Raw genomic sequence first — 54,827 nt, 5'->3', positions numbered from 1 at the left:
AAAGAAATGAAGAAAGAAAACAAAAAAGAGAGAAGAAGATAACAAAAGGAGAAAGGAGGAAATAAATCCCTTTGAGGGATGGCGAGAGTCAAAAGCGATAGCTTGAACGAAGAGAAAGCAGCGCCTTGAGACGCGAGCAAGCAATATAGGCTTATAGCCTCAGAGAAAACCACGTCTTTTAGGCGTGGTTTTTATTGTTAGTTGACATATCAACTAATGTTGGTATAATAGTTGACATATCAACTAATGGAGGTGCAAAATGGAAAGAATTGGACGGATTATTCATCATTTAGCAATATTAAATCGAAATGATAGTAATCAAAGATTAAAAGAGTATGGATTAACAAGTAATGAAGGTTCTGTCCTAATGTTTTTGAGTCGTCATAGTAAGGTTTATCAAGAAGAATTGATTAAAGAATTACAAATTGATAAAAGTGCTGTAACAAGATTGCTCCAAAATATGGAAAATAAAGGGTTAATCAAACGAATTCAATCGCCTGTTGATAAACGTTTTTATTTATTGGAGATGACAGCCTTAGGTCAAGAAAAACAGCAGATAGTTGACCAGACATTTGCTAAAAAAGATTTTATTTTAGTATCTGGGTTGAGTGAAAAAGAACAAGAAGAACTTCGAAGAATGTTAGATGTGATACAAACAAATCTAAAAGGAGGTAAAATAAATGAATGATGAGAGAATGGGAAATAAAAAAATCCTTCCATTATTAATAGAATTTAGTGTTCCAGCAATTATTGGGATGCTAGTTAATGCAATTTATAATGTGGTTGATCGAATGTTTATTGGAAATGCGCCACAATTAGGAGCGGTAGGGATTGCTGGAATTACAATAAGTTATCCAGTTACATTAGTATTAATGGCAATTTCATTAATGGTAGGAGTAGGTGGAGCTACTCGTTTCAGCATTTCTTTAGGACAAAAAGAGAAAGATAAGGCTTCAATCTATCAGGGTAATGCAATTGTTTTAACAGTTGTTTTTGGGCTGATGTTTACTGTATTAGGGAATATTTTTATAACACCCATGTTAGAAGTTTTAGGTGCTAGTAAAACAGTTTTGCCATATGCCAGCGATTACTTATCAATTGTTTTGTATGGAGCAGTATTTCAGTGTGTTGCAATGTGTGGGAATAATTTTTCTCGGGCACAAGGCAACCCTAAGAATGCAATGATTTCACAATTAATAGGGGCCGGATTTAATATCGTTTTTGATTATATTTTAATCATTCAGTTGCATATGGGAATGAGTGGTGCAGCTATAGCGACAATTGGTGGACAATTCTTAAGTATGATTTGGCAACTGTGCTATCTATGTTCAAATCGCTCTTTGATTAAGTTAGATATCGAACATATGAAACTAAAGCTGATCTATGCGTTAGATATTATTAAAACGGGAATACCAGCATTTTTAATGCAAATGGCTAATAGTGTTTTAAACTTTATTTTGAATAGTACATTAGGAATGTATGGTGGTGATATCGCAATTTCAACAGTAGGAATCATTACTAGTTTCCAAACTATATGCCAGATGCCTTTAACAGGTTTAATGCAAGGGCAACAACCATTGATTAGTTATAATTTTGGGGCAGGCAATTATCATCGAGTTAAAGAAACTTTAAAATATGCGATTATCGGTGGTACAATGATTGCAGTTGTAGGTTTTTTAGCAGTACAATTTTTCCCGGAAACTATAATTAGAATGTTTAATGGTGAGGCAGAAGTTGTAAAACTAGGCACAAAGGCAATTCGAATTTGGTTCTTATTTTTACCATTGTTAGGGGCTCAAATCATGACTGCTAATTATTTCCAATGTATTGGTAAAATTAAAGTAGCAAGTATTTTAAATTTACTTCGTCAAGTAATTATTTTGATTCCAATGATTTTATTGTTAGCGACTTTCTTTGGTTTGAATGGTATTTTCTGGGCTGTTCCAATTGCTGATTTAGGAGCGTTTGTAATTACAATTTTCTGTTTTATAAAAGCAATCAAAAAGCTAAAGTAAAAAGATTTCTACTCTATAGAATAAGACATGAAATAAAAAATGGATTATTCATAGAGTAATTTATTTTTTATGAAAAAATAATAACTTTATTAGCATTATTCCCTAAAATCGACATTAAATTCTCATCAGATAAAAAAGCCATGGATAGAAATCCATGACTTACATGCCTGATTATTTTAACATTTTAATTGAAGTAATTACAGGCTGGTTAGAAGCTTCAACAGTTCCATTATTATCAGTTACTGGAACAGTTGTAGCAATTTTGTCAACTACCTCGATTCCTTCATAAACATAACCAAAAACAGCATAATCCCCATCTAGTGAAGTAGTTGTTTGATGCATAATAAAAAATTGTGAACTTGCACTATCAGGATCAGATGAACGCGCCATTGAGATTGCACCGCGAGTATGTTTTAAAGGATTTTCAACACCGTTAGAACTAAATTCACCTTTGATTGTTTCATCAGAACCACCAGTTCCATTCCCTTTTGGGTCACCCCCTTGAATCATAAAGCCGTCAATGATCCGATGGAAGGTCAACCCATCATAGAAACCTTCTTTAACTAGTTTTACAAAATTAGTTACAGTAATAGGTGCTTCATCAGCTTGAAGTTCAACTTTGATTACTCCATAATCCTTAACATCGATTTCGATTCGATAATTACCGCTTAACAAATCTTTGGATGCTGTTTTCTTATCTTGTTCATCATTACTTTTTCCACCACATCCGGCTAAGCTTAATGCTAATAGCATAACCATTGTAAATTTAAATAATTTTTTCATATTATCTCCTTATATCTATCTATTATTTATTATACAAAATAGTGGGTGGGATTGTCCATATAAAAATAATCAAAACTGTCATGGTTAAAAAATATAAAAATGTGATAAAATGAATGACAATGATAAGGGGATAAAATGAGATGAAAAGAATTGCTTTAATAAATGATGTAACAGGATATAGTAGATGTTCGATTGCAGCGCAGCTGCCGATAATTTCAGCAATGGGAATTGAATGTGTTTTTGTTCCAACTGCAATCCTATCAGTAAACACAATGCATCCAGAATATTATTTCGATGATTATACGGATCGAATGAATGATTATATTGAAACATATAAAAAAATGAAGGTTAGTTTTGATGGAATTGCTACAGGATTTCTTGGTTCAGAAAGACAAATCGATATTGTCATTGATTTTATAAAAACTTTTAAGAAAAAACATACATTTGTATTAGTAGATCCGGTAATGGGTGATCATGGGAAACTTTATCCGACTTACACTACTGCAATGCAAGATAAAATGCGTCAACTAATACCATATGCGACAATTATGACACCCAATTTAACTGAATTATGCGCACTTTTAGAGGTACCATATCCGCATGATATAATTAATCGGGATGAGCTGATTGAAATGTGTCGCCAATTGTCAAATTTGGGCCCACAAATGGTCGTTGTAACAGGGATTAGTATTGGTGACGAAATTATTAACTTTGCATATGAACAAGGGAAGGAACCTGCCATTATCAAAGTAAAGCGAATAGGCGATGATCGAAGCGGGACTGGTGATGTTATCAGCGGTGTTATTGCGGGAAGTTATTTAAATGGTTTGAATTTCTATCAATGTGTTGAAAAAGCTGCAAATTTTGCATCTAGGTGTATTGAGTATAGTCAAGCAGTTGGAGCTCATAATCATTTGGGACTATGCTTTGAGCCTTTCTTAAAAGAACTTTAGGAGGAAAGAAAATGGTGATTTTATATACGCTACATGGTAATGGATATATTGATTTAAAAGATCTAGATACGTATAAGGGAATAACTTGTTATGTTAACAGCACAAACAGATGTAGTTGTGCATGTACTTTTTGTTTACGTAATACAAAAGAAATGCTTGAATCAAATTCTCTATGGTTAAAAAGGGAGCCGACTGTAGAGATGATTATTGCGGAATTTGAAAAATATGATTTAACAGCATTTAAAGAAGTAGTATTTTGTGGTTTTGGTGAACCGTTAACTCGCCACGATGATTTAATGAAAGTTGCAAAATATATTAAAGAGAAAAGGTCAGATTTATCGATTAGAATCAATACAAATGGCTTATCATCAATTACGTTAGGGCGTGATATTGCGCCTGATTTTAAGGGAGTAATCGATACAGTATCTATAAGTTTAAATGCTCCAACTAAGGAAGAATATTATGAATTAACAAGAGCCTGTTATGGAGTTGATTCATTTAACTACATGCTCCAATTCACAAAAGCGTGTAAAAAATATGTACCAAGTGTTGTTTTGACAGTTGTAGATATAATCGGGGTGGAAAAAATTAAATTGTGTCAAAAAATTGCCGATGGTCTTGGAGTAGAGTTAAGAGTTCGGCCGTTTGAAGAATAATAAATTGTATCAAGATTATAATTATGATAGAATTTATAACAGTGAGGTAATTATAAAATGATGCAATTAAGTCGTGAAGAAAGAATGTTAGATGTAAAAAGTATGACTAATGTTCGTGATTTGGGTGGCTATGAAACTCAAACTGGTTTTTATACAAAAAGTCATAAATTTATTCGTTCAACCAATCCAAGTAAGTTATCAGATGATGAGAAAGAATATCTTTATGATTATGGAATTAGAATGCAAGTAGATTTACGAAGTGACTTTGAAGTCGAACAGTTACCAAGTCAATTAACAGGTTATCGTGATATTGAATACTATAATGTCAATTTAATGCAGTCTAAAGATTTAAATGTTCTCCCTAGTGAAGTAACAAATTATCAAGATTTAGCTGGTTTTTATATTTTTATGCTAGAGGCAAATAAACAGCAGTTTAAAGAAGTTTTTGAATTGTTTTATGATCATCCATACGATGCAATTATGTTTAATTGTTCAGCTGGAAAAGATCGTACTGGGGTGATTGCGGCATTATTGTTAGATTTAGCAGGTTGTCATGATTATGATATTGTTAAAGATTATTCAGAATCATATGAAAATAATCTTAAAATAATTTCTGAATTGGAACGTTTGGTTGATGATGCTAATCGCGCATTTTTAGAATCTGCTCCACAAATGATGATGAAATTTTTGGACTATTTGAGAGAACATTATGGAAGTGCTAAAGAGTATTTGGTAAGTTGCGGTCTTGAAGAAGAAAAGATTATTGAAATTATAGAAAATTTTGTAATTTAAAAAAAGTAATTCTCCTATTTGAGTTGTATATGATAATAGGAGGATTTTTTTATGAGAAAAACAAATAAACTGACATTTAAACAAAAACAAGAAGCAGTAGCGGAGCTATTTAAGCAGTTTCACCGAGCTAAATTGAAATTGTATTGTTTAGAAAATACTAATTTCTATCCGCAGTTAAATATCGGGATGCTTCATGAAAAGAAAAGTGGATACAATGCTTCAATTGCTGAACGCTTAAATCAACGAATTGATGATAGAGATGAATTGGAGCGAGTGGTGGCAGCATTTGAAATTGTGATTCAAGCATTAAGTCCTGAGAGTCAATTAATTATTACAAATGAATTTGTTTTACAGAAGAATCATGAGTGGTGGCTTGAATTTTATAGTCGAGCAACTTATTATCGTTTAAAAACAAGAGCCTTGGAAGAAATATTATTTTATGTAAATATTTCATAATTGTCATATATTAGCGCTTTTTCCTTGAAAAGACTGGTATTTTAGATATAATAAAAAGGTATTTTTAAAAAGGAGAAAGACAATGCTTGAAAAGATTTTTAAATTAAAAGAAAAGGGAACAACGGTCAAAACAGAGGTTATTGCTGGAATTACTACGTTTTTAGCAATGGCTTATATTTTAGCTGTTAACCCGAACATGTTAAGTGAGACTGGGCTGTCTTATGATGGCGTTTTCTTAGCAACGGCACTATCTTCAGGGATCGCAACTTTGATCATGGGGTTATTAGCAAACTATCCAGTTGCTTTAGCACCGGGGATGGGAGTTAATGCATTATTTACATATACCCTTGTTTTTTCAATGGGGTATAGTCCTGCAGCAGCATTGGCAGCGGTTGTAGTATCAGGAATAATTTTCTTGTTAATTTCAGTTACTGGGGTGCGTAAAGCAATTATTAATGCAATTCCTCAACAATTAAAGCTTGCGATTGGAGCTGGAATTGGATTTTTTATCGCCTTTATTGGACTAAAAAATGCTGGAATCATTATTGGAAGCGAATCAACATTTGTGGCGTTAGGGAAGTTGACTGATCCAGTTGTATTATTAGCAGTATTTGGGGTCTTAATAACAATTATCTTAATGGCTCGTAAGACACCAGCAGCAGTATTTTATGGATTGGTGATTACCGCAATTGTTGGAATTGTAGCTGGTTTATGTGGTATCGAGGGAATGCCGGCAATGCCTTCAAAAATTGTTTCAATTGATTTAGATACTAGTGGGTTTGGTATATTTATGAATGGTTTTGGTGAGTTATTTAGCCATCCGGATTGTATTGTAGCATTATTTTCATTGTTATTTGTTGATTTTTTTGATACCGCAGGAACATTAATTTCAGTTGCGAACAAAACTAATTTAGTTGATGAAAATGGTGAGTTAGATAATATTGAACAAGCATTAGTTGCTGATTCTACAGGAACAGTTATTGGAGGAATTCTAGGAACCTCTACTGTTACTTCTTTTGTTGAATCAACAGCTGGGGTTGAAGCTGGAGGAAGAACAGGATTAACTGCTTGTACTACAGCAATATTATTCTTCTTATCAATTTTATTTGCTCCAGTACTTAGTGTTGTAACTAGTGCGGTTACTGCTCCTGCTTTAGTGGCAGTTGGAATTTCCATGGCAACTCAATTAGGTGGAATTGATTGGGATGATATCGTTTTCGCTGCATCTGGTTTCATCACAGTGATCATGATGATTTTAACTTATTCAATTTCAGATGGGATTGCATTTGGTTTTATTGTTTATGGTATTACTAGTGTAATTGCTGGTAGATCTAAAGAAATCAAACCGATTGTTTGGGCTTTAATTTTAATCTTCGTAGTATATTTTGCTTTAATATAGTGGAAAGATACTTGTGAACTATTTTAAGTAATAGTTTGTCAAGTATCTTTTATTATTTAATAAATATGATTTAATTTAAAGTTTTATTAATAATATATGTGGGTTAGCCCCTTGCTGGCTAAGATTATTTTTCAATACTTTCTAGTTTTGAATTGATTCAATCAGCTCGGTAATAAAGCAATTTGAGTGGCAAGGTCAATCGTTGCAATTAAATCTGTGTTTCGTTAGTATAAAAATGTAATCAACTATTTTGATTTTTTACTATCTAAGTAATCTTGTTTATTAATTTACCAAAAGTAGTAACATTTATAATTACTATATTTCTTATTTTATTAATCATTTGATATTAGAGAATAATATTATTTTTTCCTAATAGCTATTCAATTATATCAAGTGTTCAATTTGACAAAGCAAGGTAATTGTCAATGGAAACTTACTTTAAAAAAATAAACTTAGTTTCTCGGCAACTATTTCTAATATAATATTCAAGACTTTAATTATTTACAAAAATCCAAAAATTTAAATATAAGGCAAAAAGTATCCAACCCATGTAAGGAAGTAATAAAAAAGCTGCTAAAGGACGGATTTGATAAAATAATTTGATAAGAATAGCAACTAGAATACATAGTGTAATCAATATTGCTAGTGCTAATAAAAAACTTTGGTAATTAAAAAAAGCGATAGGCCATGCAAAATTAATCAGTAGTTGAAAATAATAAATAATAAGAGCAGTTTCTTTATTTTTACTATTACTTCGATGAATTAGATAACTTGCTAAACCGATTAAAATATAAAGAAATGTCCAAACGATTGGGAATAGATATCCAGGCGGAGAGCACTTAGGAAGGTTAACTGTTTGGTATACATCCATTGCATTCATTGTAAAAATTGCACTTAAAGCACCGATTCCCAGAGAGATTGATAGATTTAATATAATATATTTGTATTTTTTCAATTTTATCACCTATATTAGTATAGACAGATTATCGAAAAATATTAAAAATCTTAAGAAGTGATAAAGAATGATAAATTTTTTTCTAATATAGAAAAAAACACTTCTATAGAAAAGCGCTTTCATGTATAATAATAGAGTGAGGTAAGAGAATGAAATTAGTATCATGGAATGTTAATGGAATTAGAGCCTGTATTACAAAAGGGTTCTATGATGTTTTAAAAGAAAGTAAAGCAGATATTTTTTGTGTCCAAGAAACAAAGATGCAAGAAGGTCAAATTGAATTAGAAAAGCATGGATATTATACTTATATGAATAGTGCTGAAAAAAAGGGTTATAGTGGAACTTTAGTGTTTTCTAAAGAAAAACCATTAAATTATAGTTATGGAATTGGTATCGAAGAACATGACCATGAAGGCCGCGTTGTTACGCTTGAGTATGAAAAATTTTATTTAGTCAATTGTTATACTCCTAATAGCCAAAATGAATTGAAACGATTGGACTATCGGATGCATTGGGAAGATGATTTTCTTGCATACTTGAAGTCTTTGGAGAAGAGTAAACCGGTTATTTTATGTGGTGATTTAAATGTAGCCCATCAAGAAATTGATTTAAAGAATCCTAAAACGAATCGTAAAAATGCAGGTTTTTCTGATGAAGAGAGAGCTAAGATGACAAATTTATTAGAAAATGGTTTTATAGATACGTATCGATATTTATATCCTGATCAAGAAGGTGTTTATTCTTGGTGGTCATATCGATTTAATGCCCGTAAGAATAATGCTGGATGGCGGATTGATTATTTTATTGTTTCAGATTGTTTAAAAGAAGGGATAAAAGAAGCGTTTATTTGTACTGATATTTTGGGCAGTGATCATTGCCCCGTTGGATTAGAAATAGATTTATAAGATATGTTAAAGGAGATTGTGTCAATGGCACCAGTTACATTATTATCATTTCTTACTCTTTTAGGAATAACCGTATTTTTCTTTGCATGTGTAGCGTACAATAAAATAAAAAACAAGTAATGATTTATTTCATTACTTGTTTTTTTAAATTGAAATAATCCCCATTGTTGATAAGACTGAACTAATTAATATTATTAATAGGCCAGGGACAACAACATATTTCATACAAAATAGATAAGCTTTTTTACGCTTGAATTTAGAACTGTATTCAACTTCGTCAGTAACTGTTTTAAAACCGGTTACTTTGATGATAAGTAGACATGTACAAGCTGCAGAAATTGGCATCATGATTGAGTTTGTCATAAAATCAAAGAAATCAAGAATACTTAAACCAAGCGGTGTAATGAAATCTAAAACACCAAATCCAAGTGAACATGGAATACCTAATAAAGCAATTCCTCCAAAAATAAGAACACAGCATTTTTTTCTTGAAAAATCATATCGATCTTGAATAATTGAAACACAACATTCCATTAATGAAATTGCTGAAGTTAATGCTGCAAACAGTACTAATAAAAAGAATACTAATCCAATAATGTTACCAAATGACATACTGGCAAATACTTTTGGCATTGTAATAAACATTAAGGAAGGACCGGCGTTTAGTGTATCTGGATTTCCACCAGAAAAAGCAAATACTGCGGGGATAATCATTAAACCTGCTAGAAAGGCAATTAATGTATCCATTATCTCTACTTGAGTAATTGATTGTTCCATATCAATTTCACGTTTCATATATGAACCATATGTAAATAAAATTCCCATCCCGATAGACAACGAATAGAACATTTGTCCCATAGCCGCTACTACTGTCATGATTGAAAAACGCGAGAAGTCAGGAATTAAATAGTATTTAACCCCTTCAATAGCACCAGGTGTAAATAATGCATATAAAGCAATGAATAGAGCCATTGCAACTAAAGCAGGCATTAATACTTTACTGCATTTTTCAATTCCTTTTTCAACACCTAGCATAACTACGCCAAATACCATTCCAGCAAAGACAAGTAACCAGATGACAGGCTGTAGTGTTGAAGATGAAAAACCAGTAAAATAGGTATCACTAACTAAGCTGGCAGAATTGTTTGTAATAAATTCAAATAAATATTTACAAACCCATCCCCCAACAACACAGTAGTAAGGTACGATGAGCATTGGCACGATGGCATTTAGCCAACCACCAAATTGAAGTTTTTTTGCACCCAATTGTTTATAGGCTGCAATCGGGCTCTTTTTTGTTTTTCTTCCCAAGGCAGTTTCACTAATTAGCAAAGCAAAACCAAAGGTAATCGCTAAAATAAAATATGTGAATAAAAAAGTACCTCCACCATATTTAGCTGCTAAATAAGGGAAACGCCAAATATTCCCGAGCCCGACAGCAGAACCAGCTACTGCCATAACATAGCCCAGGCGACCAGAAAAGCTACTTCGCTTGTGTTTTGTTTCCATTTTTATCTCCTATTATTAAATTTTCATGCCTTTTCATTATAATAAAATTTGTCTATAAAAGTCAATTAAATGGCACTAAATAGGATGTTTTTGTTATGATTTTGTTAATGCTGAGTTAAATTAGATCAATAGTGTTATGATATAAATATAAATAAGTAAAGAAGGGATAAAATATGGCACGAATAATTGCAATTATTATGGCCTTATTTGGTCATAAAGGGCATTCGTAATTTCGGTATTAAAAAAGATATCTACGTTTAGATATCTTTTTTATATATTGTAATACCATCTTTAATTGTCTCAATGATCTTAATCTGACGAATTTCCTCGATTGCAACTTTGCAAGGATTACGATCAAGGATTAAAAGATCAGCTTTTTTTCCTTCTTTAATAGACCCTTTCACGTGTTCTTCAAAATATTGATAAGCGGCATTAATTGTTACTCCTTTTAATGCATTGTAGACAGATATTTGTTCATCTGTCCCCAAAGTAACCCCGTTTTTGGTTTGGCGTTTTACAGCACACCAAATCGTTTCTAACATGTTTGGCTCAATAACAGGGGTATCTTGATGGAAGGTATAAGGTAAATCTAATTTTAAAGCACTATGAACACAAGAAATAGATTCAGCACGTTGTCCAAGATTACGGCGGTGAATATCACCCCAATAATAGATATGAGCAATGAAGAAACTAGGAATCATTCCAATGCTTTTTAGCCGCGGTAGTTGATCTGGTCTTAAGGTTTGACTATGAATCATTACAGGGCGTAGAGGTGTGTACTGATCATTAAAGGCATCAAGTAGTTGATTGGAAGCAGCATCACCGTTACAATGAGTTAGTAGTTGCGCTTTATCATTAATAGCCATATCTACGAATTTTTTAACATCTGAATCTAAGTAGATCGGATATCCACAATAGTCACCACTATTTTCATATGGCTTAGATAACCAGGCGGTTTTTCCTTGTGGAGAACCATCTAGAAATAACTTATAACCGCCTAGTTTAAAATGATTTAAGTAATGATGATATTGTTGATTATCCCGATATAAAGAATAATTATTTTTAATATCAACATAACCTACAACATCGAGAAATAATTTATTTTCTGTCGCCAAAGAGTTCAATAAATCAAATTCATGCTGTTTCATATATCCCTCTTGCACAGTTGTGATTCCATAGCTAGCATAGATTTTTAAGGCATCAAGGATTTGTGTTTTTAAATTTTTATTTTCCTTGCTTCCTTGGCTTGCAATCGTAATAAAAGCTTGTTCCTCAAGATAACCATTTAAATGACCATCCTCATCACGTCCGTATTTACCACCGACAGGATCGTTAATTTGATCAGTTAGTCCTAGTAGCTGCATTGTTTTAGTATTGACTACACCCATATGACCTGATGCATGAGCCATCATAATTGGATTAGTGGTAGAAATTTTATCTAAATCACTTGCAGTAGGATGGCATTGTTCTTTGAGAAAATTATGATCATAGCCAAAACCTATTAACATTTCTTCTGAAGTAGGATTATTTTCTTCAATATAATTTTTAAAACATTGAATAATTTGAGCAATACTTGTTGCTTTACTTAAATCAACAAGTTTAAGTGTACTTGCTAAAGAAACAACATGACTATGACTATCAATAAAAGAGGGCATTAAACATTTTCCTTGTAAATCAATGAACTCAGTATCAGCACAGACTAGATTTTTTATTTCAGAATAATTACCACATTTTTTAATCACACCATCTTCTACATAAATAGCTTCATAATCACTATTTTCCATCGTTAGAATATCACCATTATAATATATTTTTTTCATATAAACCTCCTATTAATATTATAGCCATTGCAAATGAAATTAATATTAAGTTAAACAAAAAATCAGTTTAAAACTGATTTTATAAATCTTGACTTTCTATTAAAACACAATTTTGATAATAATTAAGATTATTTTCATTAATCAAAGAAATCAAATCATCATTATAAGTACCTGGCTGTAACCAGATATGTTTGATATTAAGCTGGTTACATTCTTTAATATAATCTATTCCAAATTTTGGACTAACAACAAACACAGCAACGTCAATTTTATTTTTAATGGCAGTTAGATTGGGAAAAGTTGACTTTCCATCAATTTCTTTATAAATAGGTGAAACCCCATACACAGTTTTTTCTATTTCATTTAAACGTTGATAAATCTTGTAGCCAAATTTATCAGGATTTGTCGTTACACCGATTACTGCAAAATTTTGATAATGAGTTAAGATATCTTTAGCATTCATAATTTCAGCTCCTTTATTTTGATAAATATATTATATCATGATAATGGCAAGATATAGTGATAGATGCTTCTTTACTTATAAAAGAAGCTAATTTTATAATACTAAAAAGATTATTTTTAGATGCTATACTCACTAATTTATATTGATAGACATACTACTATTTATTATTATATAGCAGTACTTAGCATTACTGAATACATGGACTTATAAGTAGGGAGGAGTAGTTGACTTGAAGGATATAACAGAGATATTAAAAGGAATATTAGAAGGCTGTGTTTTAGAAATAATTAATCAAGAAGAAACATATGGATATGAGATTACAAGACGACTCAATCAGTTAGGATTTACAGAGGTTGTGGAAGGAACAGTTTATACTATATTAGTTAGGCTTGAAAAGAGTGGATTAGTTAAGATTCAAAAAAAGTTGTCTAAAATGGGACCTCCAAGAAAATTTTATTCTTTAAATGAAAGTGGACGTGAAAAATTACGACTCTTTTGGACAAAATGGGAATTTATGACTGATAAACTTAATGAATTAAAGGAGAGTGGTAAAAATGAATAAATTTTTTGATGATTATTTTAATATTAAAATAATGATAAAAAGTAAAAAGGAATATCGAACGCATATGAAAAGGGTAGAGCAATTACCGGCTGATTAGCAGTGTGTTTTAAAAAAAATTCAAGCATATATATGGCAGTTTGTATCCGGGTCAGGATATGATATGCTTGAAATTCAATAGGGTTACTTGAATTATTTGAAGAAGGGCAGCAGTACGAAGATCAGTTTTAGAAATAACTGGAGATGATGTTGCTGATTTTGTAGAAGAGCTTTTAAAAAATACAAGAACTTATCCAACGGATTGGAAAAGTGAATTTAATCACGAAATTCAAAAAAGCTTAAAATAAAAGCTTCTAAACAATAAACTTTTATAATATAAAGTAATTGATTTGATAAGTTAATTGTTTTTATTAGATACTTTATAAAGTAAAAAGATGTTATATCTCTTTATTGTGATATAACATCTTTATTTAATAATTGTTTATATAAGGTGAGATCTTCTTTAAAAGTATTGATTGATGCTTGCCAGAATGACTTATCTTTTAAATTAATATTAACACTTGAACAAACATCTTCTAATGACATTTTCCCTGTTAAGGATAATAATTTTTCATAAGTATTGCTAAATTTTGAACCTTCTTTTTGGTAAATAGTGTATAATCCTTTAGCTAAAAGAAGACCGAAAGCATAAGGAAAATTATAAAAAGAACAATCTGCATAATAATAGTGTGGTTTCCAGGTCCACATATATGGATGAAGATATTGATGATCTAAACCATCTCCATAAGCATCTTTTTGAGCCTGAATCATTAGTTCTTTGATCTCTTCTACTGACAAAGCACCAGTTTCTCTTTTTTCAAAAAAACGACTTTCAAATAAGTATCTAGAGTAGATATCGACGATTACTTGGGTAGCTCCTGATAATTCATCTTCTAATAAGCTTAGTTTCGTCTGATCATTAGCTTTTTTTAAAGCAGCTTTAGTTACAATTGTTTCGCAAAAAGTTGAAGCAGTCTCCGCAATTGGCATAGGATAGTCACTATTTAAAATAGATTCATCATTTAAACATTCACCATGGAAGCCATGACCTAGCTCGTGAGCCATCGTAATTGCATCAGAAAAGCTGTCACCATAATTTAATAAAAAACGACTTTCCTTGATACTATGAAGATTGCAACAAAAGGCTCCGCCAACTTTACCGCTTTGGGGATAAACATCAATCCAATTATTTTCAATTGCTTTTTTCGCAAAAGTACCTAAATGTTCAGAAAAGGTACTAAATTGATTAATAATAAATTGGCAGCTTTTTTCGTATGGATGACTGTCATGATCTTCGATAACAGGGGCATAAAGCTCAAACCAAGGTAATCCGTTTTGATATCCAAGGGCAGTAGCTTTAGTTTTTAGATAATCCCTAAAGACATTAAGGTTTTCTTGCATCACAGTTAATAAAACATCTAATGTTTCTTTTGACATTCGTGCATTGATAAGGGTTCTTTCTAGTTCATTTTCATATCCTCTTAATTTAGTAGTATAGAGTACTTCTCCTTTGATTCCGTTTAAACAAGCAGCAATAGCCTGTTCTTTATCTTGATAACTGTTTATTTCTGCTTGGTAAGCTTTTTTACGTATTTCGCGATCCTTATCATAGGCCATATTTAAAACCGAAGTTAGAGGGTAGGTTTGGTCCTCGATAGTTACTTCAATTGATGAAATTAATTGATCTTTTAGTTTGCTAAAAGCATTACTACCAGTATTTTGCATGTGTGCAATGATGCTCTCACTCTTTTTATCTAAAGTGTATTTTTGATTTTGCTGAATTTCTTTTAAAATAAATAGATGTTCCTTGATTAAGTTTGATTTTAATGAATCAAGCTTAAAAGTACTGATCCATTGTTGATTTAAGACTTCATCTTCAACAAAAGAAGCTAAAAGGTTATCTAGCTGATCGCTATATTTTAAAGCAATGCTATTTGTTGTATCGACTGATAAAGTTAAACTAATATAATTAGCTACTTTTTCAATTAGTTGATTTAATTTTATTAAATCGACTAAATAATTTTCTAATGATTTTTCATCATTGTTATTACGATATGTATTTATTTGTTTTTGTAATTTAATGATTTGGTTAAAATCAGTAGTAAAACTAGAATCATCAAATGATTGATATAATTTCGATAAATCCCATTCTTTCATTTTCTATCACCTCGTATAATATATTTTGTAAAGATTACAGCACCTTTACAATCTTAATTTCATATTGGATTTTCCTAAGTAATAATATTCTTTTTCACCTTGCTGCATTCTACTTAATGAGTCTGTCTTTCAATTTTAGAATGAATTACCTCATCGAATATTGTTTATTCAATATATTTTGATGCGTAGCCTTGATTAATATTGTTTTATTCTTATGGCGAGATTATGACATATCTAAAGAACAGAGGTTAGTCAAGTATTTATTTTTAGTTATATTTCAATTGAAAGGTGCTGATTTTATGAATACACTCTATGTAGATATTGATGAATCAACTCAAAACAATCAAGTTTATGCAATGAACTTTAATCAGGACATTTTTAATATAACTTCCCTAACAATCCTGATAGATGTGATAATCTTATCTTAACTGTTAAGACTTTTGTCGATAAAGAAAAATTTGATTCTATAATCATCTTAGCTAATCTACTTCTATATACGACTATCATATTTGGGCTTATTTAATAGAGCAGCTCAATTGTTATTATACCAAAATATTGAAATAAATTAACAAACTTTATGCTGATAATGATTTAATTGTTTTCAGCAAGAAAAAAACTGATTAGCAGCAATGTGCATAATTTCTCATCATGTAAATCAACATTGGTAAGTTCCTTGATCTTTTCTAAACGATAAAGTAGTGTATTGCGGTGGATAGCCAATTGTTCAATTGTTTTATGAGAGTCACCAAAATTACAAATATACGATTTTAAAGTATGATAATAATCATTCTTAGTTGATTCATCAATTTGTTTTAGTTTTGTAATAAGTGGATGGAGATATATCTTGTATGAACTAGTAGTAAAAAATGATTCTAAAGCAATATCTTCAAAAAAAGTAAATTGCTGTTTACTTAAATCGTAAGCTTTCAGTGCTTGTTGTTTATAAATATTAATATCTAACAGATTATCGAAAATATAACTAATACCAAACTTTAATTTATAAATATTTACAGCAGTTATTAAACTTTTTACTTTATTAATAATATTGTTTTTTGTTGCTCTATTAAGCCCGGTAATTAAAATATATAAGCAGTTATCTTGGAGATAAGAATATGTATTTGGTAAAGTAATAATATGCTGATGAAGTTGATTTAAATACACTATCTCATTGCTTTTTAAGCCTACCTTTGTAGTAATAATACAGTAATCTCTGCTAAAATTATTGGGTTGTGCAGGTAATAATTTTTCTAAATCATGTTTATTTATATTGTCATTTGAGAATAAGTAATTCATTATTGCAAAATATTCGTAACGATTATAATTATAGCCGGTTTTGCTGTGACAAATAATGGATGCGATAGTTTTAGCTAATTTACTGATAAAACTGAATATTTCAGATGATGGCTTGCCATCTGCAAATAAAATGCATAAGTAACCAATAATATTATCATTGTCTGTTATTGCTGCAATAATTCGTGGAATTGTCTGCCCAACTCCGTAATCGACATAGATAACATTATTATTTTGATCCAAATCTTTTTGATAATTACCTAATTGGATAAATGGGAGCATCTCAACTGCTACTTTTTGATGTTCTTGCATGTGATCAAAGAGCATATCTCCAATTTGTTGATTTGGATGTTGTGCCAAAACTACATAATTCACATCACATAAGACCATTGGATGATGGAAATATTCGTATAATTGTTTCATAAATTGATGCAGATTATGATTTATTAATCCATTGAATAGAAATTCATACATATCTTTCATAAGCTCACCTCCTTTATATTATAAATGTAGTTGTGCAATTTGCACAACCAGTAATTAAATATTTGTATTTTTGCCCATGGTATTTTTTTAACAAGAAAGATAAAATTTAAATATCGACGGAGGTAATTTATATGAAATACGATGCATTATTTACACCTTTTAAAATAGGTAATATGGAAGTGAAAAATCGTTTTGTTATGGCACCAATGGGAACTAATTCTTCACATATTGATGGATGTATTGCTAATGATGAAATTGATTATTTTGAAGCGCGAGCTAAAGGTGGGGTTGGATTGATCATTATGGGATGTCAATTTTTAAATCCTGATTTAGCACAAGGATCATTAGAAGGAATCTTACAAAATAGTTACGTTATTCCTCAATTGACAACTGTAGTTGAAGCGACACATCGTTGGGGGGCAAAAATTTGTTGTCAAATTAGTTGTGGAACTGGAAGAAATGCTTTTCCTAACATGTATGGAGAACCACCATTCTCTTCAAGTGATACACCATCAACATTTAATCCTGAAATGAAGTGTCGTCCATTGAGTGAAGAAGATATTAAAAAAATTATGACAGAGTTTGCTAATAGCGCAATAATTGCTAAAAACGCTGGTTTTGATGCAATAGAAATTCATGGACATGCGGGCTATTTGGTTGATCAATTCATGTCGCCTGTATGGAATAAGCGAACTGATGAATATGGTGGTAGTGCTGAAAATAGAATGCGTTTTGCTACAGAAATTGTGCAATCTATAAAACAGGCAGTTGATTTACCAGTTATATTTAGAATTGCTTTAGATCATCTATTTGTAGAGGGTAGAACCTTGGATGAAAGTATGGAATTAATTGAGATTTTAGAAAAAGCTGGGGTAGATGCTTTAGATATTGACGCAGGATGTTATGAACGGATTGATTATATTTTCCCAACTGCATATTTAGGTGATGCTTGTATGGATTATGTATGCAAAGAAGCGCGCAAACATGTAAATATTCCGATCATGAATGCTGGAAATCATACACCTGAATCAGCACTTCGATTAATTGAATCTAAAGATGCTGATTTTGTTATGTTTGGTCGTCAATTTATTGCGGATCCAGATACAGTAAATAAATTGATGAGCGATCATGAAGAGGATGTTCGCCCATGTATTCGCTGCAATGAAGAATGTGTAGGGAGAATTGTCGGACGTCTTACTAAGTTGAGTTGTGCAGTAAATCCTCAAGCATGTGAAGAAGAACGTTTTGCAATTAAGCCATGTAGTCAAGTAAAAAATATTGTTGTGATTGGTGCAGGACCTGCTGGATTAGAAGCTGCTAGAGTAGCTGCTGCTGAAGGACATAATGTGGAAATTTATGAAAAGACTAATATGATTGGTGGACAATTAAGTGTTGCTGCGACACCAAAATTTAAGGATCAATTAAAGAAATTAGTTAAATGGTTTGAAGTACAATTAAATAAATTGGATGTAATAATACACTTTAATTATGAAGTAAAAGCAGATGATCAAATTTTAAAAAATGCAGATCAAATTATTGTGGCCTGTGGAGCAGATGAAATTATACCTCCAATAAATGGTATCAATAATGAGAATGTAATTAGTGTAATTGACGCACATATGCACAAAGGTATGATTAAAGGTGAAAATGTCATTATGTGTGGTGGGGGATTGTCAGGTATTGATAGTGCCATTGAACTTGCTAGTGAACATGGTAAAAATGTTACAATAATTGAGATGGCTGATAGTATTGCTAAAGATGTATTATTTATTAACCAGGCTTCAATTTTTGCAAAGATTGATGAATATAAAATTAATGTGATTACCGGTGCTAAAGTTATTGAGTTTAATAATGATGGCATTACTTATCAAAAAGATGAACAAGAAGTTGTTTGTAAAGCGGATACGATTATTAGAGCATTTGGAATGAAACCAAATCGTGAATTAGCTGAAGAAATTAGAAATATTTATCCAACTAAAACAAGAATTGTTGGGGATAGTGAAAAAATTGGTAAGGTTGCTAATGCTATACGTGATGGATTCTATGCGGGAATGTCTTTATAAAAATATAAAAGTTCGTTATATTAGCGAACTTTTTATATAGCTGTTTTAGGTATTGTCTAGTAAAAATTTCATATAATTATTCTATTTTTTATGAAAGTATAAAAATCAATCTTTACTTTTAATTTTGTTGTTGTGTAATTTTCAAAGTAATTTTAATAATTGTCATTGCGTGAAATAAAGATTATATAAGCAAATTATACATAGATGATATAATAATGGAAAAATAAAATGAAACTATGAAAATTTATAAAAAATATATTAGGGAGTTTTTAAAAATTGAAAGAGTAAATATGTGATTAAATAAATATCATCAATTAATCAAAATGCTTTCAAATGATTATGATGAGATTGAAGCAAGGAAGATTTTTTTAATAATATTAAATTTATCATTAATTTAATATTATTTCTTTAGTCATAAGCCTATTTTCAAGTGTAATTTTAAATGTAATGTAGTTATGTAAAATAACGATTAGATTTTATTTGATCTAATCGTTATTTGTTATATAGTCGTAAATATCTTTTCTTATCTCATTTTCCAATTTATAAGTAAATTGAACAACATTATTGTTTGTATTGGACATAGTTGTTTGAATTGGTTCGCCATAAGCGTGCATTAGACCTAAATAGTAAAATTCTTTAGAGGCTTCATCATCTTTATTTTTTCTAATAAATAGATGGATTTTAACATGATTAGTTTTTTCACTATATATTTTAACTACATCTTCGGATTCAATCGTACGCCTTGGCTTAGAAAAACAAATTATAGTATTTTGATCTACTAATCTATCCTCGTATTTGATAGATTCGCTAATGCCTTCTTCTTTATCATAATTAATAAACACAGGAAAAGTGTTGGTATGTTTATCGTACTTATATCCACCTATATTAAGTGGAACTAAATTTTTTTCCCAATTTAATAAGCGGCAAACATCTTCATAAGTGTATTTTTTATATAGGCATAGTGAGGTATCTTTATATGTATTCGTATAATTTTGTTTATAACGATTTATTCCAAAATCGAGTAATTCAATTATTTGTTTTTTAAATTCTTGATCAGCTAATAACATTTTAAATTGTGCAGAAGTATTGAGGTTTTCATCAATAAATATAGCATCTTTAAATGTTGCTTTTGATGAGCCAGTAGCAAAATTTTGACTTAGAATATTAATGATTGTCTGATAAGTTATTTTAGGTAAATTAAGATTATAGTTATTCAACAAAGATTCTTTTAAATTATCAAGTAAATTAGTATGTTTTTCAATTGCAATTTTAATTGCTTCTAATTCATGAATTCGTTTTCCTGATGCAAGTTTGGTTGAGATATAAGTAAGATATTGTTCTTGAACAGAGCTGAATTTAACATTATATTCTTTTTCGTATTTTGTTAGGAATTTATGATATGAACCTAAATTTTTATTTTGAAAAATTCTTAAGACATCAATAGATTCATATTTATCAAAATCTTTTAAACTAGGAATTTTACCTAGTTTTTGTTTTAATTGTTGATAACTTTCCTTAATGATTTTAATATCACTAAAATTTGCTTTATCAATCGATTCAAAAATTTTCTTTTTAGAAATCAAATCAAAATTAACTGTTGATGCACCTGGAATAATTAAAGAACCTTCACTTACGAATCTTCTTAAAGTATCTTTGTTATAGCTTAGACTACCGCTTAATGCAATAGGAATCAAAAAGTTCTTTTCATAATTTCCAATAAAATCAATAATAACAACATATTCTTTAGAAGGATCTTTACGTAGACCACGTCCTAGCTGTTGAACAAAAACAATTGCTGATTCAGTTGGACGTAGCATGATAACTTGATTAACTTTAGGAATATCAATTCCTTCATTAAATATATCTACTGTAAAAATATAATCTAAGCAATTAACTAAATCATCACTTTCAAGTCTGTTCATCGCATCACGGCGTTGTGCTTCAGTATTTTCACCGGTTAAAGATATAGTCTTGTAACCACGGGTATTGAATAAGTTAGATAGTTCCGTTGCTTCATCTTTACGACTACAAAAAACTAATCCCCGAACACGATCGCCTGAATATCCATAACGATTTATTTGTTCTATTATATGCTTAACTCGGTCTTTGGAAACAAGATTGTTAAAATCTGTTTTATCATCCAGTGATTCTCCATTAACTTGAATATCTGTAATACCATAATAATGAAAGGGACATAATAAGTCATATTCCATTGCTTGTTGTAGTCTAATTTCATACGCAATGTTATAATCAAACATTTTATAAATATCGAAATCATCACTACGCTCTGGTGTTGCAGACATACCTAACATGAATTTAGGGGTGAAATAGTTTACTAACTCTTGGTATGAATTAGCTCCAGCACGGTGAACTTCATCAATAATGATATAATCAAAATCATTTGGATTAAACATTTCACGATATTCTTTTTTATGAATTGTCTGGATTGTCGAAAATATATAATCAGCATTAATATCTTTATTGTTACCTGTGAATACACCGAAACTATGATTATTTATTATTTTTTCAAATGACAACATTGCTGTTCTAGCAATATTTTCTCGATGGACAACAAATAACATTCTTTTGGGATTAACATTTTTCACATCAAAAGCACTTAAAAATGTTTTGCCTGTACCGGTTGCAGAAATAAGTAAAGCCTTATTTTTATTTTCGTTTCTAATTGATTTTAATGAATCTAATGCAGCTCGTTGCATTTTATTAGGTTTTATTTCTTTTTTTATAATATTAGTAACTGATTTAATAGGTTTAACATAATTTTTTTTATATTCTTCAATCCAATCATTTGTTAAAGAAATAGAGTTTTCCCATTGTTGATTAAATTCTTTTTTTATTTGTTCAACAATATTTGTATTATTGGTCGATGAAAACTTTAAGTTCCATTCTTGGTTTATTGATAAAGCAGATTGGGTTAAATTTGAACTTCCTACAATAATATTAAAAGTATTTTCCTTTTTGAAAATATATCCTTTTGGATGAAAACCAGCCTTTTCATCATCATAAATTCTAACATCTAAATTTTTAAATTTAAGTAATTCTTGAAACGTACGGGGCTCATTAAATCCTAGATACGTGGAAGTAATTATTTTTCCAGGAATATTCTTTTCTTCCAAATCTAATAAAGTTTGTTTGATTGTTGCAAGTCCTGACATGCTGATAAAGGCAATTGATAATTCAAAACTATCACAAGAGTTTAGTTGTTGTACAAGTTCATGAGATAGTTTCATACCTTGTTTATAATCATTAAACAACAATTGGGGTTGGTATGTTTTATCAACTGTATTTAGCGCATTTAAATTTTTATGATAATCAATTGTTAGTGTCATGTAAAATTCCTCGTTTTTTTAATGTATCAAATATTTGTATGTCGGCGGGAATCCAATTAATATTTTGTTCATCTAATGAAATCCATCTTATACTGTTATGGTCATTTAGTTTAATATGATTATCTTTTAAAGTACATAAATAGCAATCCATATCTAAGATAAATGTTGGATATTTATAATTCACATTCATAAAAAATTCTTCAATAATAATTGTTGTTTCTAGTTCTTCTTGAATTTCTCTAATAAGAGCTTGTTCTCCAGATTCTCCAGGTTCAATTTTTCCTCCAGGAAATTCAAACATGCCAGCAAACTCCCCTTTTTTTCTACTGGCAATTAGTATTTTGTTATCTTTTTTTATAATCGCAGCTACTACTTTTACTGTTTTCATTTAATTCACACTCCTAGAAGCTATTATATCAACAATAGGATTTTATTTAAAGAAAAGAGATATAAAATATTAATATGTGTACTTTCTTTATATTTAGATAGTGTATAATAAAGCATACTTATTAATGTTATCATTACATAAACTAATGATAAAATACATGTTTTCATTATTGTAACCTTTTTGTTCCAGTGATTTAAAAAAGTCTACTATTTCTAATAATGAAAAATCTTTATTAATATTAAATATACTAAAAACAATATTTGTGTGGTGATTTGTATAAGGAATTTTATCAATAAGTTCGTTATATGTGTTCCAATTTTTATAAACACCATCAAATTCCCATATTTTATTACCTAAACTTTTTAACAGCTCTTCATCGAGTTCCATAATTTCATTATCAGGAAAAGTTTTTAATAAATGATATATGTTATTACAATTTTTATTAAAAAATAGTGTTGCAATAGAGTTGTTACGTTTTAACGTAATAGTATTTTTATACAAATAGTTGATAAATATCCAACCCGTAAAGTTTTAATTGAGGAAATGCAAAAGATTTTATAAATAAAAAACTCAAACACCAAAATAGGTCGATGTTTGAGTCTTAATAAGATTACTCCATATTCTCTAATAAATTATTAATAAAACTATCATAATTATAACTATGAATAATACTTTGCTGTAACTTAGCATTATTAACAATTTCAATAAAGATATCATAAAGGTGCTCAATGTCTTGTTGGTCACCTTGTTTTATTGCTAGTAAAAAGATAATCTGAACCGTATCTTGTTGATACCAGGTTAATGGTTTATCGATGATAGCAACAGCAACTTTAGTATCTTTAGCACATAGGCGCATAGGATGTGGTAATGCAAATACTTCATTCATATTAGTTTTTGCTAAATTTTCACGTTCCATAACACAATCAAAATAATTGCTATCAACAATATTTTGTTTTTCCATTAATTGACACATTTGTTTTAATAAAGATTCTTTAGAGTCTATTCCATCTAAATGAATAAAGAGGTTTTTATCAAAAAATTTATTTGATTTCTTCATTTTATTTAAAGAAATTGATGTTAGAAATTTAGAGATTGCTTCGATATCTTGATTATTTAAAGCAAAGTCAACAGTAATGGTAGGAATATGTTCACTCTTTAATGGTATTGTAGAAATAACAAAGTCAATATTCAATAATTCTCTTTTTGTATAATTAATAAATTCGTTATATGAAGCTTTACGAACAATTGTTATCTTATCTTTAAAGAAAACATTTAATCTAGCTTCTAACATTCTTGTTGTAGCTTGACCAGAACCACAGACTAAAATAACACTTTTGTTTTGAAGGCTTCCTGAAAAACAACGCTCAATCGCAGCTCCGATATGCAAAGAAACATAACCAACTTCATCTTCAGTTAAAATATAGGGTGGCTTATTAAAGATTTTTGCGGTACACGTTAAAGTAATATCAAATGCTAAAGGAAAATTAGTTTTAATGGTATTTAATAATGGATTTCGTTTATTTAACGCAAATGATTTAGTATTTAAGATAGATTTAAAATGTAAAAAGAGGTCATGTGACAAAATTTCATCATTACGCAAATCAAAATTATAATCAAAATATATATTATTCAATAATTCTTCTACTAACTCCTTGATTTTATTATCATTATCGACTAAGTCGTTTAATTGTGTATTGGCTACTAAATGTGAATAAATATATTTTTTTTCACCTTCACTAATCGTAATATTAAAAGTATACTCAATTTCATTTGCAATATCATCAATAAAATCAGTATAATTATCATCAATTTTAATAGTATTGTTCGTATTGATATAACAGTCAAATTGAATTCTTGAGATCATTAAAGCAAAATGGATGATTAGGTTTTTAAAATTAAAATCATTTGTTTTTATATGTGCATTTTTTAATTTATTAGAGATAATTTGTTTAAGAAGATCTAGATCAATTCCCTCAAAAAGAGTATATTCATCTTTTGTAAAGCCGGTAACATAGTTTTGAAAGTTGTACGATAAAACATTTTCAACTAGACATTTGCGTTTATCATCTTCATTACCAATTATTTTGACCCCGACATTAGTTTTTGAGATATATTCAAGATTATATTTTGAAAAAATAGCTTTTAAAGTTTTAATATAGTTTTGTAACGTATTTTTACTCACATAGATATTATCAGCCAAATCATCTAGACTCATATATTCATCACTATATAATAATAAATTTAATAAATATTTAATCCGATCTTGAGAACTGTCTAATTCTAAATTACTAGTTCTTGTTTGTTTTATTGAGCATAAAAAAGTATTATATTTTTCTTGATCATTGATCTCAATATAATATCCAGCTTTTCTTTTTAATTTTATTTTTGCTCCATTTTTTTCAAGAATTTCATTAATTGCCTGAATATCACTACGGATCGTTCTATCTGTGATGTTTAATAGAACTGATAACTGACTTGCAGATACTATATTATCTTGTCTGACATAGTCAAATATTTCATTTAAACGATTGTATGGAAACATCATTATCACGATTCCTTCCTTATTATGTCTATATTGTATAGATAATTGTTTTTTTATGCAAATAAATTATTTCCAAAATAAAATGGAAATCTTGATGTTTATAAAGTAAAAGTTTCCGTTAATAAGTGGAAATAGCATTGATTGAAATAAATTTAGATTCGAGATAGACTATAGTTGTAGCAAGGAGGTAGTAACGGAATGCTTAATGAAGATTATATATTTTTGGATGTGAAAGTGACGAATAAAAATCAATTATTAGGGTTTATTGCAGACAAAGCCCATGAATATAATATTTGTGACAATCGAGAAGGACTGCTTGAAGATTTAATAAAACGTGAAGCAGAATTTCCAACAGGATTGCAAGATGGATTCGCAATTCCACATGCACGTAGTAACCATGTCAAAAAGGCTGCAATTTTATATTTAAGAACTGATGAAGCAATTGAGTGGGGAACTATGGATGATAAAAAAGTGAATTATTTATTTTCATTGTTAGTTCCTGAACAAAATGAAGGAAATCTTCATTTACAGATGATATCTAAATTAGCTACTTGTTTATTAGAAGATGAGTTTAAGAATACGGTAAAATCTTCAACTAATAAATCGGCGCTAAAAGATTATATATTAAAAAATATGGAGGTAGATTAAATGAAAATCGTTGGTATTGCCGCTTGTCCTGCGGGATTAGCACACACACCTATGGCAGCTAAAGCCTTAGAAAAAGCAGGAGCTAAATTAGGTTATGATTTAAAAATGGAGCAGCAAGGAAGTATGGGTCAGGTCAACAAGATTACTGAGGAAGAGGCTAAAGAAGCAGCTTTTGTAATTGTAGCATCAGATCAAAAAATTCTAGGAATGGAGCGTTTTGAAGGAAAACCGGTAATTAGAATTGATATTACAACTTGTATCAAAGCTCCGGAGGCGGTCATAAAAAAATGTGTTCAAGCAACACAAAAATAAAAAAGCAATTTAACTTGGCGGAGTCAAATTGCATACACAAAACTATAGTGAGTAGTGTGTACTCTCATTATAACATAAAATATGAAAAGAGAGGTAAAACGAATGAAAAAGTTTTTAAAAGATGCTAAAGGACATATAATGTCAGGAATTGGTTATATGCTACCTTTAATTATTGGGGCATCACTAGTTGTGGCTATTCCAAAATTGATAGGGGTAGCGATGGGAATCAATAGTCTTGATGCTTATGCAACAAAAGATGGGTTCTTACACATCTTATATTTATTAGAGCAGGTAGGTTGGACAGGTATTGGCTTAGTTAATACTGTGTTAGCTGGTTTCATTGCCTTTTCAATTGCTGACAAACCTGCTATTGGAGCTGGTTTAATTGGTGGGGCATTAGCTAGTAATACAAAAGCCGGTTTTTTAGGAGCTGTTATTGCTGCGTTTATCGCTGGATATATTGTAAAATGGGGTAAAGAACATATCAAATTACCTGATTCAATGCAGCAAATGATGCCGTTAGTTATTTTACCATTTTTAGCAACTGGTGCCGTTGCTATAATTATGGGAGTTATTCTTGCGACTCCACTAGCCTCAATTAATGATGCTTTAGTATCGTGGTTAAGAGATATGTGTAGTGGTGGAACTAGCCAATTGATCCTTTCATTAGTTTTAGGAGCAATGATTGCTTCAGATATGGGTGGACCAATCAATAAGTCAGCATGGATGGCTGGAAATGTTTTAATGACAGAAGGAATTTATCAACCAAATGTATATATTAATTGTGCTATTTGTATTCCCCCATTAGCATATGCAATTGCTACTGTAATTAAGAAAAATCGTTTTTCACCAAGTTTTAAAGAAGCCGGTAAAGGTAACTGGGTTATGGGATTTATTGGTATTACCGAAGGAGCGATTCCTTTTACATTAGTTAAGGCTAGCCGTTTAATTCCTATTAATATGATTGGTGGAGCTTTAGGAGCAGGAATCTGTTGTTTACTTGGAGCAACTGCTGATATTCCGCCAGTTGGAGGAATGTATGGATTTGTTTCAATCACTGGTGGTTGGGCTTATCTTGTTGGAATTATTGTTGGAGCTTTATTTATTGCAATTGTAGCACCAATGGTTGTTGATTTTAATGATGATAAAGATGAAGAAGAGACAATATCAGTTGATGATATTGAAATAGTAATTGAATAAAAAATAGGAAGATGAAAATCTTCCTATTAAATTAAAGGAGTTAATATGAAAAGAAAAGTACATGTGATCCCTCATTCACATTGGGATCGAGAATGGTATTTTACAACTTCAAGATCAAAAGTTTATTTAATGAAAGATCTTAAAGACGTTTTAGATACATTAGAGACAAATAATGATTTTAAATATTTTATGGTCGATGCTCAAGGTTCATTATTAGAAGATTACATTAAATGGATGCCACAAGATAAACAAAGAATTAAAAAACTTGTCAAAGCTAAAAAATTAATCATTGGACCTTGGTATACTCAAAGTGATCAACTAGTAATTTCTGGTGAAAGTATCGTTCGAAATATGTATTATGGAATGAAGTGTTGTGAAACTTTCGGAGAGTATATGAATGTGGGTTATGTTCCTGATTCATTTGGACAGTCAGGTAATATGCCTCAAATATATCGCCAGTTTGGAATTGAAGATACTTTATTTTGGCGAGGCGTTAGTGATGATATGGTCAAACATACCGATTATAATTGGCGTGGTGATGATGGCAGTGTTGTTTTTACTACCCAAATTCCTTTTGGTTATTATATTGGTGGAAATATACCTGAAGATGATAAAGCAAGTGATGAGTTTTGGCAAAAAGAATGTTTTGAAAAAGCAGGTAGCCGTAGTGCTACAAAACATATTTACTTTCCTAATGGATTTGATCAGGCTCCAATTCGTAAAAATCTTCCTGATTTGATTAAGAAAAGAAATGAAAAAGATCCTGATAATGAATACATTATTAGTTGTGTTGAAGACTATATTAAAGATGTAAAAAGTGAAAAACCTGATTTAGAAGAAGTGAGTGGTGAATTAGTAATTGCAAAGCATATGCGGATTCATAAATCGATTTTTTCATCACGAAGTGATTTGAAAGTGTTAAATACGCAAGTACAAAATTATGTTACTAATATTTTAGAACCGATGTTAACAATGTCGTATCATTTAGGTAATGATTATCCTCATAGTGCAGTTAGTGAGATTTGGAAATTGTTATTTGAAAATGCAGCTCATGATTCAATTGGATCATGTATTTCTGATAACGCTAATGAAGATGTATATATGCGCTATAAACAAGCTCGGGATATTGCGGTTAATTTAGTTGAGTTACATTCACGTTTGATTGCAACTAAAATCAAGAATAAAACTAATAATGAGATCACCTTAACATTATTTAATACATTACCAAAAAAACGTAATGATACAATTATTTTTGAAACATATTTACCAGCTGATAATTTTGCAATTAAGGATAATCATGGTAATCATGTTAAATATACTGTAATTGAAAAAACAGATCTTACTGACTATGTTTTATCACAAACAATTCGATTAAATCCTAGTAAAAATATCTATCTGCCTAGTGTAGTCTATCAAGCAAAGATTGCCATCGAAGCTAGAGATGTACCAGCATTAGGTTATGTGCAATATACAATTGATTTGGATGATAAATCTAATGACGATCTTCAAGAAATAACAAGCATGGAAAATGAGTATTATCAAATTACAGTTAATAAGCAAGGAAGTCTTGATATCTATGATAAACTAGCTGATTATCATTATCAAAATCAAGCTGTTCTTGTTGAAAATGGTGATGATGGTGACAGCTTCAATTACTCGCCGCCACGTCAGGATTTAGAAATATTTTCTATTAACAGTGAATTTGATTACCAGATAACTGGCTCTAGTCTTTATCAAAAGACAACGATCAATTATAAAATGGATATTCCTGCTGATTTACAAGAACGGGCTAAACAACAGACAAGTATTAAGTTACCAGTAACTTTAGAAGTGGTTTTAAGAAAAGGTTCAAATATAATTGATCTAAACGTACATGTCGATAATCAAGGATTATCACATCGTTTATGCATCTTATTTGATAGTGCGCTGACGACTAAATTCAATTATGCTGATCAGCAGTTTGGTTTGATCAAACGACCAAACACTTATGATAAAGAAATGGAGTTATATCTTGAAGGGTTAGGAAACCAGGAGAAGGCAGAAAAACCAAAAGAATTAGCTAATTGGGTCAATGATCAATCTACTTGGCAAGAACCACCAATATCAATTGAACCAACGCAAAGCTATGTTGCTCTTGCTGATAAAAATAGAGGAATTGCGGTTATTCCCCAAGGGGTTCGCGAATATGAAATCATTGGTGAGCAAGGAAATCAAATTAGATTAACATTGTTTAGAACATATGGTTTTATGGGTAAAGAAAATTTAGTTTATCGCCCCGGTCGAGCTTCAGGCGAAAGAATCATTGCAACTCCAGCTGCCCAGTTATTAAAAGAAATGGATTTTAAATTAGGATTTACAACTTTTAACTGTGATATTAATAATGCTAATATTGATACTTTAGCCAAAGAATATAACACCCCAATTGAAGTATATGAATACGCAGACTTTTTAAATGGCAGATTGATTTTTGCCCAAGAAGATGAGGAACAAATTTTACCAGTTACTAATTCATTATTTGAAAGTGAAAATAACTTAGTTGTTAGTGCAATCAAAAAAAGTGAAGATGGTGAAGGATATATAATTCGTCTATTTAATGGTAAAGATCATCAGGATATTGGTGATAAACTAACTTTTAATTTTGATATAAGTGAAGCATATTATACTAATTTAAAGGAAGAGAAGATTGAGCAAATAGATGTTGTTGATAATAGTGTAGTAATTAAATCAATATCACATTGTAAATTTATTACGATATTAATAAAATAATTATAATAAGCCTATATAGAAAATTACAATCATTATGATTGTAATTCTAATAGGTTTTTTTATTATAATCACATATTTTTTATTAGAGCAATGATTAAAAGTAATAGTAGGTAGTTGATTTTTAAGGGGCTAAGTTAATATATTTTTAAATATAAAATGGTAAAAGTATTGATATATATTTTTTTATTAAGATATGAAAAGGGGAAAAGTGCGTAAGTGAGAATAAAATTAATCAAAAAATAAAAATGTAAATATAGATACTATAAATATTAGTATTAATCCTAAAAAAGACGCCTATTTAATATAGTATTAAACATAATTAAAAAATATTTTTACTAGAAAATAATAACAGTTAATTTTTGTTGTTATTAATGTAAGCGCTTTTGCTTATGAGATAAATATATATTATAATAAAAATATGTAAAAAAATGGAGAGTATAGAGATGGATGTATATGAAATAAAGATAAAATTATATTTATTGAAAGATATAAAAATTGAAGAAACACAGACTTATTTAGCATACTTTATTGATAGTGTAATGGTTAAAGATAATATGTTTTTAGGTATACATGAGACTAATCAGTATAAGTTTTATACTTTTGATAGTTTGTATCCTTTAGCTAAAAATGGGGTTTATCAAAAAGATAATTCGTATATGTTTAGAATAAGAACGTTAGATTATCAATTAGCTCAATATTTATATGATACTTTAGCTAAAAATCGGACTAAAGAATTTCAAGGTCTGACCGCTGAGGTTAAAATAATTAAACCAAAATTAATCAAAAAAATATATACACTTACACCAGTGATTTTAAAAACAGAGCAGGGATACTGGAAAAACAGCATTAAAACAGAGGATTTTGAAAAACGATTAAAAACTAATTTAATTAAAAAATACAAAGATATAACTGGTGAAGAAATTAATGAAGATTTTCAATTATATTATCAAATTAATTTTAAAAATAAGGTTCCGGTATCGAGAAAATATAAAGGAATTAAATTATTAGGGGATATGATTGAATTAGAAATTGCAGAAAATGATAATGCTCAAAAATTAGCTTTTTTAGCAATCGGATCAGGTTTGTTAGAAATGAACGCTAGAGGATTTGGATTTGTTAATTACATATATTATTGAAAGGAGGTTATATAATGCTTGATGAATGTTTACGAATTTTTAAGCAAGAGCTTAAAGATAATACAAATTTAGTTTTAAATACAATAATTTTGGCTGACGGGGATTATGTTTTAGTACATGATGATGGTACTTATGATGTAGAAAAAATTAAATATTCAAAAAAAGATCATTGTTTTATTGAAAAACCTGAAGATGATCTATATGAAAAATTATGTTTTTATGATTATCAAAGTCAAGTAATAGATACCCAAAAAACTTTTGATCTTCCTCATAAATTAATTCTTTCAAATAACTATTTATCATATTTTGTAAAAAAAGAAAAATTGAATAATAAAAAGAAAATTAATGATGCAACTGAAAAATATTTTTTAGCATTAAGTAATCCTAGAGCTAAGTATAATGGTAAAGATTTAGAGATGTATAATTTTGTGACTCAAAATATCAGCGAAGTTGATAAAAGAAGATTATTGCAAAATAAGCAGTGGTTAAAACAATATATTTATAATTTGGATGGTGTTGATTATAATGAAAAAGATTATTTAAAGATTTTTTTTGAAGCAGATTATCATCAATATATTAATGAAGGAAACCGTTATCTTTTGACAAAAATATTTAACTGTAACGATTATAACACTTATGAAAATGAAACAGTGTATGGAGTACCAAATTATAATATGCAATTAAATTCTAACAAACCATTTTTAAAAAATATGACAAGAATGCATAAAGTTCCATTTAAACTTTCCTTGGAAGAAGCATTGATACAAAAACAGTTTTTTGATTATTTATTAAATTATGCTAATAAAGGTAAAACAAATATCTAGATTAGTAGTAATGAGAATGATACTAAAAGAATTTATTTTTTAGATAACACCAAAAAAATAAAAAAGGGATTTAATGGGCTTTATCTTAAAATTAAAAAAGACAAAGAATTAAAAATAGAGTATATAGATACAGTTACTGATTATAAAGAATATTTAAGTCCTATGTTTAATTTTCGAAATGTGATTGGTGCTTTTGATGATGAATACTATCAAGAGTATAATAAAAGAAATGAGGTAGAAAAATTACTTAATGATGTCTTGTTTTCCAAGTTTTTAATTAATAATTATTTTACGGATCCAGATAGTATAATAAGTATTAAGGGTGAAAATATTGATGTTTATAAAAAGAATCTTATTACGTGTAGAGAAGCAATTTTTGCTTGGATACATGTAGGGGCAGTGGGAAATATTAAAAATATTTTGCCAAAAGCAGCGTTAGAAACAACGATTCACTCTATAAAAATGGGACATATTAAATTGGCTCAAAGACAATTTAATCTTTATTTTGCTATAAATGAATATTTTAATAAACAGGAGAATGGTATGAAAGATCTAAGAGAAAGTATTAGAACAAAAATAAATTCCCAACAGCAAATGAAAATAGAAAATGATTTAGAATATAGTTTTGCAGTTGGACAAGCAATAGCTTATCTTCAGTCAAAGAGCAAAGCTAAGAATAAAACTCAAGATTTTATTAATCAATTTATAACTATTAAGAGAGATGATTCTATGAAATCAAAATTGAAAAATTTATACTTACATTATAATTATGCTTTATCTACAGGTAAGACACGTTTCAATATGTTGTTTGGGATGATTATGGAATATCAGAGTGATCAAAAAATAAATCAAAACATGTTGATTGCTGGTTATATTGGAGAAAACTTAATTTATGAAAAGGGAGAAAACGAAAATGGATAAAAGAGTATATGGAGTGATTGGAGTATCATCAAAAATGGCAAATTGGAATGCTGATTTTTCTGGCTATCCTAGAAGTCTATCTGATGGAACGATTTTTGGTAGTGACAAAGCTTTAAAATATCCAATGAGAAAAATGTGGGACAATGAAGGTAAAAAGGTATTATATATGAAATCTATGAATTTTTCAAAAAAAAATGATACTATAACATTAGTACCAAATTCATTAAAAGAGAGATATGAAAAATTATTTGCTGTTGATGATTTAAAAAAATGTAAAGATAATAAGGAAGTATTAACTAATTTAATGACTGCTGTTGATGTTAAAAACTTTGGAGCAACATTTGCAGAAGCTAAAAATAATATTTCAATTACTGGTGCTGTTCAGTTTGGGCAGGGAATTAATAAATATGGTGATAGTGATCTTGAAACAATGCAAATACTATCACCATTTAGAGATACAAAAGATGCAGAAGCAAAAAATTCAACTATAGGGACTAAAAAAATAATCAATGAAGCACATTATTTCTATCCTTTTTCAATTAATCCTAGTGCTTATAAAGAACTTGTGGCTTTAGGAGTCACAGATGGCTACACTGAAGAAGATTATTTAAATTTTAAAAGAACGGCTTTAGTAGCAGCAACTTCTTTTTCATCAAACGCTAAAGAAGGATGTCAAAATGAATTTGCTTTATTTGTGGAAACTAAATTGGATACATATTTACCAAATTTAAGCGAGTATATTAGTTTTGAAAAAGCAGATATTAATAAAATTAAAATTGAATGTAACATGTTAAATGAATTAGAAGATATTTTAAATATTGAAATTTATTATAATCCTGAAACAACAGTTTTAGAATCTAATTTAGAAAAAGCTAAAATCTATAATTTGATTACTAAAAAAGAGGTGTAGATATGCAAGCACTTAAGTTTACTTTAAGTGGTAAAACTGCTTTTTTTAAGCGACCGGAAGTAAATACGTATTATTTTACTTTTGGTAATATTCATAGAGTTGCGCTATTAGGAATATTTGGGGCAATTTTAGGTTATCAGGGCTATAATAATACAATTGAACTACCAGAGTTTTATCAAAAATTAAAAGATATCAAATTATCTATTTTGCCTCAAAATGAAAAGGGTTATTTTTCAAAGAAAATTCAATATTATAACAATTCAGTTGGTTATGCATCCAAACAACAAGGAGGTAATTTAATTATAAAAGAACAATGGCTGGAAAATGTTTGTTGGGATATTGTTGTTTTGTTGGATAATGAGGAGGCGAATAAATTAGCTAAAGCTATAATAAACAAAAAATGTATTTTTATACCCTATTTAGGTAAAAATGATCATCCAGCTAATATCACTGATCCTGTAATTGTTGATTTACAAAAACGTGATATTGATAAAGAAACGCTTGACTGCTTATTTCCTTCAGGAAATTTCAAAAAAGCAGAGGATGTATATGTTAATTTTTATAAATATCAAGAAAGTTTACCAATTGGATTAAATGAAAAAACGGGATTGTATGAGTATATGACATTTATTCATACGAACTTTTATGTGGATAAAGGTGCAGTATATAGTTTTAATGATAAAAACATTGTATTTTATTAACCCGCTATTAAGCGGGTTTTATTGAAGGGAGAATATTATGGATATCGATAAATATCTAGTTTCGCTAGAAAAAATAATAATTAATATTGATCAGTGCTATGGACATAGAGATGATGATCATCAAGAAACAATTAATGAACATATTCAATTATGCACGAAATATTTAAAAGAGATATTTAAATTAAAGAAATTGGATTCAATTTTAAAATCTTTTAACATTTCTTTAGGAGAGGGGTTATCAAATGAAGGAAAAGAAATGTTTAATGAGTTATTTTTTAACACAATTACCTTTCATGATACCGGAAAAATAAATCCGTTTTTTCAAAAAAATAAAATGAATAATCCAGTAATGAATTATTTAAATCCGCCAAAAAATTTAAAATCTGATCATTCGAAATTATCGGCATACATCTATTTAGGAACTTATTTAAATAAATTGAATAGGTTATCAAGGAATGATATTGGATTAATAAAACCGATTGTTTATATAAATGCATTTGTTATTTCTCGACATCATGCTAAGATTGATGATTTTAGAACATATTTTATGGATAAACTTGACAGTGATGATATTTTGGAAAAAAGAATTATTGAATGGATGAACGATGAGAAATTTATAAGTCAGTTTACTGAGAAATTAAGTCTCGATTCATTGAATACAGATGAGTATAATTATATATTTGAAAAGCTAGAGAAATATGAAATGAATATACAAATAGATCTATATGCTTATGTTAGATTCTTATATTCACTTCTGGTTTTTTGTGATTATTATGCAACAAGTGAATTTTATGGTGATAATAAAAACAATGTAATGCTTAAAGATGCTGATTTTGGTGAAATCATTGAACTATATGATAATAGTGAATTAGTTACTAAGATTAGAAAAAATGATATTGGTAAAGAAAAAATCAATGCATTAAGAACAAAAGTATTCTTAGAAGCGGAAAGAAATTTACTAGAAAATATTGATAAAAATATTTTTTATTTAGAAGCTCCAACCGGGAGTGGTAAAAGTAACACAGCATTAAATCTTAGTTTACGTTTAATTGAAAATGATGATAGTTTAAATAAGATAATATATGTATATCCTTTTAATACATTAGTAGAACAAAATCTAGCATCGTTAAATAAAATTTTTGGTAATAGTAAGGCTATGAATAATATTGCTGTCGTTAATTCTACAACTCCATTAAAAAAGGATGAAGATGAAAACTTTTCGGATGAATATCAAAAAGCATTATTAGACCGTCAATTTCTAACATATCCAATTATTCTAACGACCCACGTAGGTCTGTTTGATACTTTCTTTGGAAATAACCGAGAATCAGCGTTTGGTCTATGTCAATATGCAAATTCGGTAATAGTTTTAGATGAAATCCAAAATTATCGAATTGAAATATGGAATGAGATGATCATCTTCTTAAAAGAGTTTGCTCAAATTCTTAATCTAAAAATAATTATCATGTCAGCAACATTACCAGATTTAGAATTACTTACAGATGATCGTAGTAATTCAGTTTCATTAATAACAAATCCTCAAGAATATTTTTTAAATCCAATTTTTAAAGATCGAGTAAAAACAGATTATAGTCTAATAAATGTAGAAAATACTGAAGAAGCGTTATTAAATCATGTTTTAGAGATGAATAAGCTAAAGAAAAAAATAATGATTGAGTTTATTGTTAGAAAAAGTGCAGAAAAGTTCTATCGTCAATTAAAAGAGATAGAATTAGATTGTGAAGTTTTATTTATTAGTGGTTTTGATAGTGTATTAGAAAGAGAAAAAATCATTAGTACTGTTAAAACTTCAAAACATCTTATTTTAGTAGCAACCCAGGTAATTGAAGCCGGTGTCGATATTGATATGGATATCGGTTATAAAGATATATCTAAACTTGATAGTGAAGAACAGTTTATGGGAAGAATAAATCGCTCATGTAAAGAAGATGGAAAAGGAATAGTATATTTCTTTAATTTAAATAAGGCAACCAATATTTATAAGGGGGATGAACGTGTTGCACAGAAAAATTTAACATTGTTTAATGATGATATGAAAAAAGTATTGTTAAAAAAGAACTTTAATTATTATTACCAAAAACTTCTTAAGACTCTAGCAAATAGAGCTAAAAAGCCTGAAGAAAAAAATGTTCCCAATTTTTTTAGAGAAAGTGTTGCGTGTTTAGATTATCAGGCAGTAAGTAAACGAATGGAATTGATATTAGATACTAGAGATCGAGTAACGATATTTTTAGGAAGAACGGTAATTAATATTGATGGGGAAGAATTTGATGGTAAAGATATTTGGAATCAGTATGTAGATTTATTGAAAAATAATGAAATGGATTATGCTAAAAAAGTATATGAGTTGTCAGTGGTTAAAAGTATGATGAATTATTTTATGTATCAAGTTATTAAAAAAAATCAATTTGATTTTAAAGAGCAGGTTGGAGATATTTATTATATTGAAAATGGTGATGATTATATTTTAGATGGTAAATTAAATACAGCCCTTTTTGAAACTGAGGATGAGTTATTTATATAGAGGTAAGAATATGGAAGTAAATGGAACATTAATAAACTATTATTTTCATTGTCAAAGGCAATGTTATCTTCATGGTAATCGACTTAATTTAGAGGATGAAAGTGAAAATGTGAAGATTGGTAAAGCATTGCATGAAGAAAAGTATAAAGATGATAAGAATTCAGAGATTGCAATTGATAATATTAGGTTAGATAAATTAACTGCAAAATATTTAACTGAAACAAAAAAGTCTGATGCTGATTTAGTTGCAGCAAAGTGGCAACTATTATATTATCTTAAAATTTTAAAGTCAAAAGGAATAATACGAAAAGGACGAATAGAAGTAATTGAAAAGAATAAACAAAATAAATCTTTTATTGAAGTGGAGCTAACAGAAATTGAAGAAAAAGAATTAGATAAAATTGTTATTAAAATTAAAGAATTATTAGAAAATGATCAAATACCACCAGTTTTAAATGAAAATAAATGTAAAAAATGTGCATATTATGCATATTGTTATATATAGGAGGTGTTGTAATGAAAAGTACTAAATACATAACTAGTATGGGAGATTTAAAACGTAAAGATGATTCGCTTTGTTTTAGAAAAAGTGGTAAGAATATATATTTACCAGTAGAAAATATAAAAGAGATATATTGTTTAAATGAAATTTCTCTTAATACTAAATTATTAGATTTTATCTCATCTAAAAATATAATTATTCATTTTTTTAACTATTATCAGGGTTATAGTGGTACCTTTTATCCAAAAGATAAATATACTAGTGGTAAATTGTTGATTAAACAGGTTGAAACATTTAATAATTATCGTATTGATATTGCAAAAGCAATAGTTAATGGTATTGCAATTAACATTGATGAAACTTTATATCACTATTATAAGCATGGTAAAAATGAGGTTAAAGAAACAATAGACTGGTTAAGAAAAGAGGTGCCAAAACGTTTAAAAAAAGCAGAAGATATTAAAATGATTATGGCGGTTGAAGGAGAAATATGGCAACGTTTTTATAGTATGTTTATATATATATTACCTGAAGATTTTATAATGAACAAAAGAGTAAAGAGACCACCTGATAATCCAATTAATGCACTAATTTCTTTTGGTAACACTTTACTTTATACAAAAACAATTTCAGCGATATATCAAACTCACTTAAATCAAAGTATTTCTTTTTTACATGAACCTACAGAACAAAGATTTTCTTTGTCTTTAGATTTAAGTGAAGTATTTAAACCGATCATTGTTTTTAAAACAATCTTTGAATTAGTCAATACTAAAAGATTAACGGTTGAGAAACATTTTGATAAGAAAACTAATTATTGTCTTTTAAATGATAAAGGTAGGGATATATTTATTGAAGCTTTTGAAAATAGAATGGAAACTAAATTTTTACATACTAAATTAAAGAGAAAGATAACATATAAAACAGCTATTAAATATGATGGTTATAAATTAATTAAAACAATTTTTGAAAATAAATTATTTATACCATTTTCTATAAAGGATAAATATTAATGAAAATAAAAAATCATAACTATGTAATCGTCTGTTACGATATTGGGGAAAAAAGAGTAAATAAAATATTTAAGATATGTAAAAAATATCTTCCTCATTATCAATATTCTATTTTTAAGGGTCCTATTACCCCTTCTAAATTAATTTTATTAAAAAAAGAACTAAAAAAAGCTATAAACAAAGAAGAAGATTGTGTAAGTATTATTAAATTACAGAGTGAGGATTCATTTGATGAAGAAATTTTAGGGAGTCAAAAAGAGGGAAATGAAGATAGTTTAATTATATAATTTACCAGGCTCAATTTCTTTTTAATGTCCTAAAACTGTTGGGAGAGTAAGCGTTTAAGAGAATTTTACTAGCAATTATAAAAAAGTAAAATCATTTGGTAAAAAAGTAGAAAAGTATTGATAGATATAGGTTTTGAGGTATAATAGAAAGTGTAAAATGGCTTATTTACTAGGGTTTAATAACAACATAAGATGTATTGAAATAGATTCTGATTGAATATGATGCTGTTTTAAACGGTTTAATAACAACATAAGATGTATTGAAATCAGACTGGGCAGATAGCTACTTATAAAGAAAAAACGGTTTAATAACAACATAAGATGTATTGAAATAAAATTTCTAAAATTCTGTTTGTTTTAACGATGATCGTTTAATAACAACATAAGATGTATTGAAATCCCTATAAATGCAGGGGTACCTACTAAACCACCAGCGTTTAATAACAACATAAGATGTATTGAAATGTTTGTCAATGTTGGAGCAGATGGTGAAGGCGGCAGGTTTAATAACAACATAAGATGTATTGAAATTGACCAAAAGTTGGAAATACATCTCTAATCGCTCCTGTTTAATAACAACATAAGATGTATTGAAATATGGAATCAATAATTGTTGTTCCATTTGATAATTGGGTTTAATAACAACATAAGATGTATTGAAATCTGAGACTGGAACATGATTTATAGATTTCAACAGAGTTTAATAACAACATAAGATGTATTGAAATGATAATTCTTCAATCAATGTTTGGTAATCATTGATGTTTAATAACAACATAAGATGTATTGAAATATGACCACAAAGACACGCTCGGATTAGCAGTATACGTTTAATAACAACATAAGATGTATTGAAATTATGACGGCTATGAAGAAAATATTACTGTAACAAATGTTTAATAACAACATAAGATGTATTGAAATGGTAAAGGAAGCAATGATGATACAGTAAAACTGCGTTTAATAACAACATAAGATGTATTGAAATAGGTAGGTGTCTGAACACGTCCAATTGACAATGGTGTTTAATAACAACATAAGATGTATTGAAATTGTATTAACTTATAGTTATCTATAGTAGAGTCTAAGTTTAATAACAACATAAGATGTATTGAAATCCTTCACGTTTATTGCTAGTTATACCATTTTTTCCAAGTTTAATAACAACATAAGATGTATTGAAATTGACATTAGCAATTGGGTCAAGTAGGGCCTTTACAGTTTAATAACAACATAAGATGTATTGAAATATCCAAGGTGAATTAGGTAATAATCTGCTTTTCGCGTTTAATAACAACATAAGATGTATTGAAATGCATTAGTTTTCTTAATAAAGCTGACCGGATCCATGTTTAATAACAACATAAGATGTATTGAAATAACATTTCTTTAGCGCTTAATTCTTCTATCATTTTAGTTTAATAACAACGAGATATTAAAGTGAAAAAACATGACTATTTTGTTCATATTACTATTAATAAAATATTTTTTTGTTATAATAAAAGTAAAAGTAAGTAGAAGTGGGGTAATTATGACAAATAAGTATAGATTAAAAATAATATATAAAGATACTAAATTGACATTAGACATTGAGGAAAATATTACTTTTGATGAATTAAGCTCAATTATTAATGAAAAATTAATGCTAAGTGATTCGAGAGCTTATAAATATCAAAAAGATGATGATATTATTGTTACAAGAAAAAATAGTAAAAACAATAAACTAGCAGATCTTTTAGAATTAGATCAGAAGTTAGTTTATATTATTGGTACTGGTAATAATGTTTATAGTATTAATATCATCGTTTGGGACTACATTATTGAAGCTGATAAAAAAATATTAGAGAAGTTTAATCAAATGTTGAAAAATGTCAAACAAGTACGTCCTGAACAAGTATATTATTTAAATAGTAGTCAAAGAAAGTTTATTGACGGTCTTTTGGCTGACTGTTATGAAATGTTGAAAGAAATGAGTTTTAGTGGAATTTATAATTACCGCTTATTTAAAAATGGTGCTGATTTTTTAACAACGAAAGTCATCTATTATATTCTTGATGATAAATATGAAATTCATTTATATAACAATAATGATGATTTAAAGGAAGATAATACAGAATATTTAATAACTTTTTATGATACTAATCGAGCTTATTTTAAAGGATACCAAGGAGTTAATCGTAATATTTTCATTCTTCACAAAGATAAAACAATTAAACAAAATGATTTTGAATATCTTTATCACGCTTTAAATCGTATCATTCATATGTTCAAGGATGGTGATGAAGATACATTATTTGAAAGCCATGAAACATGTTTATGTTATGACATTGCAACTAATAAATTTTGGACTGAATAATAAAAAAGCATCGTCTTATTATACTAACGATAAGATGATGTTTTTATTCAGAATGATCTTCAAAATTTAAATTTTCATCAAAGAACTCTTTACCAACAACTTTCTTTTTATCACGGGCATCTTCTACTAACTTAGAAATTAAATCTTTAACTTCTCGAGCATTTTTTATATTCTTTAAATGAATTTCACGTTCACTGTCAGCTTTAGTGTACAAAATTACTGTTCCAGTACCAAAGATTTTTTGTGATAAATTTCTTCGTAGACATAAATCGGTAATACGATACAAAAGCAATTCGTCATAGTGAGTACTAAATAGGCCAGTCTCTTGATATAGGCGATCATTTTTTATTTCATATTTAGTAAAACTAATTGGAAACCACATAAAATGTTTACGATCTTGCCAAATAATTTTATTTTCCATCATAAGTTCCTCCAATTACAACATTTTATCTATGATGATTATAACAGTAAAGAGTAGTCAATTCTATGATTATTGAAATAATCTCATTATAAATAAAAAAATAAAACAAATTATGCAAATAAGTTTGTATATATCGCGTAATTATGCTATACTCACCAAAGTGTCTAGAAAGGTATAAAGAATGATTGAAAACAAATTTAATGAATTAGGATTAAGTAATGAAGTATTAAAAGCAATTGAAGATATGGGGTTTTCTAAACCGTCAAAAATTCAAGAAGAAGCAATTCCTGTATTATTGACAGGAGTTGATGTAATTGGTCAAGCACAAACTGGTACCGGTAAAACTTTAGCATTTGGGAGCGTTTTGTTGTCAAAAATAACTCCATCTCAAAGAAAGTTACCACAAGCTATCATTTTGTCACCAACAAGGGAACTAGCAATGCAAATCCATGAAGAAATGGAACGTATTGGTAAATATAATGGAAGTCGAATTACTTGCGTATACGGTGGTAGTGATATAGAGCGACAAATTCGGACCATTAAAAAAGGAATCGATATTATCGTAGGGACACCAGGGCGAGTAATGGATTTAATGCGTCGTAATGTTTTGAAACTAAACGACGTAAAATTCGTAGTATTAGACGAAGCGGATGAAATGTTGAATATGGGCTTTGTTGAAGATATCGAAACTATTTTAGAAAAAGTTGATGATGATCGTCAAACAATTTTATTTTCAGCAACAATGCCAGCAGGAATTAAAAAGATTGCTCAAAATTATATGCATGATAATTTTGAACATGTAGCTGTATTATCAAAACAAACAACAGCTACATCTGTTAAACAATTCTATTACGAAGTGAAACAAAAAGATCGTTTTGAAGCAATGTGCCGTTTAATTGACGTCGCTAATGTTCAAACAGGAATTATTTTTTGTAGAACAAAACGTAGTGTTGATGAAGTAACTGAACAAATGCAGCAGGCAAATTATAATGTTGAAGCGATGCATGGAGATTTATCACAAAATCATCGTATGAATACATTGAGAAAATTTAAAAAAGGAACAATTAATTTTTTAATTGCAACTGATGTAGCTGCTCGTGGTATTGATGTTGAAAATGTAACACATGTAATTAATTATGAATTACCACAAGATATTGAATCATATGTTCATCGAATTGGTCGTACTGGTCGAGCTGATAAAGAAGGACAAGCTTATTCAATTATTACACCAAGAGAAAAAGGATTTTTACGTCAAATTGAGCGTGTAACAAAATCTTCTATTACCAAAGCGACTATTCCAACTCTGCAAGAAATTTCTGAAGCAAAAATTGGAACTCTGGTAAGTAAAGTTGAAGATCAAATTTTGGCTGGTAACCATAAGAAGTTCAAGCAATTGGTAAATGAAATTGATCCAACAATGTTAGCAGACTTTACGGCAGCATTAATGTATATGACATTCCAAGAACAGTTAGGATATGATTATAAACGTGATACGATTCAGGAGGCTTCTGAAGGTAAAAGGCGTGAACGTGGCCGTGGAAATAATAAAGATTATACAAGAATTTTTATTACTGCTGGTAGTATGGATCGTGTCAAAGCACCACAAATTGTTAATTTCTTTGTTTCTAAAGCAGGTGTGAGAAAAGAAGATATCGGAGATATTGATATCAAACGAAAATTTACATTTGTTGATATTAATAAGAAGGTAATCAATAAAGTTGTTGATAAGTGTAATAAGCAAAAGATTAATAATCGAAAGATTGAAATCGAAATTGCAAATAAAAAATAAATATTTGGTGAAAAGATTGTGTTTTAAAAATACAATCTTTTTTTGTATAAAAATATGGTATTTTAAAAGCGCTTACACTTGAATGAAAAGGCTAACACGTGTATAATATATTTATGTATTAATTCTAAGGAGGATTAGATTGAATGAAAAAATACGTTTATATGTTTAGCGAAGGAAACGAAATGATGCGTGACCTTCTAGGTGGTAAAGGGGCTAACTTGGCTGCAATGGTTAACTTAGGGTTACCAGTACCACAAGGATTTACAGTGACTACTGAAGCATGTAATGAATATTATGCTGATGGTAAGATCATCAATGATGAAATGAAAAAACAAATTGATGACTGCTTAGAAAGATTAGAAAAATTAGCTGATAAAAAACTTGGGGGATTAGATAATCCGTTATTAGTTTCAGTTCGTTCTGGAGCAAAATTTTCTATGCCTGGAATGATGGATACAATTCTTAACTTAGGTTTAAATGATGAAACTGTTGAAGTTGTAGCTAAACAAACAGGAAATCGTCGTTTTGCTTTTGATAGTTATCGTAGATTTATTCAAATGTACTCTGATGTAGTTTGTGAAGTTGATAAAGAGTTATTTGAAGCTAAATTAAGTGAATTAAAAACTTCAAAGGGATATGAAAGTGATTTAGATATCACTGCAGAAGATTTTGAAAATATCATTATTCCTCAATATAAAGAAATTTTCAAAACTCAATTAGGTAGAGACTTTCCACAAGAAGCTAAAGAACAATTAATGGGAGCAATTTTAGCTGTATTCAGATCATGGAATAATGATCGTGCTATTATTTATCGTAACTTAAATGGAATTCCTCATGATTTGGGAACTGCTGTTAACGTACAACAAATGGTATTTGGTAATATGGGTGATGACTCAGGTACTGGGGTATTATTTACTCGTAATGCTGCTAATGGGGATAATCATATTTATGGTGAGTATTTAATTAACGCTCAAGGTGAAGACGTTGTTGCTGGTATTCGTACACCACAAAAAATTGCTAAATTAGAAGAAGATATGCCAGAAATCTATAAACAATTAGTTACAATTGTTAAAGGATTAGAAAAACATTATAAAGATATGCAAGACTGTGAATTTACAGTTGAGAATGGTAAACTATATATTTTACAAACTCGAAATGGTAAACGTACTGGTAAAGCAGCATTAAAAATTGCTGTAGATTTAGTACATGAAGGTTTAATCAATAAATATGAAGCAATGACAAGAGTTGAACCTGATCAAATCTCACAACTATTACATCCGAACTTTACACCTGCTGCATTAGCTGCTGCTGAAGTGTTGATTGAAGGATTACCTGCTTCACCAGGTGCTGGTGCTGGTAAAGTTTATTTAACTGCTGAAAAAGTTCATGAACAAGCTGTAGCTGGTGAAAAAGTTATTTTAGTAAGACACGAAACTTCTCCTGAAGATATTCAAGGTATGGTTGATTGTGAAGGTATTTTAACTTCTACTGGAGGAATGACGAGTCATGCAGCTGTAGTTGCTCGTGGTATGGGTAAATGCTGTATCGTAGGTGCAAAAGCATTATCGATTGATTATGATGCAGGAACATTTACAATTGATGGAAAAACTTATCCAGAAGGAACAGAAATTTCATTAGATGGTACAAGTGGTAAAGTATATATGGGAATTTTAGATTCTGAAGAATCTGAATTAACAGGTGATTTTGCTGAATTGATGTCTTGGGCTGATGAAATCAAGAAATTACAAGTTCGTGCTAATGCTGATAGCCCTCGTGATGCGGCTGTAGCTATTAAATTTGGAGCTGAAGGTATTGGTTTATGTCGTACAGAACATATGTTCTTTGAAGGAGATCGTATCGAATATGTAAGACAAATGATTTTATCTGATACAGTGGAAGAAAGAATTAAGGCATTAGATGAGTTATATAAATTCCAAGTTGAAGACTTCAGAGGAATCTATCGTGCGATGGTTGGATTACCGGTAACAGTACGTTTATTAGATCCACCTCTTCATGAATTTTTACCACATACTGATGAAGAATATCAAGCAGTTGCTGATAAACTTGGAAAAACATTAGAAGAAGTGAAAACTAAGGGCGCAACTTTAAAAGAAACTAATCCAATGTTAGGACATCGTGGTTCACGTTTAGCAGTAACGTATCCAGAAATCTATAATATGCAAGTTAGAGCAATTATTGATGCAGCGATTGATGTTGAAAGAGAATTAGGATGTACAATCGTACCAGAAATCATGTTACCATTGATTGGTAGTGAATCTGAAATCGTTTATGTGAAAGATAATGTTACAAAAGCAATTGATGCCGCAATTATGGCTAAAAATGCAAAAATTGAATATAAGATCGGTACAATGATTGAAATTCCAAGAGCTGCTTTAACAGCTGATGAAATTGCAAAACATGCTGAATTTTTCTCATTTGGAACTAACGATTTAACTCAAATGACATTTGGTTTCTCTCGTGATGATGTAGGAAGTTTCTTGCCTGAATATATTAATCGTAAAGTAATTCAAGTTGATCCATTCGTATCGCTTGATCAAAGTGGTGTTGGTCAATTAGTAGAAATGGCTGCAAACAAAGGTCGCAGTGTTCGTCCAAAAATTAAATTAGGTATTTGTGGTGAACATGGTGGAGATCCAGAATCAATTAAATTCTGTCATAAAACAGGTTTAACTTATGTATCTTGTTCTCCATATCGTGTGTTAATTGCACGTTTAGCTGCTGCTCAAGCTGCTGCTGAGGAAATTATCCTAGAACACACTACTGATAAAGTATTAGTTGCTGATAAATAGCTGATAAACGTCTCTTAATTTAAAGAGACGTTTTTTTATTTGTGTAAAGTAGGATATTTGGTATAATAGATATGGTGATAAAATGAAAAATATTATAATTGTAGCAACAGGTGGAACAATTGCAGGAAGTGGCAAAGTTGGAAAAGCAACTAATTATCAGGCTGGAAAAATCAATATTAAGGAAATAATTGACTCTATTCCAATGATTAATGAAGTTGCTAATTTAAAAGCAATTCAGCTTTTTAATGTCGATAGTAATGAGATGAATGAAGAACATTGGATAATTTTAGCTAATAAAATAAATGATTTGGCTTCTCAAAAAAATGTTGATGGTATTGTAGTTACTCATGGAACTGATACATTGGATGAGACAGCCTATTTTTTAAATCTTACAATCAATACATATAAGCCAGTCGTTTTGACAGGGGCAATGAGACCAGCGAGTGCAACTAGTGCAGATGGTCCGATTAATTTATATCAAGCTGTTTGTTTGGCTTCGTGTGATGATGCTTTGGGACATGGCGTAATGGCAGTCTTTTCAAGTACAATTTATTCAGGGCGAGATATCCAAAAAATTAGTAATTTTAAAACTGATGCATTTGATCAAAAAGATTTTGGATGTTTGGGTTATATGAATGATGATAAAGTTATGATGTTTTCAAGAACTTTTAAAAAACATACATTGCAATCAGTTTTTAGTGAAAAGCCAATTACTGAATTGCCTCCGGTAGGGATTGTCTATTACTATGCTGGTGCTAAACCTGATATTTTGACGATGATGGCTCAGAATCATCGAGGGATTGTGATAATTGGCAGCGGTAGTGGTAATTATAGTCAAGCATGGCTGAATGAAATTGAAACACTAGGTGCTCAAGGAATCATTTTTGTTAGAGCGTCTCGGGTTAATCAGGGAATTGTATATGAGAGTGATGTTTTTGATCCTCATAATGTCTGTATACCGTCTAATACTTTGTCAGGACAAAAAGCTAGAGTGCTTCTAATGCTTGCTTTAAGTGTTACTCAGAATACAAAAGAAATTAAAAGAATTTTTAATGAATATTAAAGGGGGCACATGTACGTGGAACGAATCAAACTTAATTTAGATAGTATTGCAATGATGCTGTTTTGTGCTCGATTAAAAGCGTATAAAGAGGTCCCACTTTCTAATGAGGAATGGTTGTTAATTGAGCGGATTATAAAAAAGAAGGGGTTAAAAGGACCTGCTAGTTTGCTGTCGATGAATCAGACAGAACTTGAAGAAATTTTAGAAATAAATGAATTTATTGCTTATAAAATGGCACGAAGAATTGAAACGATGAATATTTTTTTTAGTGTTCTTAATAATCTGGAGGGAAATGGAATTAATGTTACTACAAAATATGAAGATAATTTCCCTAAATTGTTAACTAAACACCTAAAGAAAAGGGCTCCATTATATGTGTTTTATTGTGGTAATATTGAATTAGTTGGAGAAGGAATTTCTTTGATGGGTCTTAATAAGGTTACTAAAAAAGATCGCGCCTATACCAAAAGATTGGTAGATAAAGCAATTGAAGATAATCTAATTTACATTTCCAATGATGCTAAAGGAATTGATGATGTTGCTTTGCATTACGCACTTTATCATGGTTGTCATTGTATTAGTTTTGTTTGTGAGCGACTTGGTGCTAAAAGCAAAGACTATACTAGATATATTAAATCCGGACAATTAGTGATGCTGAGTGCTGAGGATCCAAACTGCTATTTTGATGTAACTAATGCAATTGAGCGTAATAGCTATGTATGTGCATTGTCAAAATATCAAATTATTGTTTCAAGTAGTATTAATAATGGCGCAACATGGTTTACTTCGTTGCAAAATTTACACAATAAATGGACTACACCTTTAGCTGTTGAAGGGTTATATTTAGGAAATGATCGGTTACTTGATATGGGAGTGACACCAATATATATAAAAGATGTATTGTCTGATTATTCGTTCGATATGATTTATGATAGAAACAAAAAAATTGTTGAAGATGCAGAAGTCAATATTGATCAGATGTCAATATTTGAATTTATAGGAGAATAGAATGAATTTTGATTATAAAAAATATCCAGTGACAGCCGGGGTGATTGGAATATGTATTTTAGTTTATTGTTATACAACCGTTAAATACGGTTTTGAAATGAATGCTTATCAAGGAATCAGAGCAGGTGGATTTAATCCAATTTTGGTTTTGGCAGGAAATCAATATTGGCGATTAATTAGTGCAAACTTTATTCATTTTGGAATTATGCATATTTTTTGTAACTGTTATTCATTAGTTAATCTAGGCTCAGTTATGGAATATTTGTTGGGAATGAAGCGTTATTTGATTATTTTGATTGCTTCTGCCCTTGCAACTACGATTTTACCAACAGTTTTTTATATTTTGACTGGAAATGGTGCTAGTAGTATTATGGGAGGTATTTCTGGAGCTATTTTTGGATTGATGGGAGCTTTATTAGCATTGGCTTGGAAATTTAAAGATGTTTATGCATATTTATTCAAGCAAATATCGTCAAGTGTTCTATTGATGCTGCTGATTTCTATATTGGTGCCTTCGATTTCTTTATCTGGACATATTTCAGGTATGATTGGTGGTTTTATTGCAACTTTACTAATTATCAAATTTATGCCTTTACGCATTTGGAAAAAGAAAAAACCGGAAAATTATCATAATCTTGTCAATTAATAATCAGATATAGTAAAATATAAACATATAGAGGAGAGTACAATGAAACAAAAAGTAAGAAAAGCAATTATTCCAGCGGCTGGATTAGGAACAAGATTTTTACCAGCAACTAAAGCACTAGCAAAGGAGATGTTGCCAATTGTTGATACCCCAACAATTCAATATATTATCCAAGAAGCAGTGGATAGTGGAATTGAAGAAATTTTAATTATTACTAATTCAAATAAACATGCGATGGAAAATCATTTTGATAAGTCGTATGAATTAGAAGCGCGTTTAACAGAATCAGGTAAAATGGAACAAGTTAAAATGATACAAGATATTGCTGATATGGCAAATATTTATTATATTCGTCAAAAAGAGCCAAAGGGATTAGGTCATGCGGTATTATGTGCAAAATCATTTATTGGTGATGAGCCATTTGCAGTATTATTAGGTGATGATATTGTTGTAAATGATGGTGGTGAGCCAGCATTAAAGCAATTAATAGATGCGTATATAAATAAAGAAGCATCAGTTGTTGGGGTACAGACAGTTGAACATAAAGATGTTTGTAAATATGGAATTGTCAGTCCGTCACATTCGCATCCTCGTGAAAATGGTGGGCGTTTAGTTAAGTTAAATAATATGGTGGAAAAGCCGGCAGTTGAAGAAGCTCCTAGCGATATGGCAGTATTAGGAAGATATGTTTTGACACCAAAAGTATTTGAATTGCTAGAAACTCAAGGAAAAGGTGCTGGTGGAGAAATCCAGTTAACAGATGCTATCAAACGTTTAATGGATATTCAAGCGGTCTATGCGTATGACTTTGAAGGGATTCGTTATGATGTTGGTGATAAGTTTGGTTTTATTAAGGCAACGATTGATTTTGCATTAAAGCGCGAAGATTTAAAAGAAAAGGTTCAAGCATATATAAATTCACTTGTAAAGGATGTTAAATGATGAGTTTTCAAGAGAAATATGAAGAGTATAAACAAAGAAAAGAAGCGCAAGCGTTTTTTAATCAAAATAATGATCAAAAAGTATATGGGAAAGATTATTTAATAGCTATTTTAGTTGGATTTGGTTCAACGATCGTTATGGGATGTATTTTAACCTGGATTATTTCTAAAATAGGTTTTAATTTTTCATACTTTACTATTTTAATTGGAATTTTTGAAGCTCAGGCAATAAAAAAAGTATTGAATAAAAGTGGTCAACAATTAGCCATTATTGCTGCAGTTACTTTTGTTTTAGGAATTGTCGTGGCACAAGCAATTTTTATAAGTATAACGCTACCTTTTTTTAATGTCAGCATGCTAGTTGAAACATTCAAATATTGTTTCCAAAATATGATAACAGGTGATGTGTTAAGTACAATTATCTATTTATTTGGTGCGATTGCGGCATATATGGCATTAAAAGATTAAATATATTAATTTAAAAGAATATAATTGGCTGATCGGTTTTAGTGATCAGCTTTTTTGTTATATTATTTTTAATAAAGATTGATGGATTCAAGGTAAATGGATTGTTAAATAAAAACATTCTTTTTATTTAAAATGAAAAAATAATGCCTTTCTATATTTGTGAGGGTCTTTTAGTAATTATAACTAGCAATACAAAAGGCTACGTAGTATAATAATGGTATGCAAAAGGAGGATTTTTAAAAATGGCTAAAAAGTTTTTATCAATGGATGGTAATACTGCTGCAGCGCACGTTGCGTATGCGTTTACTGAAGTAGCAAGTATTTATCCAATTACACCTTCATCTCCAATGGCTGAAAATGCGGAAGCATGGTCTGCCCAAGGTAAAAAAAATATCTTTGGTTCACCTGTTAATGTAATTGAAATGCAATCAGAAGCCGGAGCTGCTGGTGCTGTCCATGGGGCGTTACAAGGTGGTGCACTTGCAACTACTTTTACTGCGTCTCAAGGTTTATTATTGATGATTCCTAACTTATACAAGATTGCTGGGGAATTATTACCTGGTGTATTCCATGTATCAGCAAGAGCACTTGCAACAAGAGCATTAAATATTTTTGGTGATCATCAAGATATTTATGCTTGTCGCCAAGTTGGAATGCCAATGATTTGTTCACACTCAGTTCAAGAAGTAATGGATTTAGGAGGAATTGCACATTTAACGGCAATTAAATCATCTGTTCCTGTAATGCACTTCTTTGATGGGTTTAGAACATCTCATGAAATTCAAAAAGTAGAAGTAATGGATTATGATGTATTAGAAAGTCTTTTAGATAAAGAGGCTCTTGCTAAATACAAGAAAAATGCAATGAATCCACACACTAACCCAATTGAGCGCGGTGGGGCTGAAAATGATGATATTTATTTCCAAGGTCGTGAAGCTCAAAACAAGCATTATGATGCAGTGGTAGAAGTAGTTGCTGATTATATGAAAAAGATTTCTGAAATTACCGGTAGAGAATATGCTCCATTTACATATTATGGGGCACCTGATGCAGCAAGAGTAATCGTTGCAATGGGATCAGTAACAGAAACAATTAAAGAAACAATTGATGAAATGAACCGTCGCGGTGATCGCGTAGGTTTAATTAAAGTACATCTATATCGTCCTTTCTCTGCCAAATACTTATTAAAAGTATTACCTAATACAGTGGAAAAAGTAGCTGTTCTAGATCGTACTAAAGAAATGGGTGCTACTGGAGAGCCTTTATATTTAGATGTTGTTAGTGTCCTTAAAGACGTTAAACATGTAAGAGCAATTGTTGGTGGACGTTATGGTATGGGTTCTAAAGATACTACTCCTCGTCAAATCAAAGCAGTATATGATCATTTATTAGAGGATGCTCCATTTACTTCATTTACAATTGGTATTAATGATGATGTAACTAATCTATCATTAAAAGAGGATCCTGAATTTAATGTTGATGCTGATTATACAGCATGTCTATTTTATGGTTTAGGTTCAGATGGTACTGTTTCAGCTAATAAATCTTCAATAAAAATCATTGGGGATCATACTGATTTATATTCACAAGCTTATTTTGCTTATGATTCTAAAAAAGCTGGAGGGGCAACACGCTCTAATTTACGCTTTGGGAATACTCCAATCAGAGCTACTTATTATGTAAATAATGCGGATTTTATTTCTTGTTCATTAGACAACTATGTAATTAAATATGATATGTTAAAAAATCTTAAAGATGGTGGAACATTCTTATTAAATACAGAGTTCTCAAAAGAAGAAATTATTGATTATTTACCAAATCGAGTAAAAAAACAATTAGCAGATAAAAAGGCTAAATTCTATATAATTAATGCCAATAAAATTGCTGGCGAAATTGGTATGGGAAGAAGAACTAATACAATTCTTCAATCTGCATTCTTTGCATTAAATCCCCAAATCTTACCAATTGAAAAAGCTGTTGAATATATGAAAGAAATGGCAAAGAAAACATATAGTAAAAAAGGTGATGCTATTGTCCAACTTAACTACAAAGCAATTGATGCAGGTAAAGACGCAATTGAAGAAGTAGCTGTTGATAATTCTTGGTCTGATTTAACAGTAACTGCAACTAGAAGTACTACTGGAGATGAACATTTTGATGAATTTGTTTCAGTAATCAATAGTTTAGATGGTTATGATTTACCTGTTTCTGCTTTCATGGATAAATTAGATGGTTCAATGAAATCAGGAGTGGCAATCAAAGAAAAGCGTGCAATTGCAACTGAAGTTCCTCGTTGGAATAAAGATAACTGTATTCAATGTAATAACTGTGTAATGGTTTGCCCTCATGCAACGATCAGAGCGTTCTTGCTTGATGAAGAAGAAATGGCTAATTTACCAGAAAACATTGGTGATGATGTTTTAGTTCCAATGGGTAAAGATATGGGTGGATTAGTATATCGTATCCAAGTTTCACCGGATAACTGTGTTGGATGTGGTTTATGTGTTACTGAATGTCCAGGTAAGAAAGGTGAAAAAGCTCTTGAAATGGTTAGTGTGAAAGATGAATTAGTACATGCTCCATTAGCTGATTACATGTATGCTAATGTTAAATATCGTGATGATAAGTATCCATTAACTACAGCTAAAGGTGTTGGTTTCATGAGACCGTATTTTGAAGTTTCAGGTGCTTGTGGTGGATGTGGTGAAACACCATACTATCGTTTGGCTTCACAATTATTTGGTAAGGATATGATGATTGCTAATGCTACTGGATGTAGTTCAATTTATAGTGGTTCTACTCCTTCTACACCTTGTGCGATTGATGGAAATGGTCAAGGACCAGCATGGGCTAACTCATTATTCGAAGATAATGCTGAATTTGGTTTCGGAATGAAATTAGCTGAAAATTATAAAGTTGGGCATCTATTACGTATTATTGAAGAAAATAAAGATGCTTGTGAACCGGAACTGAAGGCTTTATTGGAAGAGTATGTTGAAATCAATGGTGATCGCGCTAAAGAAAGAGAGCTTGTGCCTCAAATCATGACTGCGGTTAAAGCTTCAAGCAACGAAGCAATTAAAGAATTGTTAAATCATGAAGGAGATATGGTAAGTAAATCTCAATGGATCATTGGTGGTGATGGATGGGCTTATGATATCGGCTATGGTGGATTAGATCATGTTATTGCAAGTAACCAAAATGTTAATATTTTAGTACTTGATACTGAAGTATATTCTAATACAGGCGGACAATCTTCTAAATCATCTCAAGCTGGATCAATCGCCAAATTTACTGCTGGGGGTAAATCAGCTGCTAAAAAAGATTTAGCACAAATCGCTATGGCATATGGACATGTTTATGTTGCTCAAGTTGCTATGGGAGCAAATCCTGTACAAACAATTAAAGCATTCAAAGAAGCTGAAGCTTATAATGGACCTTCTTTAATCATTGCTTACTCTCCATGTATGGAACATGGTATTAAAGGTGGTCTTGCAAATCATCAAAGACAACAAAAAGATGCTGTATCTTGTGGATACTTCAACTTATTGAGATATGATCCTCGTCTTGAAGATGCAGGAAAGAATCCTTTGCAAGTTGATTCTAAAGCACCAGACTTTGATAAATTTAAAGATTTCTTGTTATCTGAAAACCGTTTTGCACAATTGTTAAAGGTTAATCCAGAACATGCGGAGGCATTAATGGAGAAATGTTTAGCTGATGCTAAAAAACGTCGTTTAAGATTAGATAGAATGGCATAAAAAGTTTAAATCAGAGGAAAAATCCTCTGATTTTTTCTTATTCGACTGCAAATATAGTTGATTATTACACTGTTTTTTGGAAACTTAATAAAAAAATAAAAAAAATGTATAAAATTCTTTACAAGAGCAAATATTAGTGATAGAATAATCATGCACTCGAGATAAGAGTGGAGATCATTGAAAACTAAACAGAATTAAGAAACACACGTCAATATCCAGAAGGAT

Annotated in this window: 44 protein-coding genes, 1 pseudogene and 1 CRISPR repeat array; of the genes and pseudogenes, 33 read left to right on the top strand and 12 right to left on the bottom strand. The window is 29.8% G+C overall.

The window, feature by feature from the left end:
• Window positions 1-259: 259 nt before the first annotated feature.
• On the top strand, window positions 260-688 hold the full coding sequence (locus tag KSU54_RS11825) for a MarR family winged helix-turn-helix transcriptional regulator (RefSeq protein ID WP_003537973.1): 429 nt from the start codon (window positions 260-262) through the stop codon (window positions 686-688).
• A complete protein-coding gene (locus KSU54_RS11820) occupies window positions 681-2,015 on the top strand; it encodes an MATE family efflux transporter (protein WP_003537974.1) in 1,335 nt (444 codons plus the stop codon). Before KSU54_RS11825 ends, KSU54_RS11820 begins: the two co-directional genes overlap by 8 nt.
• A gap of 171 nt (window positions 2,016-2,186) precedes the next feature.
• On the opposite strand, the gene KSU54_RS11815 is transcribed toward KSU54_RS11820, so the two are convergent.
• A complete protein-coding gene (locus KSU54_RS11815; RefSeq protein WP_003537975.1) occupies window positions 2,187-2,798 on the bottom strand; it encodes a peptidylprolyl isomerase in 612 nt (203 codons plus the stop codon).
• Between the two features lie 140 nt (window positions 2,799-2,938).
• On the opposite strand from KSU54_RS11815, the gene KSU54_RS11810 reads away from it, so the two are divergent.
• From KSU54_RS11810 to KSU54_RS11790, 5 genes are all read left to right on the top strand, one after another.
• Complete coding sequence (locus KSU54_RS11810) at window positions 2,939-3,751, top strand: pyridoxamine kinase (protein ID WP_008793012.1); 813 nt, start codon at window positions 2,939-2,941, stop codon at window positions 3,749-3,751.
• An 11-nt stretch (window positions 3,752-3,762) separates the two neighbouring features.
• Complete coding sequence (locus KSU54_RS11805) at window positions 3,763-4,407, top strand: TatD family nuclease-associated radical SAM protein (protein WP_003537978.1); 645 nt, start codon at window positions 3,763-3,765, stop codon at window positions 4,405-4,407.
• A gap of 57 nt (window positions 4,408-4,464) precedes the next feature.
• On the top strand, window positions 4,465-5,199 hold the full coding sequence (locus KSU54_RS11800; RefSeq protein WP_003537980.1) for a tyrosine-protein phosphatase: 735 nt from the start codon (window positions 4,465-4,467) through the stop codon (window positions 5,197-5,199).
• A gap of 51 nt (window positions 5,200-5,250) precedes the next feature.
• The gene (locus KSU54_RS11795; protein ID WP_003537981.1) at window positions 5,251-5,655 is read left to right on the top strand and encodes an MG284/MPN403 family protein; all 405 of its coding nucleotides are present in this window, start codon (window positions 5,251-5,253) and stop codon (window positions 5,653-5,655) included.
• Window positions 5,656-5,737: 82 nt separating this feature from the next.
• Window positions 5,738-7,054 carry an NCS2 family permease gene (locus tag KSU54_RS11790; RefSeq protein WP_003537982.1) on the top strand — a complete coding sequence of 439 codons (1,317 nt, stop codon included), beginning with the start codon at window positions 5,738-5,740 and terminating at the stop codon, window positions 7,052-7,054.
• A gap of 493 nt (window positions 7,055-7,547) precedes the next feature.
• Here KSU54_RS11790 and KSU54_RS11785 read toward each other — a convergent pair whose 3' ends face one another.
• On the bottom strand, window positions 7,548-8,018 hold the full coding sequence (locus tag KSU54_RS11785) for a TspO/MBR family protein (protein WP_003537983.1): 471 nt from the start codon (window positions 8,016-8,018) through the stop codon (window positions 7,548-7,550).
• A 140-nt stretch (window positions 8,019-8,158) separates the two neighbouring features.
• Between KSU54_RS11785 and KSU54_RS11780 the strand changes: the two genes are divergently transcribed.
• Window positions 8,159-8,914, top strand: coding sequence for an exodeoxyribonuclease III (locus KSU54_RS11780; protein ID WP_003537984.1), 756 nt, complete (start codon window positions 8,159-8,161; stop codon window positions 8,912-8,914).
• 144 nt (window positions 8,915-9,058) lie between these two features.
• Here KSU54_RS11780 and KSU54_RS11775 read toward each other — a convergent pair whose 3' ends face one another.
• The 3 genes from KSU54_RS11775 to KSU54_RS11765 all read right to left on the bottom strand — a co-directional run bounded on the left by KSU54_RS11775 (window position 9,059) and on the right by KSU54_RS11765 (window position 12,706).
• Window positions 9,059-10,423, bottom strand: a complete 1,365-nt coding sequence (locus tag KSU54_RS11775) for a sodium-dependent transporter (protein WP_003537985.1) — start codon at window positions 10,421-10,423, stop codon at window positions 9,059-9,061.
• A gap of 257 nt (window positions 10,424-10,680) precedes the next feature.
• Window positions 10,681-12,243, bottom strand: a complete 1,563-nt coding sequence (locus KSU54_RS11770) for an amidohydrolase (RefSeq protein WP_117792581.1) — start codon at window positions 12,241-12,243, stop codon at window positions 10,681-10,683.
• Between the two features lie 79 nt (window positions 12,244-12,322).
• Complete coding sequence (locus tag KSU54_RS11765; RefSeq protein ID WP_003537988.1) at window positions 12,323-12,706, bottom strand: CoA-binding protein; 384 nt, start codon at window positions 12,704-12,706, stop codon at window positions 12,323-12,325.
• A gap of 229 nt (window positions 12,707-12,935) precedes the next feature.
• On the opposite strand from KSU54_RS11765, the gene KSU54_RS11760 reads away from it, so the two are divergent.
• Together KSU54_RS11760 and KSU54_RS19465 are read left to right on the top strand one after the other, a co-directional pair.
• The gene (locus tag KSU54_RS11760) at window positions 12,936-13,268 is read left to right on the top strand and encodes a PadR family transcriptional regulator (protein WP_003537989.1); all 333 of its coding nucleotides are present in this window, start codon (window positions 12,936-12,938) and stop codon (window positions 13,266-13,268) included.
• Window positions 13,269-13,483: 215 nt separating this feature from the next.
• Window positions 13,484-13,612 (top strand): annotated as a pseudogene (locus KSU54_RS19465) (DUF1048 domain-containing protein); the annotation flags it as partial.
• 100 nt (window positions 13,613-13,712) lie between these two features.
• Here the strand turns inward: KSU54_RS19465 and KSU54_RS11750 are convergent.
• Together KSU54_RS11750 and KSU54_RS11745 are read right to left on the bottom strand one after the other, a co-directional pair.
• Complete coding sequence (locus tag KSU54_RS11750) at window positions 13,713-15,461, bottom strand: M3 family oligoendopeptidase (protein ID WP_003537990.1); 1,749 nt, start codon at window positions 15,459-15,461, stop codon at window positions 13,713-13,715.
• Window positions 15,462-16,052: 591 nt separating this feature from the next.
• Window positions 16,053-17,234: a PucR family transcriptional regulator gene (locus KSU54_RS11745; protein ID WP_003537993.1), complete on the bottom strand. Its 1,182-nt coding sequence runs from the start codon at window positions 17,232-17,234 to the stop codon at window positions 16,053-16,055.
• Window positions 17,235-17,365: 131 nt separating this feature from the next.
• Between KSU54_RS11745 and KSU54_RS11740 the strand changes: the two genes are divergently transcribed.
• Complete coding sequence (locus KSU54_RS11740) at window positions 17,366-19,297, top strand: NAD(P)/FAD-dependent oxidoreductase (protein ID WP_003537995.1); 1,932 nt, start codon at window positions 17,366-17,368, stop codon at window positions 19,295-19,297.
• Between the two features lie 485 nt (window positions 19,298-19,782).
• On the opposite strand, the gene KSU54_RS11735 is transcribed toward KSU54_RS11740, so the two are convergent.
• The 4 genes from KSU54_RS11735 to KSU54_RS11720 form a co-directional block, all read right to left on the bottom strand.
• A complete protein-coding gene (locus KSU54_RS11735; protein ID WP_003537996.1) occupies window positions 19,783-22,644 on the bottom strand; it encodes a DEAD/DEAH box helicase in 2,862 nt (953 codons plus the stop codon).
• A complete protein-coding gene (locus tag KSU54_RS11730) occupies window positions 22,628-23,032 on the bottom strand; it encodes a (deoxy)nucleoside triphosphate pyrophosphohydrolase (protein WP_003537997.1) in 405 nt (134 codons plus the stop codon). The genes KSU54_RS11735 and KSU54_RS11730 overlap by 17 nt, the downstream gene beginning before the upstream one ends.
• Before the next feature lie 93 nt (window positions 23,033-23,125).
• On the bottom strand, window positions 23,126-23,419 hold the full coding sequence (locus KSU54_RS11725) for a hypothetical protein (RefSeq protein WP_226814621.1): 294 nt from the start codon (window positions 23,417-23,419) through the stop codon (window positions 23,126-23,128).
• Window positions 23,420-23,642: 223 nt separating this feature from the next.
• Window positions 23,643-25,577: a BglG family transcription antiterminator gene (locus tag KSU54_RS11720; protein WP_003538000.1), complete on the bottom strand. Its 1,935-nt coding sequence runs from the start codon at window positions 25,575-25,577 to the stop codon at window positions 23,643-23,645.
• 195 nt (window positions 25,578-25,772) lie between these two features.
• On the opposite strand from KSU54_RS11720, the gene KSU54_RS11715 reads away from it, so the two are divergent.
• The 14 genes from KSU54_RS11715 (at window position 25,773) to KSU54_RS11655 (ending at window position 41,695) form a co-directional block, all read left to right on the top strand.
• Entirely contained in the window at window positions 25,773-26,222 is a 450-nt protein-coding gene (locus tag KSU54_RS11715; protein ID WP_003538001.1) for a PTS sugar transporter subunit IIA, read from the top strand.
• Window positions 26,223-26,534, top strand: a complete 312-nt coding sequence (locus tag KSU54_RS11710; RefSeq protein ID WP_003538002.1) for a PTS fructose transporter subunit IIB — start codon at window positions 26,223-26,225, stop codon at window positions 26,532-26,534.
• Window positions 26,535-26,636: 102 nt separating this feature from the next.
• The gene (locus KSU54_RS11705) at window positions 26,637-27,734 is read left to right on the top strand and encodes a PTS fructose transporter subunit IIC (protein ID WP_008793022.1); all 1,098 of its coding nucleotides are present in this window, start codon (window positions 26,637-26,639) and stop codon (window positions 27,732-27,734) included.
• A gap of 45 nt (window positions 27,735-27,779) precedes the next feature.
• A complete protein-coding gene (gene mngB / locus KSU54_RS11700) occupies window positions 27,780-30,500 on the top strand; it encodes a mannosylglycerate hydrolase (RefSeq protein WP_003538004.1) in 2,721 nt (906 codons plus the stop codon).
• Window positions 30,501-30,943: 443 nt separating this feature from the next.
• Window positions 30,944-31,636: a CRISPR-associated endoribonuclease Cas6 gene (gene cas6, locus KSU54_RS11695; RefSeq protein WP_040434346.1), complete on the top strand. Its 693-nt coding sequence runs from the start codon at window positions 30,944-30,946 to the stop codon at window positions 31,634-31,636.
• A gap of 14 nt (window positions 31,637-31,650) precedes the next feature.
• A complete protein-coding gene (locus tag KSU54_RS18910; RefSeq protein WP_226814627.1) occupies window positions 31,651-32,460 on the top strand; it encodes a hypothetical protein in 810 nt (269 codons plus the stop codon).
• Between the two features lie 162 nt (window positions 32,461-32,622).
• Entirely contained in the window at window positions 32,623-33,381 is a 759-nt protein-coding gene (locus KSU54_RS18905) for a hypothetical protein (protein ID WP_226816597.1), read from the top strand.
• Window positions 33,374-34,291, top strand: coding sequence for a type I CRISPR-associated protein Cas7 (locus KSU54_RS11685; protein ID WP_040434349.1), 918 nt, complete (start codon window positions 33,374-33,376; stop codon window positions 34,289-34,291). Before KSU54_RS18905 ends, KSU54_RS11685 begins: the two co-directional genes overlap by 8 nt.
• A gap of 2 nt (window positions 34,292-34,293) precedes the next feature.
• Complete coding sequence (cas5b, locus tag KSU54_RS11680; RefSeq protein ID WP_003538011.1) at window positions 34,294-34,992, top strand: type I-B CRISPR-associated protein Cas5b; 699 nt, start codon at window positions 34,294-34,296, stop codon at window positions 34,990-34,992.
• A gap of 37 nt (window positions 34,993-35,029) precedes the next feature.
• Window positions 35,030-37,537 carry a CRISPR-associated helicase/endonuclease Cas3 gene (locus tag KSU54_RS11675; protein ID WP_003538012.1) on the top strand — a complete coding sequence of 836 codons (2,508 nt, stop codon included), beginning with the start codon at window positions 35,030-35,032 and terminating at the stop codon, window positions 37,535-37,537.
• Between the two features lie 10 nt (window positions 37,538-37,547).
• Entirely contained in the window at window positions 37,548-38,042 is a 495-nt protein-coding gene (locus KSU54_RS11670) for a CRISPR-associated protein Cas4 (protein WP_040434352.1), read from the top strand.
• 11 nt (window positions 38,043-38,053) lie between these two features.
• Window positions 38,054-39,052, top strand: coding sequence for a type I-B CRISPR-associated endonuclease Cas1b (cas1b, locus tag KSU54_RS11665; RefSeq protein WP_040434354.1), 999 nt, complete (start codon window positions 38,054-38,056; stop codon window positions 39,050-39,052).
• A complete protein-coding gene (cas2, locus tag KSU54_RS11660) occupies window positions 39,052-39,339 on the top strand; it encodes a CRISPR-associated endonuclease Cas2 (RefSeq protein ID WP_003538016.1) in 288 nt (95 codons plus the stop codon). The genes cas1b and cas2 overlap by 1 nt, the downstream gene beginning before the upstream one ends.
• A gap of 174 nt (window positions 39,340-39,513) precedes the next feature.
• A CRISPR array of direct repeats spans window positions 39,514-40,719; the repeat unit is 30 nt; unit sequence GTTTAATAACAACATAAGATGTATTGAAAT.
• Window positions 40,720-40,870: 151 nt separating this feature from the next.
• The gene (locus tag KSU54_RS11655) at window positions 40,871-41,695 is read left to right on the top strand and encodes a hypothetical protein (RefSeq protein WP_008793030.1); all 825 of its coding nucleotides are present in this window, start codon (window positions 40,871-40,873) and stop codon (window positions 41,693-41,695) included.
• 43 nt (window positions 41,696-41,738) lie between these two features.
• Here the strand turns inward: KSU54_RS11655 and KSU54_RS11650 are convergent, their stop codons facing one another.
• Window positions 41,739-42,116: a PH domain-containing protein gene (locus KSU54_RS11650; protein ID WP_008793031.1), complete on the bottom strand. Its 378-nt coding sequence runs from the start codon at window positions 42,114-42,116 to the stop codon at window positions 41,739-41,741.
• Window positions 42,117-42,297: 181 nt separating this feature from the next.
• On the opposite strand from KSU54_RS11650, the gene KSU54_RS11645 reads away from it, so the two are divergent.
• From KSU54_RS11645 to nifJ, 8 genes are all read left to right on the top strand, one after another.
• A complete protein-coding gene (locus tag KSU54_RS11645) occupies window positions 42,298-43,905 on the top strand; it encodes a DEAD/DEAH box helicase (RefSeq protein WP_003538020.1) in 1,608 nt (535 codons plus the stop codon).
• 143 nt (window positions 43,906-44,048) lie between these two features.
• Window positions 44,049-46,715: a pyruvate, phosphate dikinase gene (gene ppdK / locus KSU54_RS11640; RefSeq protein WP_003538022.1), complete on the top strand. Its 2,667-nt coding sequence runs from the start codon at window positions 44,049-44,051 to the stop codon at window positions 46,713-46,715.
• Between the two features lie 82 nt (window positions 46,716-46,797).
• Window positions 46,798-47,778 carry an asparaginase gene (locus KSU54_RS11635; RefSeq protein WP_003538023.1) on the top strand — a complete coding sequence of 327 codons (981 nt, stop codon included), beginning with the start codon at window positions 46,798-46,800 and terminating at the stop codon, window positions 47,776-47,778.
• Between the two features lie 9 nt (window positions 47,779-47,787).
• Window positions 47,788-48,786, top strand: coding sequence for a DNA-processing protein DprA (locus KSU54_RS11630; RefSeq protein ID WP_226814574.1), 999 nt, complete (start codon window positions 47,788-47,790; stop codon window positions 48,784-48,786).
• A 1-nt stretch (window position 48,787) separates the two neighbouring features.
• Window positions 48,788-49,432 carry a rhomboid family intramembrane serine protease gene (locus KSU54_RS11625; protein ID WP_003538025.1) on the top strand — a complete coding sequence of 215 codons (645 nt, stop codon included), beginning with the start codon at window positions 48,788-48,790 and terminating at the stop codon, window positions 49,430-49,432.
• A gap of 42 nt (window positions 49,433-49,474) precedes the next feature.
• Complete coding sequence (gene galU / locus KSU54_RS11620; protein WP_003538026.1) at window positions 49,475-50,374, top strand: UTP--glucose-1-phosphate uridylyltransferase GalU; 900 nt, start codon at window positions 49,475-49,477, stop codon at window positions 50,372-50,374.
• Window positions 50,374-50,841, top strand: coding sequence for a hypothetical protein (locus KSU54_RS11615; protein WP_226814575.1), 468 nt, complete (start codon window positions 50,374-50,376; stop codon window positions 50,839-50,841). Before galU ends, KSU54_RS11615 begins: the two co-directional genes overlap by 1 nt.
• Before the next feature lie 242 nt (window positions 50,842-51,083).
• The gene (gene nifJ / locus KSU54_RS11610; RefSeq protein WP_003538029.1) at window positions 51,084-54,602 is read left to right on the top strand and encodes a pyruvate:ferredoxin (flavodoxin) oxidoreductase; all 3,519 of its coding nucleotides are present in this window, start codon (window positions 51,084-51,086) and stop codon (window positions 54,600-54,602) included.
• The last annotated feature ends 225 nt before the right edge of the window (window positions 54,603-54,827 follow it).

The organism is Erysipelatoclostridium sp. MSK.23.31 (assembly GCF_019125875.1).
GTDB lineage: Bacteria > Bacillota_I > Bacilli_A > Erysipelotrichales > Coprobacillaceae > Thomasclavelia > Thomasclavelia ramosa.
Note: the sequence above shows the minus strand (reverse complement) of the source record. Positions and strands in the feature narration are given on the sequence as shown.

Bases quoted from the DNA above. Each gene is read 5' to 3' on its own strand.
- KSU54_RS11815 (WP_003537975.1), bottom strand. From the start codon at position 2,798: ATGAAAAAATTATTTAAATTTACAATGGTTATGCTATTAGCATTAAGC.
- KSU54_RS11790 (WP_003537982.1), top strand. From the start codon at position 5,738: ATGCTTGAAAAGATTTTTAAATTAAAAGAAAAGGGAACAACGGTCAAA.
- KSU54_RS11800 (WP_003537980.1), top strand. From the start codon at position 4,465: ATGATGCAATTAAGTCGTGAAGAAAGAATGTTAGATGTAAAAAGTATG.
- KSU54_RS11705 (WP_008793022.1), top strand. From the start codon at position 26,637: ATGAAAAAGTTTTTAAAAGATGCTAAAGGACATATAATGTCAGGAATT.
- KSU54_RS11825 (WP_003537973.1), top strand. From the start codon at position 260: ATGGAAAGAATTGGACGGATTATTCATCATTTAGCAATATTAAATCGA.
- KSU54_RS11730 (WP_003537997.1), bottom strand. From the start codon at position 23,032: ATGAAAACAGTAAAAGTAGTAGCTGCGATTATAAAAAAAGATAACAAA.
- KSU54_RS11635 (WP_003538023.1), top strand. From the start codon at position 46,798: ATGAAAAATATTATAATTGTAGCAACAGGTGGAACAATTGCAGGAAGT.
- KSU54_RS11805 (WP_003537978.1), top strand. From the start codon at position 3,763: ATGGTGATTTTATATACGCTACATGGTAATGGATATATTGATTTAAAA.
- cas1b (WP_040434354.1), top strand. From the start codon at position 38,054: ATGAAAAGTACTAAATACATAACTAGTATGGGAGATTTAAAACGTAAA.
- KSU54_RS11645 (WP_003538020.1), top strand. From the start codon at position 42,298: ATGATTGAAAACAAATTTAATGAATTAGGATTAAGTAATGAAGTATTA.
- KSU54_RS11775 (WP_003537985.1), bottom strand. From the start codon at position 10,423: ATGGAAACAAAACACAAGCGAAGTAGCTTTTCTGGTCGCCTGGGCTAT.
- KSU54_RS11750 (WP_003537990.1), bottom strand. From the start codon at position 15,461: ATGAAAGAATGGGATTTATCGAAATTATATCAATCATTTGATGATTCT.
- KSU54_RS11795 (WP_003537981.1), top strand. From the start codon at position 5,251: ATGAGAAAAACAAATAAACTGACATTTAAACAAAAACAAGAAGCAGTA.
- KSU54_RS11630 (WP_226814574.1), top strand. From the start codon at position 47,788: ATGTACGTGGAACGAATCAAACTTAATTTAGATAGTATTGCAATGATG.
- KSU54_RS11720 (WP_003538000.1), bottom strand. From the start codon at position 25,577: ATGATGTTTCCATACAATCGTTTAAATGAAATATTTGACTATGTCAGA.
- cas6 (WP_040434346.1), top strand. From the start codon at position 30,944: ATGGATGTATATGAAATAAAGATAAAATTATATTTATTGAAAGATATA.
- KSU54_RS11650 (WP_008793031.1), bottom strand. From the start codon at position 42,116: ATGGAAAATAAAATTATTTGGCAAGATCGTAAACATTTTATGTGGTTT.
- KSU54_RS11820 (WP_003537974.1), top strand. From the start codon at position 681: ATGAATGATGAGAGAATGGGAAATAAAAAAATCCTTCCATTATTAATA.
- galU (WP_003538026.1), top strand. From the start codon at position 49,475: ATGAAACAAAAAGTAAGAAAAGCAATTATTCCAGCGGCTGGATTAGGA.
- KSU54_RS11765 (WP_003537988.1), bottom strand. From the start codon at position 12,706: ATGAATGCTAAAGATATCTTAACTCATTATCAAAATTTTGCAGTAATC.
- KSU54_RS11745 (WP_003537993.1), bottom strand. From the start codon at position 17,234: ATGAAAGATATGTATGAATTTCTATTCAATGGATTAATAAATCATAAT.
- KSU54_RS11770 (WP_117792581.1), bottom strand. From the start codon at position 12,243: ATGAAAAAAATATATTATAATGGTGATATTCTAACGATGGAAAATAGT.
- KSU54_RS11725 (WP_226814621.1), bottom strand. From the start codon at position 23,419: ATGGAACTCGATGAAGAGCTGTTAAAAAGTTTAGGTAATAAAATATGG.
- KSU54_RS18905 (WP_226816597.1), top strand. From the start codon at position 32,623: ATGTTTAATTTTCGAAATGTGATTGGTGCTTTTGATGATGAATACTAT.
- KSU54_RS11670 (WP_040434352.1), top strand. From the start codon at position 37,548: ATGGAAGTAAATGGAACATTAATAAACTATTATTTTCATTGTCAAAGG.
- KSU54_RS11710 (WP_003538002.1), top strand. From the start codon at position 26,223: ATGAAAATCGTTGGTATTGCCGCTTGTCCTGCGGGATTAGCACACACA.
- KSU54_RS11810 (WP_008793012.1), top strand. From the start codon at position 2,939: ATGAAAAGAATTGCTTTAATAAATGATGTAACAGGATATAGTAGATGT.
- mngB (WP_003538004.1), top strand. From the start codon at position 27,780: ATGAAAAGAAAAGTACATGTGATCCCTCATTCACATTGGGATCGAGAA.
- KSU54_RS11615 (WP_226814575.1), top strand. From the start codon at position 50,374: ATGAGTTTTCAAGAGAAATATGAAGAGTATAAACAAAGAAAAGAAGCG.
- KSU54_RS11740 (WP_003537995.1), top strand. From the start codon at position 17,366: ATGAAATACGATGCATTATTTACACCTTTTAAAATAGGTAATATGGAA.
- KSU54_RS18910 (WP_226814627.1), top strand. From the start codon at position 31,651: ATGCTTGATGAATGTTTACGAATTTTTAAGCAAGAGCTTAAAGATAAT.
- KSU54_RS11675 (WP_003538012.1), top strand. From the start codon at position 35,030: ATGGATATCGATAAATATCTAGTTTCGCTAGAAAAAATAATAATTAAT.
- nifJ (WP_003538029.1), top strand. From the start codon at position 51,084: ATGGCTAAAAAGTTTTTATCAATGGATGGTAATACTGCTGCAGCGCAC.
- KSU54_RS11780 (WP_003537984.1), top strand. From the start codon at position 8,159: ATGAAATTAGTATCATGGAATGTTAATGGAATTAGAGCCTGTATTACA.
- KSU54_RS11655 (WP_008793030.1), top strand. From the start codon at position 40,871: ATGACAAATAAGTATAGATTAAAAATAATATATAAAGATACTAAATTG.
- cas2 (WP_003538016.1), top strand. From the start codon at position 39,052: ATGAAAATAAAAAATCATAACTATGTAATCGTCTGTTACGATATTGGG.
- KSU54_RS11625 (WP_003538025.1), top strand. From the start codon at position 48,788: ATGAATTTTGATTATAAAAAATATCCAGTGACAGCCGGGGTGATTGGA.
- KSU54_RS11735 (WP_003537996.1), bottom strand. From the start codon at position 22,644: ATGACACTAACAATTGATTATCATAAAAATTTAAATGCGCTAAATACA.
- KSU54_RS11685 (WP_040434349.1), top strand. From the start codon at position 33,374: ATGGATAAAAGAGTATATGGAGTGATTGGAGTATCATCAAAAATGGCA.
- ppdK (WP_003538022.1), top strand. From the start codon at position 44,049: ATGAAAAAATACGTTTATATGTTTAGCGAAGGAAACGAAATGATGCGT.
- KSU54_RS11715 (WP_003538001.1), top strand. From the start codon at position 25,773: ATGCTTAATGAAGATTATATATTTTTGGATGTGAAAGTGACGAATAAA.
- cas5b (WP_003538011.1), top strand. From the start codon at position 34,294: ATGCAAGCACTTAAGTTTACTTTAAGTGGTAAAACTGCTTTTTTTAAG.